This window comes from Fusobacterium ulcerans (assembly GCF_003019675.1).
In the GTDB taxonomy this organism is placed as follows: Bacteria; Fusobacteriota; Fusobacteriia; order Fusobacteriales; family Fusobacteriaceae; genus Fusobacterium_A; species Fusobacterium_A ulcerans.
Genome location: NZ_CP028105.1, coordinates 1614803 through 1672473 on the forward strand (window position 1 = coordinate 1614803; position 57671 = coordinate 1672473).

Consider the following 57671-nt stretch of genomic DNA (forward strand, 5'->3'; position numbering starts at 1 on the left):
AATCAATGGAAACTATACTTCTATTGGAGGAACTCTTTCTACAGCAGGAAATATAATAGTAGATGGAGCATATGTAGATGTAACAACTGGAACACCTCTATTTAATGCAAACAGTGTAAGCGGAGAAGTAAAACTGCTTCCAAACTTTGCAGCAACAGGAAATGGAATTTCATATGAGATAGATGGTTTTGTAAATACAGCAATGGGAGCAATTACAGGAACTAAACTTACTCCTGTAACATCACCTCTGTTTATTGCAAAAGTAACAGATAAAGGAAGCCTTGTTATAGCTAAAAGACCATATGCAGATCTAGTAATAGGAGAGCAGTTTGATGCTTTACATAAAGGACTGGATAATATTCTTAAAAATAGTGGTGGAAGTGGAAGAGATGCTGAAATTCTGAAAGGGTTGAATGAATATCTGGAAGGGCTTCCAGCAGATCAATTTGAAAGAGAGACATCATTGAAATTAGCTGAAACAAGAGGAGATATCTATGCAACTATTCAGGGAAGAATGCAGGATATCAACAGAGCATTTGACAACTCTTTCTATGAACTTGAATCTTCATACAATCTGACAAAGGACAGCAGTAAATACAGTGTTATCTATACTGATGGAAACTACAAAGATTCTACATTGGGAATAGATGACTATGATTACAAAGTAATGGGACTTCTGTATATGAAGGAAAAAGAAGGAACAGAGTATGGAAGTAAATATGGATATACAATAGGATTTGCAGGATCTAAGTTTGACTTTGATGATGGTGGATCAAAAGAGGATGTATACTCATTGAGAGTAGGAGCACATAGAGTTAAAAATCTAAGTGAGGAACATAAAGTATCATGGCTGTCAAGAATAGAACTTGGATACAACAGACATATTGCTAAGAGAAAACTTAACCTTCAAGAAACATTTGAAAATAAGGGAGAGTACAATACTTACTCTGTAGCACTTGACAACAGACTTACAAAAGTTATCTATACAGATCTTTCTAGACAGTTGGATGTATATGCTGATTTAGATTTAGAGTATGGAAAAATAGATGACTTTAAAGAAAGCGCTGGAAGCAAAGGCGGACTTGAAGTGCAGATTAAAGACAATGATTATCTGAGCGCACAGGCAGGAGCTGGAGTGAAGGCATCTCAAAGAATCTATGCAGGAAATGATATCTCGGTAAAAGTAACAGCAGATGTAAAATATGCATATGAATTTGGAGACAACTATGATGGAAACAAAGCAAAACTTAAAAATGGAGAGGAAGGATATTACAGCCTAATTACTCCAGAAGAAAGAGAAGGAAAACTAACAGGAAAAATTGGACTTACAGTAGAAAAAGCGAACCACATGGGAGTAACATTCGAAGTGGAAGCAGCAGATGAAGGACACAAAAAAGATTCATCAATTAAATATGGTGTAAGATTCAATTACAAATTCTAATTAAAGCAATAATTAAAACATTAGACTGCTCTTATTTAAGAGCAGTCTTAACCATACTAAAGGAGGGTTATGTTAGAAAGAAGAAAAAGAGGCCGCCCTTTAGGCAGTGGAGTGAAAAATTACTGTGCTCTTGGGTGCCGTTTTACTGAAAGAGAATATTCATTGATTCAGGAAAATTTAAAAAAACTGAAAGAAGAATATGGATCAAATAATAAGATAATTTTAAATCTTTTCAAAAGATATGGAAAAACTTTAGAAGAGAAGAACGATAAAAATAAGATAAAACTATAACAACTTGGAGGAAAATACTAATGATAAAATTGACAAAAAAAGAATTGGAAGTTCTAGGAGAAAATAAAGATGCAATAGCTCAGCTTTTAGTAAGAAAAGCTATTCTTGCAGAAATGGAAAAGAAAGAATATACAGAAGAGGAAAAAAGATATCTTGAAGAAATGAAGCTTAATATGGAAATTGAATTTTATCTTAATTCAATAGCACAGAAAACAGTTCAAATTTATGATTATGAACTTTTAGAAGTGTATAAAAACAATACTGAAGCATTAAAGGATAAAAATACCATAGAAGTATATCCACAACTACAACAGGCTTTGTTTAATCAAAAACTTGGAGAAGAAAAAGTAAAAGTTATAAATGAATTAGTAGAAAAATACAAAATAAATGATGTACTAAAAGAATATGTAAAGATAGAAGAACCTATTGAAAAAACAGAAGAAGAAAATAAATAAGGGGGATAAGATGAAAAAAATATTGATAGGATGTATTTTAGCAGTATCAGCAGTATCGTATTCAGCAACAGATGTAATGTCAACATTGGAGCAACTTGAACTTAATCTTCAACAGTTAGAGGCTGAAGAAAGAGCCATGTATAATCAAAGAAAAGCAGAGGCTGAAGAAGCAGAAAGAACTTTGGCAGCTCAAAGAAAGATGTATGAAGAAATATCAGAAAAAGAAAAAAGAATATCAAGTGTAAAAGATAATAAATTTTATAAAGCCCAATATCAAGAATTAGGAAAAAAATATGCTGAGGCTAAAAAAGAACTGGAAACAGATATGAGAAAGCAGGAAGAAATAATAAGTATATTTGAAGCAATAAAATAAAAAATAGAAATAAATAGTAAATTAAAAAGCTGTAAATTCATTACAGCTTTTTATATTTGATAATAGAGTAATCAAGAATATTTTAATTTAGAAATATTTTCTAAAAGAACAGACAGCCTTTTATGATTTAATTCTATTCCTACAAAATTTTTATTGTTGAGATAGGAATTAAAGCCAACAAGACCCCGCCCCATACACATATCGCCTATACATTCATATTGAATATTTTTACAGATAAATTCTATTATTTTTTCTTCATCCATACCATCTAATTTTAAATTGAGTCTTTTTTCACTTCCTTGGACAATATAACAGAAATTTTTATCATTATTATAATATGTACTATTATAAAAAGTCACATGTTTATATAATTTTTTCATTTCTTTTATAAAGTCAGCAAGATATTCTTTGCCAATTTCTAAAAAACAAAGTTTTGCTTCTATTTCACCAATTCTTTTAAAAAGTATTTCATAAAATTCTTCGTAACTCTGTACTTTGGGCATCAGCCTAGCTTTCATATAGAAGGTGTTAAGATTTCTTAAATTCCAAGGAGGATCAATAAATAATATATCTGCCTTTTTCATAAAATCAGGAAGCTCCTCAGTAAGATCATGCACCATAATAATATTTTCATCTATAGTATATGGAACCGCAGGTTTTATTGGATAACTTACATAAGATCCACCATATTCCCATTTTTCATTCATCATTAACCTCCTGCATTTCCCAGCTTTTTGAATAAGCTTTATTTTTGAAAATTTCTGCAATACCCGTTATTTGTTTCAATCTAAAAACTTCTTCCTCTTCCATACCTAAAGACAGAGCTATTTTTTCATCTTCAAGACCTTTTTCATATAATTCTCTTACTAATTCACCCATAAGTTCAACTTGATGAACTCCTCTAGCCCTATTGAATTGTACTGTTGCAGCCATTCTTTTTTCTATATCATGTTCTAATACAATTATTGGAATTTCTTTGGCTTTAAAGTATTTTTTAAAAATTTCATATCGATGAAATCCATCAACTATCGTATATTTATCACGAGTTTTATCATATATAGTAACCACAGCAAAGCAGAATCCATTGTCCAAAATAGACCTTTCTAATAATTCCATATTATTAACTGCAACCTTATTAGGATTGTATTTATTTGGTTCAACTTTACTTATAGGCACTATAATAGGAGTCATAACTGGAAGTGTTATATTTCCTTTTTTTGTTTTTATATATCTCATAGTATTGCTCTCCATTTTTTAAGTTTTTCTAACCGAGGATCTTTTCTATTATCCACAGGTAAATTATTTTCATAGTCATTTAGTATGAGCTGTTTACATTGCTGTCTTGCAACATATTCATTTTCAAGATGTTTTTGAAATCTTTTTTGAAATATTCGTTTTGTAGTTTTATTAGGATATGTTTTTAATAAAAAATCTCGGTACTCTCTCCATGAATCATAATTTTTAGGGAGCTTTGTACATCTCAACATTTTACTGTCTTTTCCATAAAGATTACCAATGCTTATTCCTGCTATCCTTTTAAGGAGTCTGTCATAAGTTTTAGGCTCAAATTCAGGAAGATCAACTAATGCCTTGAAACTTTTTTCATGGATTAATGAAGATACTCTAATTTCTCTTAATCCTGTTCCCTTTTTATATTGGTAATCATATATTTTAGAATATTTTAATTTTTCATCATAAATGTATTTCCAGACATCGTGAAAATTCCAGTCATATATTGGGTAAAAAGAAAAGTTTTCATATTTTAATTTTGTTCCCCAATAAATAAAAGTTCCGTTTATATTTACAGGGTTTTTTACTACAGCTCCCCATCTGTTAGGACTTTCAGTTGCTCTTAAACCAACTAAAAAAACAGTGTCCTTTTTTAATCTTTGAAAATTTTCTATTGCATCATAAAATCCAAACCCTTTATTCTTATCTCTTATAGTTTCAGTTTCTATATCCCATGGTTTATTTTGAATAGAATTTTTTTCTTTAGGCCTCATCCATAAATGAGATTTATTTTTTTCCCAGCATTTGAGCTGACCTTCTGTAATACTTGTTGCATTAGTAAGATTAAATTCTACTTGAAGCCAGTAATTTATAGTATTCTCTGGAAAAAGATTCATTAAATATTTTATTTGTTTAACTGTACTGCTATATACAACTTCTTCATCTAGAAAAAATAATCCTACTTTTCTATTTCTTTTGACTGCTTCTTTTAAAGTGAGATAAGCAAGGACAGTACTATCTTTTCCACCTGAAATAGCAACACAAATATTTTTAAAATTATCAAAAAGAAAGCTTATTCTATCTCTTGAAGCTTCAAGAACATTTTTATTGGTATACATCTGCTTTATCATAGATTATTTCACATTTTTCCTTCCATTCTGTATAACTTTTTGCATAAAATTTGTCAACTGGCAGACTTGTTGATAGAAATTCAAATTCCTTTATATTTTTCATAGTTTTTAAAAAATCATTAAAATTTAATCTTCTATAATGGAAATCCACCACAAGTACTTCTGATTTTTCTGATATAAGATTTATATTGTTGTAAGAAACAGTATTTTTAAGTCTAAACCTATTGTTTCTTGCAACAGCAATTTTTTCTTTTATATGTTCTTTTTTAAAATCTCCTGTTAAAAGATGTAAATTTCTTGGAAGTGTATCAGGATCCTGATTTCCAAGGAGTTTGAATAAAAGATTTTTTTCTCTTTCATATCTTTCTCTCATATATTTTGTCGTTCGTATAGTACATACTTTCATAGGAATTGTTCTTTTAATCATTTTTATATCTTCAACATTTAGATAATTAAAATCAAATCCTTTTCCTCTATATTTTCCTTTATTTTCAAAATTTAAAAGTATCATAAAGTCATCATAATTTTCTATTATAGGGAAATATTCAAAGATTATTCTATGAGAGGTTTGATTTAAATAATGGTGGGCACAGTTATATATTAATTTATTTCTATTGCTGGTTCTCATACATTCATCCATTATAATTAAAGAGTTTTCATTTATTTCCTCTAATAATCTATAGAAATATTTATACTTTTCAATATTTGAATATTCAATATATTCTATATTTTCAGTTCCAATATTATAATTTATATGGAATTTTTTAAAAAAGAAACAATAAATTTTATTAATGCAATTATTATTGATATACTTTATTATTTCTTGTTCTTTTTGTTCCTTATTTAATCCAATTCTAATCATTTGTCTTGTACCTCCTGAATAACAGTTGTGTATTTTATATTTTTGACTTTATTATATTGAATAATAAGAAAATCAAACTAATTATTTTTTCATTTTACGTTTCTTTAGAAAGTTATTGAACTATACAATTGAAATTTTAACATTTTTTTATGATTTTATATACCTAAAAAAATGCAGGGTATAATTTCTAGGATGATAAACTATCTTAAACACGTTTGATTTAGTTTGTATATATTTTTTAAAACACTCTAATTTCTTAAATATATGTAATTTGTTGATGAACAAAAAAGTGAAGGAATATATATGGAATATTAAAAGTAAAAAAAGTTATAAATTAACTTTCAAATATATAGAAATTTTAATAATAATATCTAATTAAATATTATTAGGATAGACTTTGTTTTTTTAAAATAATAATTTTTATGTGAAAAAATAATTTTAATATTTGTAACAAAATTGTCACAAATATCTAGTATCATTAAAGTATATAAATCTTTCCCCAAGATGTTTTATATATAGATATGAAAAAACGGCATGACAATCAAGTCACTTGCCGTTTTTTTCATTTTACAGTAATTTATTCGACAATGCAGCTGTATTTGTGGTATATTAAACATATAGAGAATATAATTTTATAAAAATATTTAAAAATATATCAGATATTGGAGGGATAATCATGAAATATGCAGAAGAGGGAGTTCAATATCATATAGGAATAAAAAAAGGTGATGTAGGAAGATATGTAATACTTCCTGGAGATCCAAAACGTTGTGAAAAAATAGCAAAATATTTTGAAGATGCAAAACTTGTGGCAGATAATAGAGAATACATCACATACACCGGATATCTTGATGGTGTGAAAGTCAGTGTTACTTCTACAGGAATAGGAGGGCCATCAGCAGCTATAGCCTTGGAGGAGCTTGTAAAATCAGGAGCAGATACATTTTTACGTGTGGGAACATGTGGAGGGATGCAGACTGAAATTATGGGAGGAGATATAGTGATTGCTACTGGAGCTATCAGAATGGAAGGAACCAGCAGAGAATATGCTCCAATTGAATTTCCAGCAGTGGCAGATATAGATATAGTAAATGCTCTTATACAGGGAGCAAAGGATTTAGGAGAAAAATATCATACTGGAATAGTTCAATGCAAAGATTCGTTTTATGGACAGCACGAACCTGAAACAAAGCCAGTAAGTTATGAATTGATGAATAAATGGGAAGCATGGATACGTCTAGGATGTAAAGCTTCAGAAATGGAATCAGCAGCACTTTTTGTAGTGGGAGATTATTTAAGAGTTCGGGTAGGATCAGCATTTTTAGTAGTAGCTAATCAAGAAAGAGAAAAAGCAGGACTTGAAAATCCAGTTGTCCATGATACAGATGCAGCCATAAGAGTAGCCATTGAAGCTATACGTAACCTTATAAAAACAGATATGCCAGAATAAAGGAGGCAGGCTATGGAAAAATACAGAGATATACTGGAAAGAGCTTTTTCAGCTATGGACAATGCCTATGCACCATATTCTAATTATCATGTAGGGGCCTGTGTAAAAACAAAAGATGGAAAATATTTTATAGGTGCCAATGTGGAGAATGCTTCCTATGGGCTGACTAACTGTGCAGAGAGAAATGCTATCTTTCAAGTATATTCACAGGGATATAGAAAAGAGGATGTAGAAGCTATTGCCATTGTGAGCAGCGGGAAAACCCTTGCAACGCCATGCGGAGCCTGTAGACAGGTACTGGTAGAGCTTTTAAATAGAGATACTCCTATTGTATTATCTAATAGAGAAAGAGAAATGGTAACAAATATAGAGGAACTTTTACCAATGTCATTCACAAGTGATGACTTATAAGGAGGAGAATTATGTCTACACCACACAATCAAGCAAAACCTGGAGATATTGCAAAAAATGTATTGATGCCTGGAGATCCATTGAGAGCTAAATTTATAGCAGAGACATTTTTAACAAATGTAAGGCAGGTAAACTCTGTGAGAAATATGCTTGCTTTCACTGGGGAGTACAAAGGAAAAGAAATAACAGTTATGGCTTCTGGAATGGGAATGCCATCTATTGGAATATATTCATATGAATTATATACAGTTTATGGAGTGGAGAATATAATTCGTGTAGGATCAGCAGGATCTTATGTAGAAAAATTGAATATATATGATGTAGTGCTTGCAGACAGTGCATGGAGTGAATCGACTTTTGCACATACACAAAATGGATTTGAAGGAGATACAATTCTTCCAAGTGCTCAATTAAATAAAAAAATATTGGAAACAGCAGAAAGATTAGGTGTAAAAGTACATCTGGACAAAATACATTCAAGTGATGTCTTTTATAGAGAAAGTAATGTAGACGGATACAAGGAGCTCTATGCTAAACACGGGTGTACTTGTGTAGAGATGGAAAGTTTTGCACTTTTCCATAATGCAGCAGTTTTAGGAAAAAATGCTGCATGTCTTCTGACTATATCAGATTCTTTTGTAACTAAACAGGAGACTACATCAGAAGAGAGACAATCATCTTTTGTAAATATGATGAAAGTGGCTCTTGAAACTTTCTGTTGATTCAACGGAGGTAATACTTATGAGAAAATATAAGAGAATATTTACCATAGTTATAGATTCTTTAGGAATAGGAGCTATGGAAGATGCTGGAAAATATGGAGATACAGGAGCAGATACATTAGGACACATAGCTGATTCGGTGGAAAAGTTTAACATACCAAATCTTCAAAAATTAGGACTTGCTAATCTTCATCCAATGAAAAATGTGAAAGCAACAGAAAAACCTCTTGCCTATTATGGAGAACTTAAAGAGACAAGTGTAGGAAAAGATACTATGACAGGGCATTGGGAAATGATGGGGCTGGAGATAAAAACTCCTTTTAAAACATTTACAGAAACAGGATTTCCAAAAGAATTGATAGATGAGCTGGAGAAAAGATTTGGGCGTAAAATAGTAGGAAACAAATCAGCCAGCGGAACAGAAATACTGGAAGAATATGGAGAACATGAGATAGCTACAGGAGATGTTATTGTATATACAAGTGCTGACTCTGTGCTTCAGATATGCGGCAATGAAGAAACTATGGGACTTGAGACTCTATACAAATTTTGTGAAATAGCAAGAGAACTTACTATGAGAGATGAATGGAAAGTAGGAAGAGTAATAGCCAGACCATATATAGGAATGAAAAAAGGTGAATTTAAACGTACAAGCAATCGTCATGACTATGCTCTGAAACCATATGGGAAAACTGCTTTAGATGTGTTGAAAGCAGGAGGATTTGATGTGATATCTGTTGGAAAAATCAGAGATATCTTTGATGGAGAAGGAATAACAGAATCATATAAATCAAAGAGTTCTGTACATGGGATGGAGCAGACTCTGGAACTTTTAGATAAAGATTTTACTGGATTATGCTTTGTAAATCTAGTTGATTTTGATGCTCTGTGGGGGCACAGGAGAAATCCAAAGGGATATGCAGAGGAATTGGAAAAATTTGATGTAAATTTAGGAAAAGTTTTGGAAAAACTTCAAGAAGATGATCTTTTAATAATAACTGCTGATCATGGAAATGATCCTACATTCAAAGGAACGGATCATACTAGAGAAAAAGTTCCATTTATAGCATACTCACCATCTATGAAAAAAGCAGGAGCTTTGCCGCCAGCAGATACTTTTGCTGTGATAGGAGCTACTATTGCTGATAACTTTGATATAGTGATGCCTGAAAATACAATAGGAAGATCTGTACTTGAAGAATTAAAATAATCATAGGAGAAAAAATGGACAGAAAAGATATATTGAAAATAGTTGATCATACACTTTTGGCTCAAACATCTACATGGGAGCAGATAAAAGAGATACTTGATGATGGAATAAAATATGAAACAGCTTCAGCATGTATACCTTCATCATTTGTAAAAAGAGCTAAAGACTATGTAAAGGGAGCTCTTCCTATATGTACTGTGATAGGGTTTCCAAATGGATACAGTACAACAGCTGTAAAAGTATTTGAAACAGAGGAAGCGGTAAAAAATGGTGCTGATGAAATAGATATGGTAATCAATATTGGAGACTTGAAAGATAAAAAATATGACATTATTTTAAATGAGATAAAAGATATCCACAAAGCTTGTAAAGGTAAAATATTAAAGGTAATTATTGAAACATGTCTTCTTACTGAAGAGGAAAAAATAAAAATGTGTGAGATAGTTAGTGAATCAGGAGCTGAATATATCAAGACTTCTACAGGTTTTTCTACTTCTGGAGCTACAGTGGAAGATGTTTCTCTTATGAAAAAATATGTAGGAAAGAATATAAAAATAAAGGCAGCTGGGGGGATAAGTTCTTTTGAAGATGCTGAAAAATTTATAGAAGCTGGAGCAAATAGACTTGGAACAAGCAGACTGGTAAAAATAATGAAAGCTTAATAATAAAAACAGAGGTAACTAAAAATTAATAGTCACCTCTGTTTTTTTAAAATCTGAATTTATATCCTATTGATATCATATTATCAGAAATTTTTGATCTTTCTACTGAGATATCATAAGAAGCATTTATTGATGTTTGTTCGCTTATTTTTACTTCTGCTCCTAGATTTATCCATGTAGTATTTTTACTGAGTTTTATTCCAGTTATATTATATTCATTGCCGCTTGTATCTCCTACATATCTGGCTTTGAAATCAAGTTTGTCTTCTGAAAGAGAAACTACCTGAGTAACGCCTCCATAGACTTTTACTTTATCGAGTTTAACTTCTCCTCTTATTCCAGCTACCCCAGAAAATTGTTCATAATTTTTTCTGTCAGCTTCAATACCATATATACTGCTGGAATCTTCTTTGAAGCTTCCTCTTCTTACATGATCATACATTAGGCCAGCAAAAGGATTTATTTTTATTTTTTCACTTACAGAAAATTTATATCCTAATTCTCCATAAAGAGAGTAAGTAACACTATTGTGATCTGTTTTTAAATGAAGTCTGTCATTATTTATCCAAATATCTCTTTCAATATCACTTTCTGTATAGCCTATTCCAGCTCTTCCTAAAGTATAAAGGCCTTTTTTATTAAATTCATATAACCCATATCCAGATAACATAACATTTGTATTTTCAGCTTTACCAGCATATTTATCAAAATCAGCTTCAGCTTTTGAAGCAGAAACAACAGCTCCCAATAGAAGTTTTTCAGTGAAATATTTATCTATTCCTACCTGTCCTCCATATAATTTAGTATCTGCTTCAGCATAGCCACTCTGATAAAGTTTTCCCTTTGCTCCTATTCCATTAAACCATATTCCAGCCATATTTTTATTTTCATCATTAGAAATCAGAACCATTCTATTAGAAAGATCTCTGTTCATTTCTTTCATCTGTTTGAATATAAGGTTCTGTGAAGAAGCGTATATTTCAGCTGATAACGAATCTATAGTTCTTGGAAGCAGAGCATTAGGAGTAGCTAATATTCCAGAAGCTGCTCTTAAAAGAGGATTATCATTTCCAAGGGTATTAAAAGAATTTTCTAAATTCATAGCTGTATTCATAGCAGAAGCAGACTTTATACCAAGAGCTTTTACTACATATTCAGTGGAATTTCTTTTATAGTCTAAATGTATTTTCTGACCTGTAACAGTTATATTCTTAAGGTCGAAATAACTGTTTAAAGTACTGGTATCAATATCATTAACTGTTGTATTTTGAATTGCTCCAGCTATAATTATATCTTTTGCAGTATATGTTGCAGAGGATGGAATATTTTTACTTCCATAAGTAACATTTATTTTACCATTTCTATTATCAAATGTTCCTGTAATTTCTAAAGCAGATGTTATATCAATACTTACAGAACTGGAGTTATCTCCAGTATAATTCCCATTTATTTTTAATCCTCCCATAGATACACTTAACCCTTCTGAAGAGGAAGAGGTATTTCTTATATTTCCATTTATAGTAACAACTCTTTCAGCAGTTCCAACAGGAGAAATTAAACCAGTTGCTCTTAGAGTACCAGCATTTTCAATCAGTACATCTGAATTCAGATGATTTGTAACAGTAAGAACTCCATTTTGTATAGTAGTTTGCCCAGAATATGTGTTATATCCTGTAAACCATAATGTTCCAGTTCCTTTTTTTATTACACCAGCATTTCCAGATATGTCATTTGAAAAAGTATAATTTTCAATATCACTGACAGAGGTAGGATACCCTTCCATATCAATTATTACATTATTTGTACGATATCCCTGTTCATCAAAAGTAAGTCTTGTATCAAAAACCGCAGGACCTTTCATTGCTTTTTCCAGATTCAGCAGACCCCATCCATAGACAGCATCTACTCCAGGATCACCAAGATCAACTGCTGTTGTCAGAAGAGACTGCTTAATAAGATCTCTGGACATCCATGGATATTTTAACTGAATGGCACCAGCAGCACCAGCAATCACAGGAGCAGCAAAAGAAGTTCCATATGCAGTAGTAGTATAAACAGCAGCACCAGTTATTTTGTCAACTGTTACAACATAGTTAGCAGCTATAGTCCAGTTTTTAGCATCACCTGCTCTATTGGATTCAGCGTCTATCAATCTTGTTTTTGGATCTATTCCTACAACAGATATCCAGCCTTTTTCAGCTCTAGGGTAAAGCTTAGGAAAGAGAGCTTCAGCAGCAGGATTACTTTTACCGTTATTTCCAGCAGCAAAAATGAATAAACTGTCAGTAGCAGACCTAGTTACATAAAAATTAACTAGAGAGCTTGAAGCAGGATATTTTTCGAAAGTTAAATCATTAGTGGGGCTTCCAAAAGATTGACTAAATATTCTTACTCCTGCCTGATACATTTTTTGGTACATGCTTCCCTGTACTTTTATTTGATCACTATATGCCAGAAAAGATGGAATGGCATAAATTTTTACTCCATTAGTTACACCAATTGTATTTCCTCCTATAAGGAGAGAAACTAATTCACCATGTGTGTATGAGTTGGCTTCTGCTTTTTCTGGATCAGTTGGAAAGCTGTTATCAATAAATATTCTATATTTTCCTGAAGGGTCTTTAAATTCATCAAGATATGCAAAAGAAGAGTCGATAACTCCTATAATAGTATCTGATTGTTTAAAATCCATAGTTATATTTTGAGATGGTGGAGTAATATTGTTAGTGTTGTTTCCAGATGAACTTCCACCACCACCGCCCCCTCCTCCACAGCTGCTTAAAAATACACATAGAGAAAGAAGAGAAAGTGTTTTCCAGTATTTGTTATGTATGTCCATTATTTCCCCCTTTGTTAGGTAATTATTAGTTATGTTTAGGTGGATAAAGATGTTGTTTATATATATTTATTTTCTTTCCATTATTCCAGCTTTTTTTATAGAGTCAGAAAACCAGATTGTTGTAACAAGAGAAGCAGAAAAATCTATTAATATTAAAATTAAAAGAAAAGAAGCAAATATTTTCTGTCCCTTTATAGATACTTTATCAATTATTTTTTTTCCAAGAGGCTGAATTGTATAATATACAGCAGTTCCTCCAGCAGCAAAAATGAAACTTGTTTTAGGAGATATTCTTCCTTGGAAATTCATCCATTCATCTGTATAGTCCCATAATATTATTCCAAGACTATACTCCATAATATAGCTTCCTATGAGCTCAGCAACAGTAGAAAGAACTAAAATGAGTATAAATATTTTTAAAGGTCTCATGCTGAATTTGTTATTTTCATCAGATTCAACTATAAATTTTGAAATAACAATCATAATAATAACAGCACCAAAACCATATATTGGAATATAGGGACCAAAATTAAATCCTCTGTTGATAAAATATCCTTCTTCAACTGAGAATAGTATAGTTTCGTATATCCATCCTATAAGTGAATAAAGCATAAATAAAAAGAAATACATTCTCAGTTCATATTTTATTTTTTCTTTACTTGCCATTTTTTTGTATAATGAAAAAAATCCAAAGTAATTTAGTTATGGATTGATCTCAAAACACTTCCCCCCTTTGTTTTAATAAAACCCAAATATTATAAAGATAGCTTTATTAAAAGTATACCATTAAGGAGTGAAAAATCCTTCATAAATTTTATAAAGAAAAAATCCTTTCTTTAGTAAAAATAAGATTTATTTCTTTATTTCTAAATAATTTTGTATATAAAAATAAAAATACACTTTAAAAAATAACAAGAATATTAGAATATAATTATGACTATATGAATTGGCTAGCTGGTTAAACTAAAATAAAATTTATTTGACTTTATAATAGGGATAATCTATACTTTCAATATAATATTTGTAAAAAGGACTAAAGCTTTCACCATTTTAAGGAGGATCAAAGTGAAAACTGTCAAAGTAGTAGGGTTGATATCCAGTATAAGAGAAAAAAGTGCACAGTATATTAATAGTCAATTAAGAGAAAAAGAGATAGAAGGACTTATAAATAGTCATGGGACTATTCTTTCTATACTGTATGATTATGATGGAAAAATAACTATGAATGAAATAGGAAAAATAATTGGAAAGAAAAAATCTACACTTACAGATTTGATAAGAAAACTAGTAGAATTAGGTTATATTACAAGAGAAAAAAGTGAAAAAGATTCAAGAGCTGTTGAAATAAATCTTACAGAAAAAGGTTGGAAATTCAAACCTTTATTCGAAGAAATAAGTAATAATCTTTTAGAAAAAACATATAAAAATTTTAGTGAAGAGGAAAAAGAGACACTTATGCGTCTGCTTAATAAGATTAGAAAAAACTATCAAGAGTGAAAAAAAGATTGATAAAAGAAAGTTCAAGCTATAGGCTATTATTAGTTTATAGCTTTTTTATATGTTTGTATTTTCCTTGATTTTATTTTAAAAACATGTGTATAATAATATTAGACACTTTAGAAATAAATTAAGATTATTATAGTATATAAAAATAAAAAAAGGAGAAATTGTATGAAAAATTATTTTGATCGATTTGTTCTGGAGTTAGGATTTGGTTTAAATTTTTTAGCAGTAATTCTCATTAGCAAAAGTATTTTTGATAATAATAAAAACCTTATGAGGATAGTAGAATATCTATCAATGAGTAAAAGTATAATTATTTTTGCATACTGGGTATTAGATGATTACTATGGGATAAAATATTATTTAGGATATTTTCTATCTAATTTATTAGCTATGAGTATTACAAATTTTTTAATCAGCCCAAATATAATTCATGTCAATTTTAAATTTGTTCCTTTGATAGTATTTATAGTTGGATTATTTCTTGCAGTTATAAATTCGTTATTTTATCAAATATACAAATTAAATTCATATGCCAGTAAGAAAAATTGAAAAAGGTCTTAGTAAAAGCTAAGACCTTTCTTAAATATTAAAAATTATTTTTTTATATGACCCATTACTTCATAAATTAGACAGCCAGCAAGTTTTGCAGTCATGTTATCTATGTCATATACAGGGTTTACTTCTGCGAAATCTACACATACAACTTTTTCAGTTTCCATAAGAAATCTCAATAATCTTTTTCCTTTTTTAGGGTCTAACCCCATTACAACAGGAGCAGATACTCCAGGAGCTGTGCTTGCATCAAATACATCCATACAGAAAGTGACATAAACTATATCTACTTTTTTTATAAACTCTTCTAGTGATTTAATTATTGATTCCTCTGAACATTCTTCTTCTAAAATCAATACATTAAAAGCTTCGGCTGTTTTTATAAGTCTTTCTGTGTTTCCCATCTTTTGGAATCCTACTATTGCATATTGGGTATTTTTGTCATTATCCATTATTTCTTTGAATGAAGTACCAGAAGTTCTTCCTTTATCATAAGGTCTCATATCTAAATGAGCATCAAAATTTATTATTCCTATTTTTTTATCAGGATGAGCTTTTCTTATCCCAAGGTATGAGCCATAAGCTATATCATGTCCTCCTCCTAGCCCAATTGGAAAAATTCCTTTTTTAAGGACATCTGATATTTTTTCAGAATATTCTTTTTGAGCTTCTTCTACACTTTTCTTTTCAAGGTTTCTGTAATCATATACTTTTAATCCTTTTAGTTGTGGAAAAGACTGAATAGCTTTTCTAATTGCATTTGATCCACTTTCCGCACCTTTTCTTCCTAAGTTTCTTACTACTCCATCATCTGTATCATATCCTACAAAACATACTCCGCCAGCTTCCTGAGCTTCTTTTATTTCTTGTACTACCTGCCAGAGTCTAAGATCTATTTCCTCATAACTGTCCAATCTTCCATTCCATAAATCTTTCATTTAAATCCTCCTGTAAATATAATTATTTAGTTATATAACCATAAAAGATCTTACTGTTTTTACCAGAGACTTCAATGTTTTTTCCTTCTCCAACAGCTAATTCATTTTCAAGCAGAGACTTTCCAGAGATTTCAATTTTTCCAGAAATGCAGTAAACAAAAAATATTACTTCTTCTTCAAAGTTAATATTTTCACTGCCAGTGATTTCTTTGTAAAGAAAGTCTCCATCACAATCTTTAAGCATAAGGTTGAAGTCTTTAACTTTTCCTTTAGAACTAGTGTCCCAATCTCCAATAAATCTATCTATTTCATAGGGCATCAATGTAATATTATACCTATTTTTATGAGAGAGTTCCATTTTTCCTTCAAGTATAGAGATAATTCTTTTTATTCCTTCCAGTTTTGTAAATGTAGATTCCATAAGTTCTGTAGTTGCTATACTTATTCTAAATTTAAAATCTCTTTTTTGGTAATCTCCATCTTTAGGATAGATATACAATTGTGTAGTAGTTCCTCCACTCCACCTGCTTTCTTTAAAGGCATTACTTTTTATAATCTCAATCATTTATACTCTCCCTTTATAAATTTTCTTGATAGAGATTTACCATATAATCACTAAATAGTCAATACTTAAAATAAAAGTTTCAGATTCATTAAATAAAAAAGCGAGTGATTTAGAGACTGGAAATATAATTTTAAAACTTTTTTAATTTTTAAAGTTCTAAAATTTAATCTAATCTTAGATTACTCACTTTTCATAATTATTTATGTTTAAGAATAACTCTTCCTATGAGCTGTTGAGCCAGCATCTTATCTACTGAATCAGATATTTCATCAAGACTTACTTCTTTAATACCTTTTTCCAGATTTTCACCCTTCCATTTTTCAGCTAAAGTATCCCATACCTCTTTTCTTTTTTTCATAGGACATTGAACAGAATCTATTCCTATAAGTTTTACACCTCTTAAAATAAATGGATACACATTAGCAACAGGAATATCTCCTCCAGCTATATTTCCACAAGTAGTAACTACTCCAGCATACTTTAAAGATCTTATAGCAGTAGAAAGAGGATTTCCACCTACTGTATCAATTACCCCAGCCCATTTTTGTTTCAACATAGGCTTACCAGATTTATCATCTATTTCATCTCTCAATATACAAGCAGAAGCTCCAAGTTCTTTTGCATATTCAATACCTTTTTCATCATTTACTACAGCAGTTACACTATATCCAAGTTTAGTAAGAAATTTTACTGAATGGCTTCCTACACCGCCACCAGCACCAATTACCAGAATATCACCATCTTCAGGAGCTACCTCTTTTATTAATTCAAAAACAGATAGAGCAGAAGTAAAACCAGCTGTACCATATATCATAGCTTCTTTTAAAGAAAGGTTAGCAGGTTTTTTTACTACCCAATTTGCAGGAACTCTGACATATTCTCCAAATCCACCATCAGTATTCATACCTAAATCATATCCAGTGATGAAAACTTTTTCTCCTTTGATAAATTCAGAAACTTTAGAATCCTCTACAATACCAGCAGCATCTATTCCGGGAGTATGAGGATATTCTCTGGTTACTCCTCTATTTCCTATACAAGACAGAGCATCTTTATAGTTAAGTGATGAATATTTAACTTTAATTAAAACTTCTCCTTCAGGAAGTTCATCAATATCTCTTTCAACAATTTTTCTGATAAAAGTACCATTTTCTTCATAAATTCTTAAAGCTTTAAAATTCATTTTCCACCTCCATTTAGTACGGTATCGTACTTTTTATACATTGATTGTAATATTATTTTCTGGCAATGTCAAACCTTTCTTTTTTTTATAAATATTTTTTTAAAAAAATTCAGATGAAAAATTTGTTCTGAAGAACATTTTAAATATAAAAAAAGAACCATTCCTATTAGAAATTTCTAATAGGTAAGGTCCTTCTTATAAATTATTATTTTTTATATATTGTTGCAGTAAAATCATTGTAGTCAATTTCTGATACAAGCTTATACCCATATTTTTCTACATCAGGAAAATAAAGGGGGTTAGAAGCATGAGCTACCTCCACATGAGGTTTTAATTTAGAAATATATATTTCATCTATTTCATAATTATCAAGATAATATTTATAAATAGTATATCCACCACATATAAAGATATCTTTTCCACTATTTTTGTACTGCTCCATAATATCTTCAAGTTTAGAATCAAGAGTAAGCACAATTACTTCTCTGTTCTTTTTCATTAGATTGATAGGAACATATTTAGCTGTATTTTCTCCAAACAGAACTACATTTCCAATAGTTTTAGACTTATAATAATTCAGTTCCTCCATAGAATGCCATAGAAGCCCATTTCCTTCTGGAACTCTGTCTCCTATCAGATTATTTTCTCCTACACATACAATCATATTTAATTTAGGTTTATTCATTATATTGCCACCTCATAAGAAATCTTGTCTCCATATTGATAGGTTTCTACAACTATATCATCAGGTTTAAAATCATAGATAGACTTGAAATTTTCTATTTTTACAGTTGCCCCGTTTATAGAAGGTCTTTTTATCTGTTCTAAAAGTTCAGGCATATGTCTGTCATAGATATGTACATTATGAATATTCCATATGATTTCAGCAGGTTCTAATCCACACTCCATAGCTACTAGTTTATGAAGGATAGAATATTGGAATACATTAGCTACAAGTCCAAGAGCTACATCACAGCTTCTTTGTCTTACTTCAAGATAAAGTTTGCTTCCAATAACACTCCATTGAGTAAGATGAACACAAGGAGTCAGAGCCATTTTATCAAGATCTTCTGGTACCCATATTTCAGTCATTATTCTACGACTGTTAGGATTTTTTTTCAGTTCTTCTACCACATAATCAAGCTGGCTTCTATATCCAAATGTTTGTTTTGCTATCTGGTATCCATAAGCTTTTCCAATAGTACCATCTTCCATTTTCCATTCATCCCAGAATTTACATTTTAATTTATTTAATTCATCTACATCATTAGACTGCATTATCCATATCCAGTAAAGTTCTCTGATAGGAGCCTTGCTTGGAGCAAATCTTGTAGTGATAAGATGTGCTTCATCAGTAGAATTATCAAGTCTGAACTGATATCCTATATAGCTTTTATAATGGGCAGGAGTTCCATCAGCATATTTTGTTCTGACATTTCCTTCACTCCATATTCCTTTTTTATCTATAGTTTCAACAATTTCTTTGTATATTTTATCAAATTTAGCCATACTCAACTCCTTTGAATAATAAAATTTTATCGTTATATTTTATCATAAATTTATGATTATTACAAAGATAGAAATTTGATGTAGTTTATTAAGAAAATAAAAAATGGCAGAATCTCTAAAGAATGAAGGTTGATTTTTTATACAAAAACAAATATAATTATTGGATAGGGGTAACAAAAAAGTATTTTGGGGGTAAAATATGTTAATTGTTTTTTTATTAGTCAGTTTTTTTTCTTCGCTTGTAGGTTCGATATGCGGAATAGGTGGGGGAGTAATAATTAAACCTGTTCTTGATGCAACAGGAACTATGAGTGTAACAGCTATAAGTTTTTTATCAGGGTGTACAGTTCTTTCCATGTCAATTATTTCTGTAGCTAAAGCAATGAAAAATAGTACTGTAAAGATAAATACAAAGATTACTACCTGGCTTGCTATAGGAAGTGTGTTAGGAGGAATGACAGGAAAAGTCATGTTCCAGGTTGTAAAAGAAGTTCTTCAAAATGAAAATAGAACTGGAGCAGTTCAATCAATTGTTATGATATTTATAACATTGGGAACTCTAATATATACAGCTAAGAAAAATGATATAAAAACACATAATTTTGAAAATAAGATTCTATGCTTTATAATTGGAGTTATTTTAGGAATACTTTCATCATTTTTAGGAATTGGAGGAGGCCCTATCAATCTAGTGATATTGATTTTCTTCTTCTCTATGACTACTAAAGAAGCAGCTATTAATTCTATCTATATAATACTATTTTCACAAATAGCAAGTCTATTACATACTATACTTGCAAGAAAAATTCCAGAAGTAAGTGTTTTATATCTAGGACTTATGGTGTTGGGAGGAGTATGTGGAGGAATGGCAGGAAGTATAGTTAATAAAAAGATATCTGAAGAAAAAGTGGATAAACTTTTTATGGGGCTTATGCTGGTTATAGTATTCATAAATATTTACAATGCATATGTTTTTATGAAATAGAAATTAATATTCTCTAAATGGAACTACATTTAAAAATTACTCAAAAACATGAGGAGAAGAGAATGAAAATAGATTATGAAAAAAATATAATGGGAACAATATCTTTAGTAATAGGAATACTTCTGCTTATTGCCAGTGGATTGTCAGTTGGACTCTTAAAAATATGTTTGGTAAATTCTAGAAATGGGTGGTTTGTCATATTGGGTCATATCATGGTGCTTGTTATGATTGCCATAGCATTAATTGGACCAGCAGTTTCAGTAATGGGATTGATTTTTAGCGGAATTGGAATATTTGGTTCCTTTAAGAAAAAAAGATTGGCTTTTATTGGATTAATTATTAATTTACTCTCATTGATTGTCTGTATTTTAATATTTAAAGAAATGGGAATAAAATTTTAATAAAAAGAAATCTATTTCATATGCTAGGAGGAAAAAGATATGATTAAAGAAATAGCAGGGTTTGCCTATGATTGTAAAAATGCTGATGCATTAGCAGATTTTTATGTAAATTTGCTTGGTTGGGAAAAAATTCTTTCAGGAAATGGCTGGGCTGGGTTACGTTCACCTCAAGGATGGATTTTTGCTTTTCAGGAAGTTGAAGAATATATTCCTCCAATATGGCCATGGGAAGAAGGAAAGCAGCAGCAAATGGCACATATAGATTTTCTTGTTGAAAATTTAGAAGAGGGAGTTTCTCATGCTGTAAAGTGTGGTGCAAGGATATCAGAAATACAATATTTTGAAACATCAACAGTTTTATTTGATCCAGAGGGACATCCATTTTGTTTAAGTACAGTAAAGCAATAGTTTGATGAGTATAAATTTAATTTTAAAATATAATAAAGTAAGATATGATATCATATTTGAAATTTAAATAATAAGAAGAAAAATAAAAAGAGGTATGGATTTTTTCCATGCCTCTGATTTATTTTATATATTGATTTATAAACTGAGTAATAGCTGCTTCAGCTTTTTTTCTTTCATAGTCGTTATAGTATTTAGAATATGGATCAAGAAATCCATGAGAAGCATCGAATATTGTAATAGACACATTTTTTTTATATTGCAGTTCAGTAATTGTTGTTGATACATCAAAAGAATTTTCTTTTGCAAACAACAAAAGAGTAGGACAGACAGGATTTAAATCAGTATAATCTCTTATACGTGAACCATAGCATGCAATGATTCCACTGTATAAAGAATTTTCTCCACACCTCCATGCAATAGTAGCTCCTGCACTGAAACCTAAAAGAAATATTTTATTATATTGTTTTTTCAAACTATTAGCTAAATTATTTATTTCTGTATATTTATCAAAACCAACATTTTGAATAAAATAATTATACGCTTCATCAGATTCTTCGTATAAAAATGGAGTATGTTCAAGAAGATTAGGGCAAAAAATATCGAATCCCATTTTTTGATATTTTTGACATTGTTTTTTTATAAAATCATTAACTCCATATATTTCGTGAAGTAAGATAATTGCCTGTTTTTTATTTTTTTTATTTCTTTTCAAGTAGCCACCTCATAAAATATGAATTTTTATCTTGATGTTCTTTTATATTTCTTCTTAAAATTATACTATATTAATTTTTATTTGTCTATTTTCCTTCAATCTCATTTTTAGTTATATATTTTTTAATAAAATAGAAAATTTTCAGGATAAGAATGGATTTAATAATGAGCTAACATAATTTTTTTAAATTGGATACCAACATTTTTGTAAGGAATAAAGACAAAACAAAAATAAATAAAACATTTAATTTGTAAAAATATTGACATTTAAATATATTATTGGTATAATTCAAATGTCTAGACATTTGAACAATTAAATATCTGTATATGGTTTTAATATTCTTGACAAGTATTGCTACACTTTATACAATGTAGAAGAGTTTTAAAATTTGGATAGGGTGTGGTTTGTATGAAAAAATTAAAAAGTGATAGTCCAATCCCTCTTTATTATCAGCTCAGAGAAATCATAAGAGATAAAATAATGAATGAAGATTGGGGATATGGAACAGAGATACCTTCAGAATTGAAGCTTTGTGATGAGTTTAATTTATGCAGAGCCACAGTAAAACAGGCAATGGATGGTCTTGTAAATGAGGGACTTATTGTAAGGAAAAAAGGAAAAGGATCTTTTGTAGTCTATCAAAAGATTACAGAAAATTTTCTGCTAGAACCAGCTTTTAGCAAAAAAAGTGGAGAAGCAGGATTGAATGATTACTCAACAGTGATTTTTTCAGATTTTACAGAAACAGACAGAAGAATGCAAAAAGTATTGGAGCTAGAAGAGAATGGAGAAGTGTATCAAATAGAGAGGCTTCATTATATAGATGGAAAACCAGTTCTTTTAGATACACACTATATCAATCCTAAATGGGCAGGAAATATTTCAAAGGAAGATATTAGAGAAATAGCTGTATATAAATATATTGAAAATACCTATGAAAAAAGTTTTACTAATTATAAAATAGGAGTACAGGCAATAATGCTTGATCAATATGAAAAAGAGCAGCTTGATTTTCCAGAAATTCCCACAGGGATGGTAGTAGAATGTCTGTCATTTATAGGAAAAGAGCCTGTGGTATTCAACAGGAGAACTTACAGAGGAGATAGATGTGATCTTTGTTTAGAATTCATAGCTGTTAATCAAAAAATGGAAGTTGTCAATTCAGAGATTTCTATTGAAGAGAGAAATGGAAAACGTCATTAAAACCTTCATCAAGTATTGAGCTGCAAAATAGTCAAGAATAGCGATCTTTCATATACTACTTAATTTTAAGTGGGGGGATTATTATGTTAAAGAAGAAGATAGGATTAGCCAATAAGATATTGATTGGTATGATTCTGGGGGCAATAGCTGGACTTGTTATAGGACCAAAAATAACGGCAATAGCTGTCGTTGGGGATGTATTTTTAAGACTTCTTAGAATGTCAGTTGTACCTCTTATTTTTGCCAATGTTGTTTTGGCAGTAGCAGGTATGGGAGATTTGAGACGTCTTGGGAAGATTGGAGTTAAACTTGTTGTTATCTTTTTAGCTACAACATTTGTTGCAGCAGGTATTGGATTGTTTTCTGCTCTTGTGATAAAACCAGGGGTAGGATTTGTAATGACAGATGTCAGTGGAATAGTTGAAAAAGGGGCTCCTACTGTAAGCAGTGTTATTTTAGGATTTTTCCCTGTTAATATAATGCAGTCATTCTCAGAAGGAAATATGCTTCAGATAATTACTTTTGCTATATTTTCTGGTATAGCTATCCTTCTATTAAAAGAAGAGGACAAAAAACGTGTGTTGGATATGTTTGGAACTCTTTCTCGTTTCATAATGATGATATTGAAATTTGTTATGGGATTTACTCCATATGGGGTTTTTGCTCTTATGGCAACAACAACAGGAAAATATGGAACAGACATATTAGGACCTTTAGGAAAGTTTATAATTACTATTTACATTGGATTAATGATACATGCTTTTGTAGTTTATGGTGGAATGTATCTGGCAGCTTCTGGAAAGAGCCCGATTGCGTTCTATAAGAAAATAGCTCCAGTATGGACTACAAGTTTTGCTACATGTAGTACTGCTGCAACTATACCAGTATCTATAAAAGTTTGTGAAGATGAATTGAAATTGAAAAAAGATATAGCTGGATTTACTATTCCAGTAGGGGCAACAATGAATATGGATGGAAATGGACTTTGGTATGGAGTAGTAGCAGTATTTGTATCACAGGTACTGGGAATTGAAATGTCTTTATATCAAATGTTTATAGCTGTATTTACAGGAGTATTGATGACTTTAGGAAGTCCTGGTATCCCTGGTGGAATATTTGTTGCAACAACTATTTTCCTTACAACTTTAGGGCTACCGATAGAATTTGTAGGTCTTTTAGGTGGAATCTTCCGTATAATGGATATGGGAATCACTACTGTAAATGTAGTGGGATCTGTAGTCGTAGCTGCTGTATTAGATGCTGGTGAAAGAAAGAATGAGCAGAGAGAAGCAGTTGAGGAGGGATAATAATGAAAGAAAAAGTTGTGGGAATATTAGGTGGAATGGGACCAGAAGCTACTATAGATCTTTTTGCCAAAATAGTAGAAGAAACACATGCAAAATGTGATGAAGATCACTTGAGAATAATAGTGGACAATAATCCAAAAATGCCAAGCAGACAGGATGCAATCATGAAAGGGACAGAAAGTCCAGTTGCAGCTATGGTTGCTACAGCAGAAAATTTAAAAAAAGCGGGGGCTGACTTTATAATAATTGGGGCAAATACAGCACATTATTTTTATGACGAAGTTGCCAGTCAAGTAGATATACCATTTTTACATATAATAGATGAAGCAGTAAAAGAGATGATGCGTCAGGTGCCAGGAATAAAAAAAGTGGGGGTAATGGCAACTAATGCAGCTGTGAAGATTAAATTATATGATAAATGCTGTGCAAAGTTTGGAATAGAAGTAATAGCTGCAAAAGAGGAAGTACAGAATAAAGTACATGATACTATATTCGACTTTAAATACAATGGGGTTACAGAAAAAAATGTAAAAGATGCCACAGATTGTGCTGAATATTTTATAGAAAATGGAGCAGAGGCATTAATAATGGGATGCACAGAAATCCCAATTATATTAAAAGGAAAAAGTTTTACAGTGCCTCTTATAGATCCTAATGATATTATAGGAAAAGTGGCAGTAGCTTACGCAAAAAATAAATATGAATTATAAAAACAAGGTGGTTCAAAGCAATTTTGAGCCACCTTGTTTTAATTATTCAAGGCCAAGTTCTTTGAGTTTTCGATAAAAAGTTCTTCTGCTTAGTTTAAGAAGTTCAATAGCTTTTGATCTGTTATTGTTACATTTATTTAAAGCATCTATAAAAATGTCATGTTCATATTGTGTTACAGCATCTTTTAGAGAGGTATAATTTTTTATGAAATGATTATTAGTAGTTAAATTTTGAATATTTTCTTTTTCTTGTATAGATGCAGGAATATCTGTTAAAAGTATTGTGGAAGAATTGCAAAGGATAACTGCATATTCTATTGCATTTTTTAATTCCCTTATATTACCAGGCCATTTATAATTATAAAAATAATTATAAACATCAGAAGAGAAAATAAGAGATTTCCCATATTTTTTATTAAATTTTGAAAGGAAAAAATTAGATAATAAAATTATGTCATGTTTTCTATTTCTTAAAGGTGGAATATCAAGAGTTATGACATTTAAACGATAATAAAGATCTCTTCTAAATAATTTTTTTTCAATAAGCTCTTCAAGATTTTGGTTAGTTGCTGCAATTATTCTCACATTAATAGCAATATTTTTAGAACTTCCTATTTTTTCAATTTCTCCTTCTTGAAGTACTCTTAAAAGTTTTGCCTGCATAGATAGAGGGGTGTCGCCTATTTCATCTAAGAAAATAGTCCCTCCTTCTGCTAATTGGAATTTTCCAAGTTTTCCACCTTTTTTAGCTCCAGTAAAGCTGCCGTCTTCATATCCAAATAATTCGCTTTCAATAAGGTTTTCAGGTATAGCAGCACAATTTACAGTGATAAAAGGTTTATTATTTCTAAGACTATTTTTATAAATGAAATTTGTTAAAATTTCCTTACCAGAACCATTTTCTCCTCTTATGAGAACTACTGCATCAGTTTTTGCAACAGATAATGCTTTTGATATCAAATTTGAAAATTCAGGAGTATCACCTATAAAGTCAGAATTTTTAAGTTCTTGCTGTTCTTTTATCTGATTGCTAAATCCTTCTGCAACATCAGATATTCTTTTAACTTCATCATTTAATTGTGTGATTTCAGTAATATCTTTAAATATAGAAAAAGCTCCTTCAAAACTACCATTATTAAACAGAGGGAAAAGACGGATAGATACATATTTTTTTAAAGACTTAATATAAGTTTTTTCCTTTGAAACTGCTTTTTTTGTTTTTAAAACTTTTATTAATTCTGTATCTTGTTCAATGTTTTGGATATATTTTCCAATGATTTTTCTTTGAGGAATATTAAGGATTTGACTATATCTTGAGTTGGTATAAAAAATTCTTCCAGTGGTGTCTATAATAATAACTGCTTCTTCAATATTGTCTAAAATATTAAAAAATTTTATATTTTTAAATTTTTCTATTAAGAAAATAAGAAATTCATTTTTAATTTTTCCAACAATATCATTGTTTTGATTTATAATATAAGTATATTCATCCTTTAGATTAATATCTTCAATTGATAATAAAGAAACCAGAGTTTCTTCATTGAGATATTTTCCTAAGGATTTTTCAAAATGGGGAGACATGATATCAGATAATTTCATAAGATGAACCTCCTTAATAAGAATAAAATGTAGCGAAAATGATATAGTATATACTAAATGATACCATATTTTTTTATAAAGTGCCATTAAGTATACAATAAAATAAAGAAATATATTAAAAGCTGAAAAAAAGCCTATTTATAGCAATGGCATTAGTTTTGCTTATATAAAAGGCAGAGGCAATAAAAAATAATTAAGGGAGTGAGGATATGAAACAAAGTAGTTATTCAGGATTTTTTAAACTATCACCAGAGGAAAGATTAAGAGAAGTGACAGAATTTTGTAATTTAACATCAGAAGAGCAAGAAATATTAAAAGATCCAAATTGCTTGGATATGGATAAGGCTGATCATATGATAGAAAATGTAATTGGACGTTTTGCTCTTCCATTGGGAGTGGGACTTAATTTCAAGATAAATGAAAAAGATTATCTTATACCTATGGTAAGTGAAGAACCATCAGTAGTTGCAGCAGCAAGTAATGCAGCAAAGATAATAAGAGAAAGCGGAGGTTTTACAACAAGCAACACAGGTTCTGTTATGATAGCTCAAATTCAGATTACAGATGTAGCAGATCCTCATTTTGCAAAAATTGTCATAGAAGAAAATAAAGAAAAAATAAAAACTTTATGTAATGAGAAGGATCCTATTCTTGTAAAGTTTGGTGGAGGAATGGAAGATTTAGAAGTTCGTATTATAGAGAGCATAATAGGAAAAATGGTAATTGTTCATCTTAAAGTTAATACTTTAGATGCTATGGGAGCTAATGCAGTAAATACCATGGCAGAGGCTGTGTCTCCTTTATTGGAAGAGTTGACAGGAGGAAGAGCTTTTCTAAGAATATTATCTAATCTGGCCATTCACCGTTTGGCAAGAGCGAGAGTAAAGATAAAAAAAGAGACTATTGGAGAAGATATTGTAGATAAAATAATAACAGCATATGCTTTTGCAGAAGCAGATCCATTTAGAGCAGTAACTCATAATAAAGGAATAATGAATGGAATAATTCCAGTAGTTTTAGCAACTGGAAATGATACAAGAGCTATTGAGTCAGGAGCACATGCATATGCTTCTATAACAGGAAGATATACATCTCTGACAACTTGGGAAAAGGATAAAAATGGTGATTTAGTAGGAACAATAGAACTTCCTATGGCTGTTGGATTAGTAGGGGGAGCAACAAAAATACATCCTACTGCAAGAGTAGCAGTAAAAATGCTAGGAGTAAAGTCAGCAGCTGAACTTGGAGAAATAATAGCCAGTGTAGGGCTAGCAAATAACTTTGCTGCAATAAAGGCATTAGCTACTGAAGGAATTCAAAGAGGACATATGTCACTTCATGCAAGAAACTTGGCAACAGTGGCAGGAGCTAAGGGAGAGGCTTTAGAATCAATAGTAGTCCAAATGATAAAAGAAAAAAATGTTCGCTTAGAATATGCACAGGAATTGTTGAAAAAATTTAATTCAAAATAAATTTCAATGAGGGGAGGAATTAAATGGTAGCAATTATAGTTTCATTAATTCTTTTGATTTTTCTGTCTTTTAAGAAAATAAATATAGTAGTAGTTGGAATATTGGCAGCAGCAGTGATGGCATTATTGTCAGGGCAACCAGTACTTACTGCCATCAAAGATTCATATATGATGGGGGCAGCTGGGTTTGTTCAAAACAACTTTTTAATATTTTTCTTCAGTGTGCTTTTTGGGAAAGTGATGGAAGAAACAGGATCAGCAGCTTCTATAGCAAAATTTCTAGCAGAAAAATTAGGAGAGAAATATGCAATTTTAGGAGTGATATTTGCTGGAGCAGTTTTAGTATATGGAGGAGTGACTACTCTTGTGGTAGTATTTAGTCTGTATCCAATAGCACTATCATTGTTTAAAAAAGCGAATCTTCCAAGATATTTGCTTCCAGGTGCAATAGCAGGAGGATGCTTCACATTTGCATGTGCAAATTTTCCAGGGACACCTAATTTAGTAAATGTTATTCCTATACAATATCTTGGAACTACAACAATGGCGGCTCCAGTAGTTGGAATAGCAGCAGGACTTGTAGTTATGTTGCTGGTATGTGTATTTTTTCTAAGAGAAGCAAAAAAGGCTAAACTTAGAGGAGATATTTTTATAGATGATGAAGACACAATAAAGAGTCTTGCAAAAGTTAATTCTATTGAGAAACTTCCTAGTCCTTTTGTATCAGTATTGCCAATAATTCTGATACTGGTAGTTTTAAATATTTTAAAACAGGATGTAATACTTGCAATGTTATGTGGAATAATATTATGTGTAATACTGTTCTTTAAAAATCTTGGAAATATATTGGATATATTTAATTATTCTTCAAAAAATGCAGCTATAGCTATTATAAATACAGCAGTAGTAGTAGGATTTGGTGCTGTTGTAAAAAATTCATCAGGATTTCAGCAATTATTTGATTTTAGTACAAATTTAAAGGGATCACCTCTTGTTTCTTTTGGAATAATGACAACTGTACTGGCAGGTGCATGTGGCTCAGGCTCAGGAGGATTGGGAATAGCTTTAGAAGCTATGGCTTCTAGGTATCTGGCATTAGGATTGAGTCCTGAAATACTTCATAGAGTAGGATCAGCAGCATCTGTAGGATTGGATAGCCTTCCTCATAATGGAGCTGTGATAACACTTTTGACAATAAGCGGAACAACTCACAAGGAAGCATATAAATATATATTTTTTCCTACTGTAGTATGTACTTTGGCTGGACTAGCAGTAAGTATTTTATTAGGAACAATTTTATATCCTGTTTTATAAAAGAAAAAATGAAATATTTAAAAAGGAGAAAGGGATGAAAATTGAATTACCAAAAAAAATAAATATAATAGATATTACCATGCGTGATGGACTGCAAAATGAAGAAAAGTTTTTACCATTAGAAGGAAAACTTCATATAGCAGAAAAATTAATAGATGCTGGAGTGAAAAAAATAGAAGTAGGTTCAATGAGTCATGTAAAGTATGTACCTCAATTTAGAGATATAGATGATTTAATGAGAGCACTTCCTAAAAGAGATGATGTGGAATATACTGTTTTGGCTTTAAATAAAAAAGCTGTGGAAAGAGTGGTTAAACTTTTAGAAGAGGGAATAAAAATAGATAGAGTATTAACTGGGCAGCTAGCTACGAGCGAAGCTTATGCTAAAAAAAATATGAATAGGACACATGAAGAACTTTTTTTAGAAGCAGAAAAAAATGTAAAACTTTTACATGATGCTGGGATAAAAAAAGTAGTTGGAAATATAGGAACAATATTTGGATGCCCTATTCAAGGAGAAGTACCAATAGAAAAAGCTTATGAATTTGCAGATAGGATGTTCCAAATAGGATTTGATGAAATAGAGCATTCAGATCCTGATGGAAAAGCTACTCCAAAAGATATTCTTGAATATTTTAGTGTAGTTCTTGAAAAATATCCAGATCCTTCAAAACATTCTTTTCATATACATGATATAAGAGGAACAGGAATAGCAGGATATTATGCAGCAATGATGGCTGGAATAATAAATTTTGACTGTACAATAGGTGGAATAGGAGGACAGGTAGCTAATTTCATGGATGGATTACCTATCAAAGGAACAGGGGAATACTATTTTGAATCTAGAAGAACAGGATTAGTGAGCACAGAAGATTTTACAACAATGGTGAATGAGATGGGAATAGAAACAGGGATAGATCATAAAAAATTATACAAACTAGGATTAGAACTTGAAAAAATGTTAGGGAGAGAGCTACATTCCTTTACAAGTTCAGTAAAAAATAATTCTGCATTATAAAAAAACAAGGTGGTTCAAAGCAATTTTGAGCCACCTTGTTTTCTATTTCTTCGGTGAGAATTTTTTTAAAAACTCACTTTTTTCTCTTACAAAAAGTTTTCCTTCAGCTTCTTTGCATATATAAACTACCACTATCAATCCATCTCTTTCATTAGTGCAGTCAATAGCTTCATTTACAGCTTGGTACTCTCTTCCATTTTTATTATTTATCCAAAGGGAATTTTTTTCTATTATCATTTTTCCTCGCTTTTATTTAAAAAGTTTTTTCTTGTAATATCCTTCAGCCATGTATATAGCAGCGAGAGGATTATGTCCTAGTACTCTGTCTTTTACTGCAAATACTGTAACAGGAGCTTCTGAATATTTTAGGAATAAAGAGTCATGTCCTACACAAAGTCCTAAAAGTATATTTAACTGAGTTCCAGATTGATTTAAAAGTTTTGCCTGACCAATAGGGTTGCACATAGGTTCATAAGTACAAGGTCTAACTTGCTCTTCATTAGAAATCCCAATAAATTCTTTAAGAACAGAACCGTTTTTACACGCTAAAGACTCTACTTCGAATCCATGATTTCTAAGTATAGAAGCAAAAATTTTAGCTTCTTTTGAAAGTCCTACACAAAATGCAAGTCCCAGTTTTTTGTATCCGCATTTATTAGCAAAATTTATTATTTCTTCTACTCTAGTCTGTTTACAATACCCTTCACTCTCAACAAGGGCTGAATTATGAGCAAGATTCATATTTTCTTTTTCAAGATAAAATTTTTTGACTTCCTCTATATTATCCAATTCTCTGCATGGACAGTTAAGAGGAGCTTCTTCAAGATTTCCAGTTCTGCAAACATATTTTGTACAAGCGTCACAAGTGTACATAAAAATCATCTCCTTAAATATATGTTTAAATTCTAATTTCCAACCATTTTTCAATATCAGCAAAAACTTCATCTCTGTTTATTTCATTATGAAGTTCATGCCTTGCATTTTTATATAAATGACATGTAACATCATCAAATCCAATATTGTTATAGAATTTCTCAAGTTCTATAACTCCTTTTCCAAATTTTCCTACAGGATCCATATCTCCTGCCACTATCATTATGGGAAGCTTTCTTGATATATTTTTAAAAGACTCTTCTGAATAGAGAGAATTTAAAAAATTAAAGAAAGTTGTATAAAAAGTACTACTGTAAGTGAAATCACATAGTTTATCATTACAGTATTTTTTTACTTCTTCAATATCTCTAGAAAGCCATGAATTTTCATTATAATAATATTCAGATCTTGTTTTACTGTTGGAATTTAAGAAAACAAGTTTTTTAATTATATAGGCTCTTCTGTTTCGATAGAGTTTATCTAAAAGATAACTTGCAATTTCTCCAGCTTTCCATAAAAAAGGCTGCTTGTAGCATGAACCACAGAGTATATATCCATCTATTTTAGACCAACAGCTTTTCATATGTTCCTGTGCAATAAAAGATCCCATACTGTGTCCGAATACAAAGAAAGGAGTATCAGGATAATCTTTTTTTAATTTTTCAGTATATGCTGCCTGCTCTTTTATTAATGTAGGAAAATCACTTTGAAATATTCCAAGTTCATCTTTTGCTGTAATATTACTTCCGTGATGCAGATGTTCATGGAGAAAGACAAGATAGCCTCTTTCAGTAAAATATTTAAAGAAATGGGTGTATCTTCCTTCATGTTCACTCATTCCATGAATGACTTGTATGATTCCTTTTATACTTTTTGTCATAAATTTCACCTCTGTAATATCATTATATCTTATAAATTAAGAAAAATGAAATAAAATTACAGGAATAATTTATACTAGGGACTTGTTAAAAATTAGAAAAAATATTATAATTAATATGAATGAAAAAAAATTTGTTAAAAAATAAAAGAATGAATATAAAATTTTGGTATAATTATGTAAATTTAAAATAATTTTAAAGGAGTGATATATAACATGCATGCATTATTAGAAAGTTTTCTAACGGATATTTTTGCAGCCCTTCCAGGACTGGTAATCAGAGGATTGATTCTGATAATTTTATTTATAATTTGGCCTAAGTTTTTGGGAATGCTTTTGACAACTTATAAGAAAACACTTGAAAAGAAAAATGTTGATCCATTACTTGAAAGTTTTACAGTTTCATTATTAAAAACTATTGGATATATTGCTTTATTTTTTGTAGTAGTTAGTGTTATAGGAATAAAAGCTACATCTTTAGTAACTGTTTTAGGTACCGCAGGTATCGCAGTTGGTTTGGCTTTACAAGGAAGTTTATCTAACCTTGCAGGAGGAGTGCTTATTCTTTTCTTCAAGCAGTTTTCAAAGGGAGACTACATTTCTAATAACGGTGGAATAGAAGGTACAGTAGATCAGATACATATTCTTTATACTACTCTTATTACTACAGATAATAAAGTAATTGTAGTTCCAAATGGACAGCTTGCAAACAATGCAATAATAAATTATTCTAGAAAGCCTGAAAGAAGACTGGATATGGTATTTACAGTTTCATATGATACCCCAATAGATAAAACTAAAGAACTGTTAAGACAAATAGCTGAAAATCATCCAGCAGTATTAAAAGATAAGGCAATAACAATAAGAATGGCTAAGCAAAGTGCTAGCTCTTTAGACTATAATTTCAGAGTCTGGGTAAAAAGTTCAGACTACTGGGAAACATTATATGACTTTAACGAAGAGGTAAAAAGAGTATTTGATGAAAATGGTGTTGAAATCCCATATCAGAAAATTGATATATACAATAGAACTGAAAAGTAATATTTATAAAAAATATCTTTTTTTATGTGACAAAATTCTTAAATTTGTGCTATAATAGTCGAAATATATATAAAGTTTTTTGTTGTTAAATTTTGATTTTATAAAGTATAAATATTAAGTTTTTATGAAAAAGGAGAGGGATATGAACGGAAAAATAGTAAAAGAAGCTATTACATTTGATGACGTGCTATTAGTACCAGCAAAATCAGACGTTTTACCACATGAGGTAAGTCTAAAAACTAATCTAACAAAGGATATAGTACTTAATGTACCAGTTCTTAGTGCTGCGATGGATACTGTAACTGAATCAGATTTAGCTATTGCTTTAGCAAGACAAGGAGGGATTGGATTTATTCATAAAAATATGAGTATAGCTGATCAGGCTGCTGAAGTAGACAGAGTAAAGAGAATCGAAAGCGGAATGATAAGAAATCCTGTTACTTTAAAAGAAGATTGTACAGTAGGTTTTGCTGAAGATTTAATGAGAAGATATAAAATATCTGGGCTTCCAGTTATTGAAGATGATGGAAGACTTATAGGGATAGTTACAAATAGAGACATAAAATATCATAAAGATATGGAGCAGCTTGTTGGTGAGATAATGACTAAAGAAAATCTTATCACAGCTTCAGTAGGAACTACTTTAGAACAGGCAAAAGAGGTTCTTCTTTCTAACAGAATAGAAAAACTTCCAATAACAGATGAGGCTGGATACTTAAAAGGACTTATCACAATAAAAGATATAGATAATTTAGTAGAATATCCAAATGCTTGTAAGGATGCTCATGGAACTCTTAGAGTAGGAGCAGCAGTAGGAATTGGAGCAGATACTTTAGAAAGAGTAGAAGCTTTAGTAAGAGCAGGGGTAGATATTATCACTGTTGACTCTGCACATGGACATTCAGCAGGAGTTATTAAAAAAATAAGAGAAATAAGAGAAGCTTTCCCTGAGTTAAACTTAATTGGGGGAAATATAGTAACTGCTGAGGCTGCTTTAGACCTTATAGCTGCTGGAGTAAATGCAGTAAAAGTAGGAATTGGACCAGGATCAATTTGTACAACAAGAGTAGTAGCAGGAGTAGGAGTTCCTCAGCTTACAGCTGTAAATGACGTATACCAAGTATGTAAAGACAGAGGTATAGGAGTAATAGCTGATGGAGGAATAAAACTTTCTGGAGATATTGTAAAAGCATTAGCTGCTGGAGCAGACTGTGTAATGCTTGGAGGACTTCTAGCTGGAACTAAAGAAGCACCAGGAGAAGAGATAATTCTTGAAGGAAGAAGATATAAAATATATGTAGGAATGGGTTCTATCGCAGCAATGAAAAGAGGATCAAAAGACAGATATTTCCAAAATGATGCTCAAAAACTAGTTCCAGAAGGAATTGAAGGACGTATTGCATACAAAGGAAATCTTAAAGATGTTATATTCCAACTTTGCGGAGGAATCAGAGCTGGTATGGGATACTGTGGAACACCTACTATAGAAGATCTTAAAATAAATGGAAGATTTATAAAAATAACAGGAGCAGGTCTAAAAGAAAGCCACCCACATGATATTACTATAACAAAAGAGGCTCCAAACTATTCTAAATAAGGATATGTTTCCTCTTGGGACTGATTTATTTTATTTTTAAGTTTAAGGAGAGGAAAAAGTGAAAAAAGGAAAAAGAATAATTATTTTCTTATCAGCTGTATTGTTATTTAGTTCGCAGGCTTTTGCTGAAGGACTTAGAGAGATAAAAACTCTGGATGAAATCAATAGTGGAACATCATCACTAACAAAAACAGAAGTACCAAGACCTGTATCAAATATAGATAATGAGCTGAAGCCTTTAGAAAAACTAAACACATCTGAAAAAAAAGAAGGAATAACTTCTGAAACAATAACAACAGAGGATACAGTTAAAAGTGAGATAAAATTAACTGATGCACAAAAAGCATTGCAGAAAAGCAATGGAAAAATGCTTGATATTAGTCAAAAAGTCCATGGAAGTGATAAACTTGTATACGCTCAAGGAGAAGATAAACCTTTCACTGGTGAATTTGGACTGTTTATTGGAGATATTATTGAATATAGTGAAGCTTATGTAAATGGAAAATTGAATGGAGATAAGATATGGTATTCTGATGAAGGAAATATCGTTATGACTGAAAGATATGTAGATGAAAAACTTAATGGTGAGCAGAGGTCATACTATTCAGATGGAAGTGTAAAAGCTATTACAAAATATAGAAATAATAGAGTAACTGGAATTGAATTTTATGCTCAAAATGGTAAGCTTCTTCATAAAAGTGATATGAGTGCTGGAACTGGAGAATGGAAATTTTTCTGGGATAATGGAAAAATATTAGAAGAAGGAAAATACAAGAACTGGGTCAAAGATGGTACTTGGAAAAGATATCAAGAAGATGGGACAGTTGATAGTATAGCTATTTATGAAAATGGAAGATTAAAAAGCCAGACTTGGAATTAATAAAAAATATTTAAAGCTGCAAGCAGTGAAAACTGCTTACAGCTTTTTTTTTCTTTGATGATATGATATAATTAAAAGAATTGGAAAGTAAGGAGAAAAGGTATGGATATAAGAGCAGTAGAAAAAAGTAAGAAGTGGGGATATATGTTCTATATCTCATATAATGGAGCAAAATTTCAATCTTTTGACGAGATGAATGAAAAAAAGAGTATAAAAGGAAAATTTAGAGAAGTAATGGAGAAAATAGGTTTCACTTGGGCAAAAGGGGTACAACAGGCAGGAAGAACAGATGCTAAGGTAAGTGCAAATGAAAATATTCTCTATGTCAGCAGTAATTTTAATGGAAATATAAAAAAAATACAGGAAGATTTCAATAAAAATTCTGATACTGATTTAAAAGTTACAATGATAAAGAAAACTTTTCCTAATATTGTGTTTCCAGACATGATAGAAAAGAGAGAATATATATATTCATATCCTGAAAAACTTATTAAAAATACAGAAGAAGAAATAGAAAAACTTTGTAAAGAACTCAGTGGAACATATGATGTAAGCGAGTTTACAGATAAAAAAGGGCTTGAACTCAAAGAACATATAAGAGAAGTAAAGATTACATATGAAAATGGGAAATTAAGATTTCTAGGAAATTCTTTTATGCCTAAGCAGGTAAGAATAATGTCTGGGTATATACTTACAGGAAAAAAAGAGCCTCTTATGGGAAAATACTTAACTCTTGAAAAAGTTTATTTAAAAAATGAAATGAAGAATATTGTTCTTCAGGAAATACCAGATATAGAAGAAGAAAATGTAATAAAAATTGAAAAAACAGCAGATGGAAGTTTGTATATTTTCTATGTTCCTCAAGGAAAAAGAGGGGAATTTATAGGAAAAAATGGTAAAAATATTAAAGAGATGAAGAAAAAATATGGAGATATAGTAGTGAGGGAGATCTAAATGTTGAATAGGCTCAGACAAGGGATCATCTATGTATTTGGAAAATATGATGGGGAAAAAGATGAGACTGTGAAAAAAATTCTTTCAGAAGACGAATTTAAGATTTTTGATACTATGATGGAGTATGACAAAGTTCATTCTTTTAGATTGCTAAATTTTGTTAAAGAGAATGAAATATTAAAAGATGATAAGCTATATTGGAAACTTGCTCTTCTTCATGATAGTGGAAAAGGAAAAACTACATTTTTAAAAAGAATGAAAAAGGTAGTAGTAGGAGATAGAAAACTTGAAGGACATACTGAGAATGCCTATGAAAAATTAAAAAGTATAAATAAAGAATTAGCTCAATTATGTAGAATACACCATGATAAAAGCAATAATATCAAGATGAAAGAGTTTCAAAAATTAGATGATAAGTAAAAAAAGCAGGTAATTTTGCTAAGAAAATGATAAAATAAAATGTAATAATAAAAAAAGTGAGGAAAATATGAGAGTAAATTTAGATAAATATTTATTAAAAGTTGAGAAGCCAGCACAATATTTGGGAAATGAAATAAACAGCATACATAAAGATGATTTTAAAGCAAGAATGTGCCTGTTTTTTCCTGATATATATGAAGTAGGAATGTCTAATCTGGGAATAAGAATATTATATAGCCTTATGAACAGAGTGGAAGGATTTTCTTTAGAAAGAGGATTTTCTCCAATGGAGGATATGGAAAATTTGATGAGGGAAAATGGAATACCAATGTTTTCTCTGGAAAGTAAGACTCCATTGAAAGAATTTGATGTGGTAGGATTTTCATTATCTTATGAGATGTGCTATCCAAATGTATTAAATGCTTTAGATTTAGCAGGGATACCCGTTGAAAGTAAAGATAGAGGAGAGGAATATCCACTGATAATGGCAGGGGGAACTTGTATGATGAATCCTGTTCCTATGGAAAAGTTTCTTGATTTTGTAGTAATAGGAGATGGAGAAGATGTCATGGTGAAAATAGCTGAGGTGCTTACAGCTAACTGTGATAAGAGTAAATTAGAAAAATTAAAATTAATAGAAGGTTTTGATGGAGTATATGTTCCTGTTCTTCATAAAGGAAAGAAAAGAGTAAGAAGAGCTATTGTTGAAGATTTGGATAAAACAGAATTTTATGATGATCAGCTTGTACCATATATAAATATAGTACATGACAGAGCTTCTGTAGAGATACAGAGAGGATGCACAAGAGGATGCAGATTCTGTCAAGCTGGAATTGTGTACAGACCAGTAAGAGAAAGAAGTTTTAAAAATAACTGTGAGCTTATTGAGAAAATGATAAAAAATACTGGATATTCGGAAATATCTCTTTCATCTTTGAGCAGCAGTGATTACAGTAAAATAGATGATCTTATCAAAGGATTAAAAAACAGATATGAAAATAGAAACCTTGGAATTTCACTTCCATCTTTGAGAATGAATCCATACTCTGTCCAAGTGGCAGATGATATCAGCGGAGGAAAAAGAACTGGATTTACTTTTGCTCCAGAAGCTGGGTCACAAAGATTGAGAGATATAATCAACAAAGGTGTAGAAGAAGAAGATGTATTGGCTACTGCTGAAGCTGCTATAAGAGGGGGATGGGAAAATCTAAAATTCTACTTTATGATTGGACTTCCTTTTGAAACAGATGAAGATGTGGCAGAAATATTTGAACTTGCTTCTAAGGTTATAAAGAGATGCAGACCTATAAGTAAAAGAATAAATGTAACAGTAAGCGTTTCAAACTTTGTTCCAAAACCTCATACACCATTCCAATGGTCAGAACAGATGGATATAGAAGAGATGAAAAGAAAACACAGAATATTAAAAGACTTATTTAAAACATCAAAGCATTGTACTTTAAGAATACATGATATGAGAAAATCTTATCTTGAGGGATTCCTTTCAAGAGGAGATGAAAGAACAGGGGATCTAATAGAACTTGCATGGAAAAAAGGAGCAAAACTTGATGACTATAAAGATAATTATGATATCTGGAAATCATCAGCTGATGAATTAGGAATAGATGAGAAAGATTATCTAGGAGGAAGAAATCTAGAAGCTGATCTTCCTTGGGATATGATAGATATAGGAGTAGATAAAAGTTTTCTTTTAAGGGAATATAAAAAAGCAGAAGAAGGAGCTCTGACACCAGATTGCAGAGAAGTATGTTCTGGATGTGGAATGAAAAAAAGATTTCCTAACTGTTTAAAAATAGCCACAGAATAAAAATTACAAATTGGAGGAGAGAAGAAAATGGTAAACTTGAATAATGATTGGGATGAAATACTAAAAGATGAGTTTGAAAAAGAATACTACCAAAAATTGAGAAAATTTCTAATAACAGAATATAAATCTGAAACTATTTATCCAAAGATGGAAAATATATTTTCAGCGTTGAAACTTACAAGCTATAAAGATTGTAAAGTACTAATTTTGGGACAAGATCCTTATCATGGTCCTAATCAGGCACATGGTTTAGCGTTTTCTGTGAACATAGGAATAAAAACTCCTCCATCACTGCAAAATATGTATAAAGAACTAAGAGATGAATTGGGACTGTATGTGCCAAACAATGGATATTTAGTGCCATGGGCAGAACAAGGAATACTTCTTTTAAATACTGCTCTTACAGTGAGAGCAGGAGCAGCAAATTCTCATTCAAAAGTTGGTTGGGAAATATTTACAGATAGTATAATCAAATACTTAAATGATAGAGAAGATCCAGTTATATTTGTTCTATGGGGTGGAAATGCAAGAAAGAAAAAAGCTTTCATAAATACTGATAGACATTATATACTTGAAGCAGCACATCCAAGTCCTCTATCAGCTCATAATGGATTTTTTGGGTGTGGACATTTTAAAAAGATAAATGAAATATTGAGTAGTTTAGGTAAGAAAGAAATCAACTGGCAGATTGAAAACGTATAAATAGAGTGATATTACAGTTTTATCTTTTATTTAAGTTGTATTAAATAAATGTTGTTGTCACAAATATGACACAGATGTCTAATATAATTGTGTAAAAGAGGTTATAAACTGGAGGCTAATTATGAAGTATATTAGTATGTTGATTTTAATATTTTCGATATCTACTCTACGCATATATGCTGATGAAATCATAATTGATGGATGCACTGTTTACTTCAATGAATTAAGCAGTGAGCAGAAAGAAGAAGTGATAGAGCTTAGAGAGGATCTTTTAGTTAAATCGAATGAAATAAAAGATCAATTGAAAAGTATGAGATACAAGATACAGCAGGAAATGAGAAAAGAAACTCCAGACTGGGGCTATATGGATGATCTTAATAAGAGGTTTTTTGCTTTGCAGGGACAGCTTACAAATGAACTTTTAAAATATAAAAGTAAATTAGAAGAGATCACATACAAAAATAATCCAAAACAGAATTCTTTGGTTGTTGAGGATTAGTCTTTTCCTATGAAAATAATAAAATTTATGCTAGAATTATTACAGTATCAAAATTTCTTTTTAAGGAGAATATTAAATGGAAAAATTTCTTAATGGACTGGAATATGAAATTTTAAAAGATGTAGCTAAAGAGGAAGAATATACTGGCATAGAGTATGATTCTAGAAAAATAAAAACTGGAGATATTTTTGTTGCTTTAGAAGGAGCTGTCTCTGATGGACACAATTATATAGAACAGGCAGTAAAAAATGGAGCTAAATGCGTTTTAGTGTCTAAAAAAGTTGAAGCTGCCTTTCCAGTAAAATATATTTGGATCAAGGATCTAAGAAAAAAATTAGGAGTGTTAGCTTCTAATTTTTATAATTGGCCTCAAAAAAAATTAAAGATTATAGGAATAACAGGAACTAACGGAAAAACAACAACAACTTATCTTATAGAGTCTATATTGGGAAGTAATAAGACTGCAAGAATAGGAACTGTAGAATATAAAATAGGAGATGAAGTAATTGAAGCTCCTAATACTACTCCAGAATCTTTGGACATAGTGAAGATGTGCAAGAGATCAGTAGAAAAAGGAATGGAATATCTTGTGATGGAAGTTAGCTCTCATGCTCTTGATCTTGGAAGGGTTGATATGCTTGAATTTGATGTAAGTATGTTTACTAATCTGACTTTAGATCATCTTGATTTTCATAAGACAATGGAAGATTACTTTCAGGCAAAAAGAAAACTTTTTACAATGATGAAAAAAGGCTGTGAAAAAAACTGTGTCATCAATATAGATGATCTATATGGAAAAAGGCTTTCTTCAGAATTTGGAGGAATCTCTTATGGTATGCACAATGAAGGAAGAGTAAGAGGAAGAATAGTAGAGTTTCACGGAGATGGGCAGGAAGTGGAACTTCATATAGATGCTTTTTCAACAAGAACAAAACTTGCTATACTTGGAAGATATAATGTATATAATGTTCTTGGAGCAATATCTATAGCTTTGCTTCTGGGAATTGAAAAAGAAATTGTTCTTGAGAGAATAAAAGAATTAAAAGGAGCACCTGGAAGATATGAACTGGTAAACTGTGGACAGAATTTTACAGTAATAGTAGACTATTCACATACTAGCGATGCTCTTGAAAATATATTAAAAAGTATAAATGAATTGAAAAAAGGAAAAGTAATAACAGTCTTTGGATGTGGTGGAGATAGAGATGCAAGTAAAAGACCTGTTATGGGAGAAATAGCTGAAAGATTGAGCGATATTGCAATAGTGACATCAGACAATCCAAGAACAGAAGACCCTCACAAAATAGTGGAACAAGTACTGGAAGGAATGAAGGGAAAAAATCATATTGTAGAGGAAGATAGAGATCATGCTATATCTAAGGCTGTAGAACTAGCAGAAGAAAAAGATATTATCCTTATAGCTGGAAAAGGGCATGAAACTTATCAAATATTAGGAAGAAAAAAAATACATTTTGATGATAGAGAGATTGCTAGAAGAGAGATAGTAAAAAAGAAAAGAATGAAATAAGGGGGAATCATGCTGGTAAGTGAAGTAAAAAAAGTTAAAATAGGAAAAAATATAGAAATCGGTGGAAATAATAGATTCACTTTGATAGCAGGTCCGTGTGTAATAGAATCTGAAGAATTAGTGATGGAAGTAGCAGGAAAAGTAAAAGAAATATGTGACAGATTAGGAATAAACTATATATTCAAAGCTTCTTTTGATAAAGCTAACAGATCATCTATCCATTCGTATAGAGGACCTGGAATAGAAGAAGGACTTAGAATACTGAAAAAAGTAAAAGATACATATGGGCTTCCAGTGGTAACAGATGTACATGAAGTATGGCAGTGTAAAAAGGCAGCAGAAGTGGTAGACCTTATACAGATACCAGCATTTTTATGCAGACAGACAGATTTGCTCATAGCAGCAGCTGAAACAGGACTTCCTGTAAATGTAAAAAAAGGACAGTTCCTTGCTCCATGGGATATGAAAAATGTAGTAACTAAAATGGAAGAAAGTGGAAATCCTAATGTTATGCTTTGTGAAAGAGGAAGCACTTTTGGATATAATAACATGGTAGTAGATATGAGAGCTTTCATGGAAATGAGAAAATTTGGATACCCAGTGGTATTTGATGTAACTCATGCAGTACAAAAGCCAGGAGGATTGGGAACAGCTACTTCTGGAGACAGAGAGTATGTTTATCCATTAATGAGAGCGGGACTTGCAATAGGTGTAGATGCAATATTTGCAGAGGTACATCCAAATCCAGAAAAAGCTATGTCAGATGGCCCTAATATGCTTTATTTATCTGACCTTGAAGAGATATTGAAAATGGCAGTTAAAATAGATGATCTTGTAAAAGGAAGATAATAGGAGATGACAGGAGAAATGGATATAATCAATTATGCCAAGGAAGTTTTTGATTCAGAGATAGAAGAATTAAAAATAGTAAGAGATAAAATAAACAGAGAAATGATAGATGTAGTTGAAGAAATATTGAAATCAGAAGGAAAAGTAGTAGTAACAGGTATTGGAAAATCAGGGTTGATTGGAAAAAAAATAGCTGCTACACTTGCTTCTACTGGAACACATTCAGTATTTATGAACTCAGCAGAGGGACTTCATGGAGACCTTGGGATGATATCTAAAGAAGATGTAGTTATAGCTATATCAAATAGTGGAAATAGTGATGAAATAGTTGCCATACTTCCGTCTATCAAAAAGATAGGTGCCAAGATAGTTGCAATGACAGGAAACAGAAATTCAAAACTTGGAAGAGAAGCAGACTATATATTAAATATAGGAGTAAAGAGAGAGGGATGCCCTCTTAATCTTGCACCAATGTCTTCTACTACAAGTACTTTGGTGATGGGAGATGCTCTTGCAGCAATTCTTATCAAGAAAAGAGATTTCAAGCCAGAAAATTTTGCATTGTACCATCCAGGTGGAAGTCTGGGAAAAAGACTTTTGATGAAAGTAAGAGATGTAATGCATAAAGACGAGATGATTCCTTTATGTGATAAAGAAAGTGTAATAGATGATGTAATACTTACAATGACTGACAAAAGACTTGGAGCTGTCTGTGTGATGAATGGTGACCTGATGGTAGGAATAATTACAGAGGGAGATATAAGAAGAGCTTTGAAAAGAAGAGAAGAATTTTTTGGATTTAAAGCAAAAGATATTATGACTAGAAACTTTACTAAGGTAGATAGTGATAGTATGGCAATAGATGCTTTGGAACTTATGGAAAACAGAGAGAGTCAAATATCAGTTCTTCCTGTATTTGACAAGGATAAATTGGTAGGAATGGTAAGAGTACATGACCTTCTAAATGTTGTTGGAAGATAATTGGAAAATAGTTGACATGGGAAGTAAATTTTTATATAATCATAGATATACACAAAAATTAAATTTTTAAGGAGTGATAATAATGATAACTAAAGATATGAATATCCTTGAAGCAGTTCAACAATATCCTGTATTAGCTGATGTATTCAGAAAACATGGACTAGGATGTGTAGGATGTATGATAGCTGCTGGAGAAACTCTAGGAGAAGGAATTACTGCTCATGGATTAGATGCAGATGCTATAATAGCTGAAGCTAATGAATTAGTAGCAGCACAAAAATAATTACATAAGAAATTATTAAAAAGACAAGGCAGATTTTTATATAATCTGCCTTGTTTAGTATCTATGAGCCACTATTTGAAAAATATATTATTGACAAATAAGAAATCATATGATATTATAATTAATGCGTGGAAGGTTATCCTAATTGGTAAGGAACCGGTCTTGAAAACCGGCGTCGCAAGACTTCAGAGTTCGAATCTCTGATCTTCCGCCAGATATGATGGTGAAGTGGCAGAGTGGCCTAATGCACTCCCCTGCTAAGGGAGAGTACCTATAAACGGTACCGAGAGTTCAAATCTCTCCTTCACCGCCATTTGTAAATTCAGGTAGGCAACTACCTTTTTTTTATATAAATCCTGTGCATCCATAGCTCAATTGGATAGAGCGTCTGACTACGGATCAGAAGGTTAGGGGTTCGACTCCTCTTGGGTGCGCCATTTAAAAATAATAATAAGACTGTAGCCTAAAGGATTACAGCCTTTTTTATTTAAAAAAACTGTATTAAGAAAGAGATATATAGATACTGATTATGAAATAGAAGTATAAAAAATAAAAAAAATTAAAAAATAAAAAAGGAAAGTACATGGTATTAGCAGTATATGTATAATAGATACATAAAAAAAATACGATAATATAGGTAATTTACCTATTTAAACTAAAATAATAACTAGGAGGAAATGGTATGAAAAAATATGAATGTAAAGTATGTGGATATATTTATGATCCAGTTGAGGGAGATCCAGATGGAGGAATAGCTGCTGGAACAGCTTTTGAAGATATTCCTGATGATTGGGTATGTCCTTTATGTGGAGTAGGAAAAGACGATTTCGAAGCAATCTAATAAAAAATTAAAAGATAGAAGACAGGATAATTACATCCTGTCTTTTTGTTTTTAAGGAATAAAAGACAATAGTCAGCAACCTAAGCTAAACAACTTTTAAAATAAAAGCAACTGTTGATATATAGAAGAGAGTAAAATTTTATGCTAGAATAATAAAAAACAGCATAAGGGGGAAGAATGAAGTACAAAAGCAGTTTTTTTATAATGGTATATAATTTTATCTGGACTATACTAGGGTGTGTGGGGATAATATTTTTTATAACATATGTACTGTCAAATTTTGTATATATAAGATTTTCTTATTTATATCCAATAGGGATAGTAGTTTTAATAATTTGCAGTATTTATTCTATAGTAACAGGATATATTACTGTAGACATAGGAGAAAAGGAAGTCAGCATAAAAAGTCTGATATCTACAAAAGAAAAACTAGAATTTGACAGATACCTTTTTTCGTCAAGAGTATGTACTCATTCTGTGAATTTTATACCAACACAGAAAGAGAGATTTTTAATTATATTTGATGGAAGCGTTGAAAGAGAGATAAAGCTTTCAAACTTTTCTAAAAAATCATTTGATAAGGTATTGTCTGTTTTAAATAAAAGAACATTGGATAAAGAAGAGATAAAAGAAACACTGAAAAAAGAGATATTCACTATTCCAAAGGAAGATATTTTAGAAGAGCATATGAGATTACTGAAAAAATATATAATAATAGCAACAGGAGCAGCTATAGTTTTAAGCAGTGGACTTTATTTCTTGATTAAAAAAAATTCTGATGGAAGAGAATTAACTTCGTTTTTTGGAATGATGGTTTTATTCAATATTTTAATGTTTGGAATACCTGGGATAGCTATATTTTGTGAATATATAAGGAAGGGAAATGAAACTCCTGAAAGGATACACGTAGATATAGACAGTATTAATATTGATGGAAAAGTTTATAATATGAGAGAGATAAAAAAGATAGTTGCTACTCCAGCCTCATATGAAGAGGGGCTGATTGGAAAAAATTTTAGGAAAATAATCATTCATACAAACAGAAATAAAAAAATACTGCATTTAGGTGCAAGGGCAGTTGCTGGAATAAATAAAATAGTTTATGAAGAATATAATGAATTATGTAATATTATAGAAAAATCAGCTGCAATGAATGATGTAGATTTTATATACGATCTCTAAAAAATATTTATATAGAAAAAGGATATGTTTCTGGACAACAGAATAATTCTATAAAGTAAAATTTTTTATAAAATGTTTTTTAGGAGGAGTATTTATGGCAGAGGATAAAGATAAAAAGGGAATGATAGTTTTTACAAAATTCAGTCCTTATACAGTTGTGGATACTAAAATAGAAAATTACAAAGGGGAAGAATACGAAACACCAAGAACAGTTTCATTGTGCAGATGTGGACATTCTAAAAATAAACCTTTCTGTGATGGTACTCATGCAAGAGGAGTAGAGTTTAATAATGAGAGAGAAGAAGAAAAAACTAGAGGAATAAAAGGGTATAATGGAGAAAAAATAGTAGTATATTTTGACAAATATATATGTAAGCATGCTGCTAAATGTGTAAAGGGCTATCCAGAAGTATTCAACCCAGATAAAATTCCTTGGATAGAAATGAAAAATGCAACAGATATTGAGAAATTGATAAAAGTAATAAAAAGCTGTCCATCAGGGGCTCTTTCATATCAATTAGAAGGTGGAGAAAGAGAAACAATATATCATGATGTAGAAAAAATAACTATTGAAAAAAATGGTTCTATAAATATCACTGGTGGAGTAAAAGTAATAGATGATAATAGCTCAGAAGAGATATTAGACAGTAAGGAGCACTATTCACTATGTAGATGTGGCCATTCAAAGCATAAGCCTTTCTGTGATGGAACTCATAAACATATAAACTTTAATGACGAAGAATAAAATTTATATATATAAATATATGCAATGGGACATTGATTTATTTTTTTCAAAAGAGCATCACATTTCTATAGAAAAAATAAAAAAATTTTTTTAATAAAAAAGAATAAAAGTAAAAAAATCCTCAGTATAAATTTACTGGGGATTTTTGTATTTAAGGGGTATCTGAAGTGGACACTTTTACATACAAATGCGAACTTTATAAATGTGCTTTAAAGTTTGCATAACTACCTCAAAATCTATATTAATCATGATTGTATGATTGTTTGTATTTGTTAAAATCATGAATAAATATTTTAGAGAGGGGAAAGATGATTGAAAAGATTATGAAGGCTGTAAAAAGCGGGAACAAAAAAAGAGGGAGAAATATAACCATTGGAATTACAATTGGATTAATTCTAATGGGAGAAATGGGGTATTCAGGTCTTTAGAGAAAAGAGCAATGTATGACAAAGAAATAAAAGTGAATCACTAGAAAGAACTATTTGTTACAATCAGATAGTTCTTTTTTTATTTGTTTTATTTTTCTATATAAAAAATGATTTCTATTACTCTCATAACTTAAATAGAAACTAGAATATGTAAGAATTTATTAATACAATTACAGACAAGATAAAGAAATTTTATATTAATGGAAATGTATATTTAGATTTTTCTAATCAAAGTTAAAATGTAATAATTGACATTTTTTTTGCAATTTTCAAATTTATTAAATTAATTTGTTGTCTAAATAGGTAAAAAATGAATATTAAAATGAAAATATATAGTTATAAAAGATTTTTTTAAAAATAAAAATATATAAATAAAGTTTATTTATAACTTTTGGAAAGTTTTATGTAGTTAGAAAATATAAGATAAAGAATATGTAGATTTCCTTAATATATACTTTATAGTTAGATAGATTATAATATAAAAATAATGTTTTAAAATAAATATAATATTATAAAAAGTATTAAAATTTAAATGAAAAATAAAAAATAATATATAAAATTTATTTTTTGATATATAAAAATACGTGCCTATAAATTGAAAAAATAATAACTGTAATTTTTCATAAAAGAAAATAAGTGTGTAATTTTTATTTATATCTTTATTTTTTTATTGTATGTACATAATATTTTATGATATAATCTCGATGTTAATTTGAAATATTGCAACTAATAATGTAAGTATAATGTTTATTTTTGAATATTATAAAAAAATTAAAATTAAATAATGATATTATAATTAAAATATTATAGAAGATTATTAGTACTTTTATTGTTGAAGGAGATGAAGGAAAATGAAAAGGTTTATTATTGGATTTATTTTTTTAACTTTTTTAACTACAGTCCTTTATTCACAGGAAATAAGTGAAAAAGAAGGAATAAAAGTTCTTAAACAGATAAGAAAAGAAATTCAAAAAGAAGAAAGACAAAAAGAAAAAGCAACTAAAGAAGCAGAAAAAACAGAAAGAAAAAAAGGAAAGAAAATAATTAAAGAGATTGAAAGAGATATGAATGAATCTCTTGAAGAAAAAGTCTTCAGAAGTAAAAATATTCCAGAAGCAAGAATAGCAGCAGCAGAGGAAGCTTTCAAAACAGGAAGAGAAAGAATGGCATTTTTAAGAGAAGAAGAGAAAGAAATATTAAACTTGGAAAAATCTTTAGGAATTGTAACTAATGAAAATAGAGATTTTTTGGGAGATAAATTTGATAAAGTATATGAAAAGTTTAAAGAAAATAATAATGAAATTGAAATTCTTTTAATGGAAAATAGAAAACTTAATGAATATTTGGATAGATTGAATAAGATGGAAGAAAAAGTAAAGGAAAGAAATTAGGAGGAAAAAATTTATGAAAAAGGATGATATTGAAAAATCTCTAAAGAGATTTTTAAAAAGAAAAGTAAGTTATTCAACATCAATATTAATTGCTTTTATAATAACAGGAGGAATATCTTTAGGTGCAGGAATAACAACAGAGGAAATAAATGAAAATAAAAAGGATCTTTTAACTAAGATACAAATAGAAAAAGAAGAGATAAAGAAAAAAATTATAGAGAATGAAAAGCTTATAAATAGTTATAATTCAGAGTTTATAGAACTTTTAAGAAAAGGGAATTTTTATTCAAAGGGATTGTTCCCGAGTACACAAATATTTTTTCCCATTACTTATGAACATAATGGCAAAGGAAAAAATAGAACAGAGAAAGAGTTTAAAGAAACTATAGAAGCAGCAGAAAAATTTTATTCTAAAAATACAACTTTAAATAAATTAGAATTTGGAAATGGATTTATTGTCAATACAGAAGTGTTTAAAGAAACAATTGATGTAGGAGCAAATATTAAACCTATTGAGCCTAAACTCCCATCAATTAATCCAAATATATCAATAAATATTTTAAGCCCGACAGTAAATTTGGGAATATTGCCAGAAACAATTTCCCCTACAATTACAAAAATACCAGAAGTAAAAGTCCCGAAAGTAGAGATTCCTTCAGCACCAACAGCATTATCTATTTCTATATCTCTAACTCAAAATAATCAAATAGCGATAACAGCCCCAACTATAGAAATTCCAACTTTAATAACACCAACTGTTAATATAAAGCCTGTAATAGTTGATGTAGCGTTAAATGTAAAGACCCCTAATTCTATAATTACAACAAACCCTAAAGAACCAGAAAGGGTTTTAAATATAGTGGAACCAGATGCGAAACCATTTTCAGATTTTTCATGGGGATGGTTAGGGCCAAGTGCTCCCACTGCTAATACAGATGAAAATAGTGATAGCCAGTATGCATTAGGGGACAATATTGATGTTACAAGTGGAACATTTTGGTCAGGGGTTAAACCTGATAATAGTGGAACAATATTTAATGGTGCAGGATATACAGGAGCTAAACAGGCCACAGCCGCAGCAGGGTTTGATGGATCAAGAAATTATAGCAGTAGACATTTAAGTATAATTAATTCGTATCATGGAAGATGGACTGGTAAGGCTGGAAATACAATAACTGGAGGAGTTTTTTATGTAGCAGGGGATGTTAATGGAATATCATACAGTCCTTATGCTAAAGGAACAGAAGCTTTTCATTTAGTAGGAGATGTTCATCTGGAAAATGTGACTGCTAATTTATATGGAATGGCTGCTTTTATAAATGCTGAAGCTTTTAGAGGTGGGCAAACTACAATGAAAAATGTAACAATAAATGTATTGAGAGATGAAAATACAGTTTTTCATTTGAAAGGAAGCAGGCCAGGTCAAGAAGATGCAAGTTTTGTTGGGAGTGAATATGCTACAAAATTTGCAGGGAATGCTAATATTACTGTTGATACTAAAAAAAATAGTATTTATGCAGTAAGAAATTTTGCTGGTGGATTAAAAATAGAAAATACAGGAAATGTTGTATTTAATGGAGCTTCTAATATAGGATTTTCATTTCTTACATGGGTTCCTGATAAATCTAAATATATTGGAAAAACAGGTGCAGGAACATTAGGGGAAGGATCGATAGAAGCCTATGTTCCTTATGTTAAACTAACTTCTTCAGCACCTATGGGAATGTATGGAGATGAAAATGTTGGAATATTTTTTAATAAAAAAATATCAGCATATGATGTAGGAATTCATCAAGGATATTTTGAGTTGTACTTCGATATTGGAACAAAGCTAAATTCAAATGGAGGTACTGTCCAAAAAGAATCAGGGCAACTTGGAAAAGATGGATATACACCTACAACTGTTGATGGAAATGTTGGAGTATATGCTATTTCTGGGCAAAGAGTAGGAGTTAATGTTACTAAATTAGCGCCTCAAAAAACCTATTTTCAGAATGATCCTATTCATAATTTGATAATGGATCAATTTGATATAAAATTTGGAAAATACTCTAAAAATGGGTTTATGTTTCTTGCTAAAAACGGAACTGTTATAGAAATAGAAGGAGTAAAGACCACTGATTTTTCTGATGGAGTAAACGGGACAAATACATTAGAAGCTGATGCTGGATTAGGAACTATTATTGCTTATGCAGAAGGAAAATGGACAGCTGCTGAAACTGGATTAGCATCATTAACTGGGAGTAATCTTGAAAATAAATCAACAGAAATAATAGTAAATAAAAAGCTTAATATGATGAGCAAAGAAGGAATAGCATTTTTTGCAAAAAATGATGGAAAAGTTACTGTAAAAAAAGATGCAGAAGGATATGGGTATGGGTCCATAATAGGTTATGCAGATAATGGTAGTATAGATGTTAATGCAAATATAGTAGCTGTAGATAATGGAGTGGCTAGCGAAGATAAAAAATATAATAACATTGGAGGATATGCTATTGCCAATGGAACTATTACAGTAACAGGAAATGCAGAAATAAATGGATTAGGAGCTTTTACAAATGGAATAAATGCCAAAGTTCTATTAAAGGGAACAAATAATATCATAAGAACTGGTGTTGATGGAGGACTTGCTAGTCTTAAAGGTGGGTATATAGAATTTGGTGGTGGAATCATTGAACATAAAGATATTAAAGTAGGGGATCACAATCAGAAACTTCCTTTCTTTGCAGATGATACTTCAAAGATAAATTTTACAGGAACAACAGAAATAAAAATGTATGATGGAGCTGTATTTACTGGAAATAGTAATGATTATGCAAATGCAGTAGGAACTTCAGCAAAATATAATGGTATGGGTAATGTAACAATAAGTTTGCAAAAAAATGGGATTAATTTAGGTGTATTTAAAAATCAAAATATAATCTGGAACGGAGAAGCAGGCTATCTGGCATCTTTAGCATCAGTTCCTAAAGTTGCATCTATTTTAGATAATGGTTATTGGTATAATAGCTACCTTGAAGGTGGAACAATGACAATAGCTACAAATGTGAATATGGATAATGGTTCATCAGAAAATATTAAGGGAACAGATGTATTTAGTGATATTGTGATGGAAAGAGAAAAAGTAACCATTAATCCTGGAGTTCAAATAATTTCTGATAAAGGAAGAGGACTGGTATTAGGATCAAATGTGGTTGCTAATACTAATGGGAAAAATGATGCTTCTGGTTATACAAATAATGGTGAAATAAAAATAAAAGGTGGAAATGAAGCAGGAGTACATGTAAGTTATGGACATATAAAAAATAATAATTTTATAGAAACAGATGGGGGAATTGGAGCATTAGGAGTAAATGGAAGTAGAATAGAAAATACAAATACTGGAAAAATTAATATTGGAACTTCTGATACTGTAAATGGAGTGGGGATAGTAGGACTAGCAACAAAAATAAAAGGTGATGGAACACCAGATACTCCTGAATCTTATGGAACAGATGCTGGAGATGCAGTTACTAAAGTTTTAGAAATCTATAATAGAGGAAGTATTGTCGTAAAAGGAAAATCAGGAGTAGGTATTTATGCTGAAAATAATGGGGCTTCTGTAGAAAAAGAAAGAACTTTTGTTGAAAATACAGGATCTATAATAGTGGGAGATTCAACTATCTCAAATGCGGCTGTAGGAATCTATGGAGATAAAACTACAATTTCAAATCAAGGAAATATAACAGTAGGAGATGAAGGAGTAGGAATCTATGCTAAAAATGGAACTGAGGTTACTAATCTTGGAACTTTAAATCTTGGAACAGATGGAATAGGAATAGTAATAGATGGAACATCAACTATTACAGCTAACAGTGTTACTTTATCTAGTACAGAAGCAGATATTAATGGAAAAACAGGTATTTTCTATAAGGGATCAGCAGCTGGAACTGATAGTAAAAATATAAATTTAAATATAAATGCTTCAGACTTTGTAAAAGGAACAACAATCTATGCAGAAAATATGAATATTACTTCTTCTGGAGATTTAAATATAGGAAAAGAAGGAATAGGTATTTTTGTAAAAGGAAGTTCATCTAATATAGGAACAAACTCAGGAACTATCAATCTTACATCTGGAAAAACAGGTGCAGTAGGTATGTACACAAAAACTGCTAATATTCTTAATAATACAGGTGGAATCATAAATGTAAATGATTCCTCTCAAATAGGAATGTATGCAGAAGGAAATAATAACTCTGCTGTAAATACAGGAGTAATTAATTTGAAGGTAGATGGTTCTACTGGTATTTATGTAAAATCTGGTGCAGTAGCTGAACTTGGTACTGGAAATGATATAGAATTTGATGGAGAATCAAGTGTAGGAGTTTTTGCAGAAAATGCAAGAGTGAACTTCGGAAGTAATCTAACTTTTAGAAATGATAATACAAATAAAAATATATATGTATATGGAAAAGATTCTACTGTAGAAATAGGAGCAGGGATAACAGTAACAGTAGATGGAGCAACTACTCCAACTATATCAGGAACAGAAGGGAATAAAACAGTTGGAATATATATTGAAAATACTGGTACTGGAAGTACATTTAATGGTACAGGAAATCTTGAGGTTTTAAATGGTGCAGCAGGAATTTACTCTAAAAGAAATAATACTTTAAATGTAAATGTAACAGCAACTGGAGATAAAACTACAGGAGTGTCTATTGATGGAGCGTCAACTGTATCAGGAACTGTAGCAGCTAAAACTGATGCAATAGGAGTATATGGAAGCGGAGGAACTGTAACGATAGGTACAATGGGACTTATTCTTAATACAAACTCTGGAAAAGGAACAGGAATGTATCTTGTTGATGGTGCTTATGCAGCTGGAGGATTAATTACTGTAAACAATACATCAGGGACTGAAAATATAGGAGTATACTACAGTAAGGGGACTGGTTCAGGAACTATAACAAACAGTGCTGATATTAAACTTACAGGAACTAAAAGTATAGGGATATACACAGCTGATGGAATAAATCTTGTTAATACTAAAAATATAGAATCTAGTACTTCAAATAATATAGCTTCATATGTAGATGAAAATTCAATTCTAGCTTCAACTGGAAATATAACTATGTCTGGATTAGATAATATAGGAATATATGTTGGTGAAGGAAAAGGAGTAAATGGAGGAGTTATTGATGTAAGTGGAGCAACAGGAACATCATCAGCAGGAATGGTAGCTAAGACTGATGCAACAGGAGATGCAGCTTCAATAGAAAATACAGGAGAAATAAAAGCAGGGGCTAATCTTGGAATGTATATAGCAGGAAGCGGAACAAGTTCTGGAAAGAATACAGGAAGTATAACAGTTTCTGGAACAGGTACAGGAGTATATGTAGATGGTTCAGGAAACAGCTTTAATGGAGCTGGAGGAAGTATCACATCAGATGCAGTTGGAATCTATCTGAAAGATACAACAGCTGGAACTATAACTAATACAGGTACTTTAAATATAGCTTCAGGAGGAGTCGGAGTATTTGGAGAAAATGCAAATATTGATTTTACAGTAAATGTTTCTGAAGCAGGAGCAGTAGGAGTTGCAGCAGCAGGAACTTCAGTAATATCAGGAAATATTAAAACAGGACAGGGCTCTGTTGGAGCATTCCTTCTCAATGATACAGTAACATTTAATGGAGCAGTTATAGAAACAGGAGTAAGCATTCCAGAATCACATTTAGGAGCAGGAAATGAAGAAACTTCAATAGGAATTCTTTTAAATGCTGCTGGAACTTATTCATTGAGTGATGTAAGTGTAAATGCTAAAAATGGAGTAGGAATATATTTAGAAGATAGTACAAAGTCTGGTTCAGGAGTAAAAGTTCTTAAACATAATGGAGTTGTAACTACTGAAGATGGAGTAGGTATTTATGTAAATAAAGGAAATAGTCTTACAACAGAAAATTCAACTATAAATATTAATAAAGGAACAGGAATATATGTAAATGGTGGAACTGCTAATCTTGGAATAACAGGAAATCTTTCTTTTAATTTCTTAGCTAATGGTGGAATAGGAGTATTCAATAACGGAGGAATTCTTAACTTTGGAAATAATATAACTGTAACAGGGTCAGGAACACTTACAGCAAGTGCAAATGGAAGTCTTAACTCTACAGGAAACTTAAACATAGGAGAAGGTGCTACTGGAATGCTTGGAACATATGATTCAGCAATGACAGGAGCCCAAAGCATAATAAATACAGGTGGAACAATAACAATTGTATCAGGGGGAATAGGTCTTGCAGCAGTAAAAGGAACAACTAATCCTGCATTTCCAGTAACAATAAACAATACTGGAACTATCAATGCATCTGGGGTGTCAATTGCAAGTACTCCATCAATAGGAATCTATACAGATATTGCAGATGTAGTAAATACAGGAAGTATTAATGTAGGAAGCAATGGAATAGGGATATACTCAGCTAATAATGGAATACTTACTTCTGTACAAAATAATAATATGACTATGACAGGAACAGATGGAATAGGAGTATATATTAAAGGCTCTACTGCTGGACTTGCTGTAAACAATATAACTTCGACAGGTTCAAGAAATACAGGAGTGGTTCTTGAAGGAACAGCAGGAAATATTAATATAGGAACAGTTATTTTAGGAAATGAAAGTGTAGGAACATTTGTAACAGGAACAGCAACTTCAACAATAGATGGAACAATAACAGTAGGAAATGGAAGTACATCTAAGAGTGCAATAGGAGTAGTAACACAAAATGGAGCTAATATGACTCTTGCAGGAACAGCTGTAATTACTACAGGTGCTAAAGGTATAGGAGTATATGCCCAAGGAGCAGGAACAACTATAACAGTTTCAAATACTGCTAATATTACAGTTGGTACAGAAGGAATATATATGTATTCTAAGGATGCTACATTGAATTTTAGTGGAAATATTACAGCTAATGATCAAATAGGAATAGTAGCTGAGGGTGGAACTATTAATGCTATGGGAGCCTCAACAATAACAGTTCAAAATGGCGGTATAGGAGCATATGTAAAAGGAGCTGCTCCAGTATTTGGAACAACAACAATAACAGTACAGACAGGAACATCATCTAAATATTCTATGGGAGTTTATTATGATGGAGTAGCAGCACTTGGAACTGCTCCAGTAATAACTCAGACAGGAAACTATACTATTGGTATGGTATTAAACAACTCAACAGGAACAACAGCTGGAGGAATTTCTATTGGAGGTTTAGGGACAGCGGATCAAGTAGGTATAATGGCTAAAGGGAACTCTAATCTTACTGTAGCAGGTACTGTGTCTATAAATAGAGGAGATAATAATATTGGGGTATATGGAGAAGACAGTATAATTGCAGTAAATGGAAATGTAACAGTTGAAGACTCTTCATCAGGTATAAATAAATCAACATCATCAATAGGAGTTTCTTTAAATAGAGGTTCATATATAGGAAGTGGAAATATTACGGCAGGAGATTACAGTATAGGTGTTTTTGGAAAAGAAATGATAGCCGGAAGTGTGATTACTCAAGGAACTGGAGCCCAAACAATGACTGTTGGAAAAGAGGGGCTGGGAATCTATGGTGAAGGAACTGGAGGAACTATATCTGCTAATATGTCAAATATTACAGTCGGAACAGATAATGCAATAGGAGTATACGCTATTGGAATGAACTCAATGGTAAAAGGAAATATGAGTATTGGCACAAATACAAGTATTGGTATTGCTAGTGAAGGTAATGGAAATGTGACATATACAGGAGCTATGACAATAGCAAATAAAGTTTCAACAGCATCAGTAGGAATTTATAAAACCAATGGAATAGGAACAATTTCAACATCAGCAGGAAATTGGTCTGTAGGAGACAGTGGATATGGAATCTTCCTAAATCAAAGTGCAGGTCAATCAGCTGCAATAAATAACAATGCTGATATGAATCTTGGAATGTCATCAGTAGGAATTTATTCAAATGGAAATAATACAGTAACAAATACTGGAAATATAATTGTAGGAGCTACTGATTTAGGACCTTCATCAAACCACAATAAAGCTGATGAGCATTTAAATTCTATAGGAATATATTTATTGGGAGGAACAACAGCAACAAGTTCTGGAACGATAACTGTAAACCATGATCACTCAGTAGGAGTATATGGAGAAGGAACAGAAACAAGATTCACAAATACAGGAACTATCAATGTAGATAATGGAGCAGTAGGAATACTTGTAAGAGATGGGGCAGTAGCTGTAAATGCTGTAGGAGGTAACATTAATCTTGGAGGAAGCCTTGCTGCATGTGGAGCAACAACGGTAGGTATGGCAGCTTATTTAGGAGCAAGAATAGAAAATGCTGGAACAATAACTGTCAATGAAGGTGTTGGAATGCTTGTAGGAAACGGAGCAACATTTGCTAATACAGGAACTATTATAGTAAATAATGGAATAGGAATAGAAGGAATTGGAAATACAGTAAATGCTGGACATATTATAGTAAATGGTGGTGTAGCAACAGAAGCAGGAAGTTTGGCTACAGCCCAAATAGGAGCTGTGGAAATTAAACCAGATGGGACTATCAAAATCAATGGAAATTACACTTCAATTGGAGGAACTCTTTCTACAGGAGGAAATATAATAGTAGATGGAGCATATGTAGATGTAACAACTGGAACACCTTTATTTAATGCAAATAGTGTAAGCGGGGAAGTAAATATACTTCCAAATTTTGCACTAACAGGCAATGGAATTTCTTATGAAATAGAAGGTTTTGTAAATACAGCAATGGAAACAATAACAGGAACTAAACTTACTCCTGTAACATCACCTTTATTTATTGCTAAAGTTACAGATAAAGGGAACCTTATTATTGTAAAAAGACCATATGCGGATATTACAATAGGAAAGCAGTTTGATACGTTAGATAAAGGGCTGGATAATATTCTAACTAACAGCAATGGAATAGGTAGAGATGCAGATATATTAAAAAATTTAAATGTATATCTTAATAAGTTTAGTGGAGACCAATTTGGAGAGGAGGCTTCTAGAAAATTAGCAGAGTTTAGGGGAGATATCTATGCAACTATTCAAGAAAGAATGCAGGATATTAATAGAGCGTTTGACAACTCTTTCTATGAACTGGAATCATCATATAATTTAACTAAAGACAGCAGTAAATACAGTGTTATCTATACTGATGGAAACTACAAAGATTCTACTTTAGGAATAGATGACTACGATTACAAAGTAATGGGACTTCTGTATATGAAGGAAAAAGAAGGAACAGAATATGGAAG

53 protein-coding genes and 3 tRNA genes (2 of these 56 running past the window's edge) are annotated in these 57671 nt (G+C 30.9%); 40 read left to right on the forward strand and 16 right to left on the reverse strand.

What is annotated here, in order from left to right; translation table 11 throughout:
• From C4N20_RS07515 to C4N20_RS07530, 4 genes are all read left to right on the forward strand, one after another.
• Window positions 1-1441 carry the final stretch of an autotransporter-associated N-terminal domain-containing protein gene (locus tag C4N20_RS07515; protein WP_106878562.1) on the forward strand. 8216 nt of this gene lie to the left of the window's left edge, so 1441 of the gene's 9657 nt are visible here — the last part of the coding sequence; its start codon lies beyond the left edge, outside the window; the stop codon is at window positions 1439-1441.
• A 69-nt stretch (window positions 1442-1510) separates the two neighbouring features.
• Entirely contained in the window at window positions 1511-1732 is a 222-nt protein-coding gene (locus C4N20_RS07520) for a hypothetical protein (RefSeq protein ID WP_005978661.1), read from the forward strand.
• Between the two features lie 20 nt (window positions 1733-1752).
• Window positions 1753-2187: a hypothetical protein gene (locus C4N20_RS07525; RefSeq protein WP_106878563.1), complete on the forward strand. Its 435-nt coding sequence runs from the start codon at window positions 1753-1755 to the stop codon at window positions 2185-2187.
• A gap of 10 nt (window positions 2188-2197) precedes the next feature.
• Window positions 2198-2560, forward strand: coding sequence for an adhesion protein FadA (locus tag C4N20_RS07530; protein WP_005978665.1), 363 nt, complete (start codon window positions 2198-2200; stop codon window positions 2558-2560).
• A gap of 71 nt (window positions 2561-2631) precedes the next feature.
• Here C4N20_RS07530 and C4N20_RS07535 read toward each other — a convergent pair whose 3' ends face one another.
• Genes C4N20_RS07535 through C4N20_RS07550 form a run of 4 tightly spaced genes read right to left on the reverse strand, consistent with a single transcriptional unit; the run spans window position 2632 to window position 5782 of the window.
• A complete protein-coding gene (locus tag C4N20_RS07535; protein ID WP_005978666.1) occupies window positions 2632-3267 on the reverse strand; it encodes a hypothetical protein in 636 nt (211 codons plus the stop codon).
• Window positions 3260-3796 (reverse strand): IbrB-like domain-containing protein, encoded by a 537-nt coding sequence (locus C4N20_RS07540; protein WP_005978668.1) that lies wholly within the window; start codon window positions 3794-3796, stop codon window positions 3260-3262. Before C4N20_RS07540 ends, C4N20_RS07535 begins: the two co-directional genes overlap by 8 nt.
• On the reverse strand, window positions 3793-4920 hold the full coding sequence (locus C4N20_RS07545) for a phosphoadenosine phosphosulfate reductase domain-containing protein (RefSeq protein ID WP_227372427.1): 1128 nt from the start codon (window positions 4918-4920) through the stop codon (window positions 3793-3795). Before C4N20_RS07545 ends, C4N20_RS07540 begins: the two co-directional genes overlap by 4 nt.
• Entirely contained in the window at window positions 4895-5782 is an 888-nt protein-coding gene (locus C4N20_RS07550; RefSeq protein ID WP_005978672.1) for a P-loop NTPase family protein, read from the reverse strand. The genes C4N20_RS07545 and C4N20_RS07550 overlap by 26 nt, the downstream gene beginning before the upstream one ends.
• A gap of 676 nt (window positions 5783-6458) precedes the next feature.
• Here C4N20_RS07550 and udp point away from each other — a divergent pair.
• The 5 genes from udp to deoC are packed head-to-tail and all read left to right on the forward strand — an operon-like array spanning window position 6459 to window position 10237.
• Window positions 6459-7232 (forward strand): uridine phosphorylase, encoded by a 774-nt coding sequence (gene udp, locus C4N20_RS07555; RefSeq protein ID WP_005978674.1) that lies wholly within the window; start codon window positions 6459-6461, stop codon window positions 7230-7232.
• Window positions 7233-7244: 12 nt separating this feature from the next.
• Window positions 7245-7643: a cytidine deaminase gene (cdd, locus tag C4N20_RS07560; protein ID WP_005978676.1), complete on the forward strand. Its 399-nt coding sequence runs from the start codon at window positions 7245-7247 to the stop codon at window positions 7641-7643.
• A gap of 11 nt (window positions 7644-7654) precedes the next feature.
• Window positions 7655-8365 (forward strand): purine-nucleoside phosphorylase, encoded by a 711-nt coding sequence (gene deoD / locus C4N20_RS07565; RefSeq protein ID WP_005978678.1) that lies wholly within the window; start codon window positions 7655-7657, stop codon window positions 8363-8365.
• Window positions 8366-8384: 19 nt separating this feature from the next.
• Window positions 8385-9575 carry a phosphopentomutase gene (locus C4N20_RS07570; protein ID WP_005978680.1) on the forward strand — a complete coding sequence of 397 codons (1191 nt, stop codon included), beginning with the start codon at window positions 8385-8387 and terminating at the stop codon, window positions 9573-9575.
• 14 nt (window positions 9576-9589) lie between these two features.
• Window positions 9590-10237, forward strand: coding sequence for a deoxyribose-phosphate aldolase (gene deoC / locus C4N20_RS07575; protein ID WP_005978682.1), 648 nt, complete (start codon window positions 9590-9592; stop codon window positions 10235-10237).
• Window positions 10238-10283: 46 nt separating this feature from the next.
• Here deoC and C4N20_RS07580 read toward each other — a convergent pair whose 3' ends face one another.
• Window positions 10284-13076, reverse strand: a complete 2793-nt coding sequence (locus C4N20_RS07580; protein ID WP_005978684.1) for an autotransporter domain-containing protein — start codon at window positions 13074-13076, stop codon at window positions 10284-10286.
• Window positions 13077-13142: 66 nt separating this feature from the next.
• A complete protein-coding gene (locus tag C4N20_RS07585) occupies window positions 13143-13706 on the reverse strand; it encodes a putative ABC transporter permease (RefSeq protein WP_231940490.1) in 564 nt (187 codons plus the stop codon).
• Between the two features lie 435 nt (window positions 13707-14141).
• Between C4N20_RS07585 and C4N20_RS07590 the strand changes: the two genes are divergently transcribed.
• Entirely contained in the window at window positions 14142-14573 is a 432-nt protein-coding gene (locus C4N20_RS07590; RefSeq protein WP_005978686.1) for a MarR family winged helix-turn-helix transcriptional regulator, read from the forward strand.
• Between the two features lie 174 nt (window positions 14574-14747).
• Window positions 14748-15131, forward strand: coding sequence for a hypothetical protein (locus C4N20_RS07595; RefSeq protein ID WP_005978688.1), 384 nt, complete (start codon window positions 14748-14750; stop codon window positions 15129-15131).
• 44 nt (window positions 15132-15175) lie between these two features.
• Here C4N20_RS07595 and hutG read toward each other — a convergent pair whose 3' ends face one another.
• The 5 genes from hutG to thyA all read right to left on the reverse strand — a co-directional run bounded on the left by hutG (window position 15176) and on the right by thyA (window position 19329).
• Window positions 15176-16072 carry a formimidoylglutamase gene (gene hutG, locus C4N20_RS07600; protein WP_005978689.1) on the reverse strand — a complete coding sequence of 299 codons (897 nt, stop codon included), beginning with the start codon at window positions 16070-16072 and terminating at the stop codon, window positions 15176-15178.
• A gap of 22 nt (window positions 16073-16094) precedes the next feature.
• Window positions 16095-16637 (reverse strand): HutD family protein, encoded by a 543-nt coding sequence (locus C4N20_RS07605; protein WP_005978691.1) that lies wholly within the window; start codon window positions 16635-16637, stop codon window positions 16095-16097.
• A 196-nt stretch (window positions 16638-16833) separates the two neighbouring features.
• Window positions 16834-17820 carry a YhdH/YhfP family quinone oxidoreductase gene (locus C4N20_RS07610; RefSeq protein ID WP_005978693.1) on the reverse strand — a complete coding sequence of 329 codons (987 nt, stop codon included), beginning with the start codon at window positions 17818-17820 and terminating at the stop codon, window positions 16834-16836.
• Window positions 17821-18025: 205 nt separating this feature from the next.
• Window positions 18026-18505: a dihydrofolate reductase gene (locus C4N20_RS07615; RefSeq protein ID WP_005978695.1), complete on the reverse strand. Its 480-nt coding sequence runs from the start codon at window positions 18503-18505 to the stop codon at window positions 18026-18028.
• Window positions 18505-19329, reverse strand: a complete 825-nt coding sequence (gene thyA / locus C4N20_RS07620) for a thymidylate synthase (protein WP_005978696.1) — start codon at window positions 19327-19329, stop codon at window positions 18505-18507. Before thyA ends, C4N20_RS07615 begins: the two co-directional genes overlap by 1 nt.
• Before the next feature lie 199 nt (window positions 19330-19528).
• Here thyA and C4N20_RS07625 point away from each other — a divergent pair, with 199 nt between their 5' ends.
• From C4N20_RS07625 to C4N20_RS07635, 3 genes are all read left to right on the forward strand, one after another.
• A complete protein-coding gene (locus tag C4N20_RS07625) occupies window positions 19529-20314 on the forward strand; it encodes a sulfite exporter TauE/SafE family protein (protein ID WP_005978699.1) in 786 nt (261 codons plus the stop codon).
• Window positions 20315-20376: 62 nt separating this feature from the next.
• On the forward strand, window positions 20377-20715 hold the full coding sequence (locus C4N20_RS07630; RefSeq protein ID WP_005978701.1) for a hypothetical protein: 339 nt from the start codon (window positions 20377-20379) through the stop codon (window positions 20713-20715).
• A 39-nt stretch (window positions 20716-20754) separates the two neighbouring features.
• The gene (locus C4N20_RS07635) at window positions 20755-21123 is read left to right on the forward strand and encodes a VOC family protein (protein WP_005978703.1); all 369 of its coding nucleotides are present in this window, start codon (window positions 20755-20757) and stop codon (window positions 21121-21123) included.
• A 118-nt stretch (window positions 21124-21241) separates the two neighbouring features.
• Here the strand turns inward: C4N20_RS07635 and C4N20_RS07640 are convergent, their stop codons facing one another.
• A complete protein-coding gene (locus tag C4N20_RS07640; RefSeq protein ID WP_005978705.1) occupies window positions 21242-21835 on the reverse strand; it encodes a dienelactone hydrolase family protein in 594 nt (197 codons plus the stop codon).
• A gap of 408 nt (window positions 21836-22243) precedes the next feature.
• On the opposite strand from C4N20_RS07640, the gene C4N20_RS07645 reads away from it, so the two are divergent.
• The 3 genes from C4N20_RS07645 (at window position 22244) to cuyB (ending at window position 25055) form a co-directional block, all read left to right on the forward strand.
• Window positions 22244-23038, forward strand: a complete 795-nt coding sequence (locus tag C4N20_RS07645) for a GntR family transcriptional regulator (RefSeq protein ID WP_005978707.1) — start codon at window positions 22244-22246, stop codon at window positions 23036-23038.
• Window positions 23039-23121: 83 nt separating this feature from the next.
• Window positions 23122-24345 carry a dicarboxylate/amino acid:cation symporter gene (locus C4N20_RS07650; protein ID WP_005978709.1) on the forward strand — a complete coding sequence of 408 codons (1224 nt, stop codon included), beginning with the start codon at window positions 23122-23124 and terminating at the stop codon, window positions 24343-24345.
• A gap of 2 nt (window positions 24346-24347) precedes the next feature.
• Window positions 24348-25055 (forward strand): cysteate racemase, encoded by a 708-nt coding sequence (cuyB, locus tag C4N20_RS07655; RefSeq protein ID WP_005978711.1) that lies wholly within the window; start codon window positions 24348-24350, stop codon window positions 25053-25055.
• Window positions 25056-25097: 42 nt separating this feature from the next.
• On the opposite strand, the gene C4N20_RS07660 is transcribed toward cuyB, so the two are convergent.
• The gene (locus C4N20_RS07660) at window positions 25098-26654 is read right to left on the reverse strand and encodes a sigma-54 interaction domain-containing protein (protein ID WP_005978713.1); all 1557 of its coding nucleotides are present in this window, start codon (window positions 26652-26654) and stop codon (window positions 25098-25100) included.
• Window positions 26655-26863: 209 nt separating this feature from the next.
• Between C4N20_RS07660 and C4N20_RS07665 the strand changes: the two genes are divergently transcribed.
• The 3 genes from C4N20_RS07665 to C4N20_RS07675 are packed head-to-tail and all read left to right on the forward strand — an operon-like array spanning window position 26864 to window position 30457.
• Window positions 26864-28126 (forward strand): hydroxymethylglutaryl-CoA reductase, degradative, encoded by a 1263-nt coding sequence (locus C4N20_RS07665; RefSeq protein WP_005978716.1) that lies wholly within the window; start codon window positions 26864-26866, stop codon window positions 28124-28126.
• A 23-nt stretch (window positions 28127-28149) separates the two neighbouring features.
• Window positions 28150-29439 (forward strand): GntP family permease, encoded by a 1290-nt coding sequence (locus C4N20_RS07670; protein WP_005978718.1) that lies wholly within the window; start codon window positions 28150-28152, stop codon window positions 29437-29439.
• Between the two features lie 34 nt (window positions 29440-29473).
• Window positions 29474-30457 (forward strand): hydroxymethylglutaryl-CoA lyase, encoded by a 984-nt coding sequence (locus C4N20_RS07675; protein ID WP_005978720.1) that lies wholly within the window; start codon window positions 29474-29476, stop codon window positions 30455-30457.
• Window positions 30458-30499: 42 nt separating this feature from the next.
• Here C4N20_RS07675 and C4N20_RS07680 read toward each other — a convergent pair whose 3' ends face one another.
• From C4N20_RS07680 to C4N20_RS07690, 3 genes are read right to left on the reverse strand one after another with little or no spacing between them, the layout of a single operon-like run.
• Window positions 30500-30694, reverse strand: a complete 195-nt coding sequence (locus C4N20_RS07680; protein WP_005978723.1) for a hypothetical protein — start codon at window positions 30692-30694, stop codon at window positions 30500-30502.
• 12 nt (window positions 30695-30706) lie between these two features.
• On the reverse strand, window positions 30707-31330 hold the full coding sequence (locus C4N20_RS07685) for a DUF1847 domain-containing protein (protein WP_005978724.1): 624 nt from the start codon (window positions 31328-31330) through the stop codon (window positions 30707-30709).
• A gap of 25 nt (window positions 31331-31355) precedes the next feature.
• Window positions 31356-32210, reverse strand: a complete 855-nt coding sequence (locus C4N20_RS07690; protein WP_005978725.1) for an alpha/beta fold hydrolase — start codon at window positions 32208-32210, stop codon at window positions 31356-31358.
• A gap of 213 nt (window positions 32211-32423) precedes the next feature.
• On the opposite strand from C4N20_RS07690, the gene C4N20_RS07695 reads away from it, so the two are divergent.
• The 20 genes from C4N20_RS07695 to C4N20_RS07790 form a co-directional block, all read left to right on the forward strand.
• On the forward strand, window positions 32424-33248 hold the full coding sequence (locus tag C4N20_RS07695) for a mechanosensitive ion channel family protein (RefSeq protein ID WP_005978727.1): 825 nt from the start codon (window positions 32424-32426) through the stop codon (window positions 33246-33248).
• 142 nt (window positions 33249-33390) lie between these two features.
• On the forward strand, window positions 33391-34845 hold the full coding sequence (gene guaB / locus C4N20_RS07700; RefSeq protein WP_005978728.1) for an IMP dehydrogenase: 1455 nt from the start codon (window positions 33391-33393) through the stop codon (window positions 34843-34845).
• A 58-nt stretch (window positions 34846-34903) separates the two neighbouring features.
• A complete protein-coding gene (locus tag C4N20_RS07705; protein ID WP_005978730.1) occupies window positions 34904-35725 on the forward strand; it encodes a toxin-antitoxin system YwqK family antitoxin in 822 nt (273 codons plus the stop codon).
• A gap of 102 nt (window positions 35726-35827) precedes the next feature.
• Window positions 35828-36679 (forward strand): pseudouridylate synthase, encoded by an 852-nt coding sequence (locus C4N20_RS07710; protein ID WP_005978732.1) that lies wholly within the window; start codon window positions 35828-35830, stop codon window positions 36677-36679.
• On the forward strand, window positions 36680-37099 hold the full coding sequence (locus C4N20_RS07715) for an HD domain-containing protein (RefSeq protein WP_005978734.1): 420 nt from the start codon (window positions 36680-36682) through the stop codon (window positions 37097-37099). It begins immediately after the preceding gene.
• Window positions 37100-37166: 67 nt separating this feature from the next.
• Window positions 37167-38927, forward strand: coding sequence for a TIGR03960 family B12-binding radical SAM protein (locus C4N20_RS07720; RefSeq protein ID WP_005978736.1), 1761 nt, complete (start codon window positions 37167-37169; stop codon window positions 38925-38927).
• 27 nt (window positions 38928-38954) lie between these two features.
• Window positions 38955-39629 (forward strand): uracil-DNA glycosylase, encoded by a 675-nt coding sequence (locus C4N20_RS07725; RefSeq protein ID WP_005978738.1) that lies wholly within the window; start codon window positions 38955-38957, stop codon window positions 39627-39629.
• A 121-nt stretch (window positions 39630-39750) separates the two neighbouring features.
• Window positions 39751-40128, forward strand: a complete 378-nt coding sequence (locus C4N20_RS07730; RefSeq protein WP_005978741.1) for a hypothetical protein — start codon at window positions 39751-39753, stop codon at window positions 40126-40128.
• A gap of 76 nt (window positions 40129-40204) precedes the next feature.
• A complete protein-coding gene (locus C4N20_RS07735) occupies window positions 40205-41656 on the forward strand; it encodes a UDP-N-acetylmuramoyl-L-alanyl-D-glutamate--2,6-diaminopimelate ligase (RefSeq protein ID WP_005978743.1) in 1452 nt (483 codons plus the stop codon).
• Window positions 41657-41665: 9 nt separating this feature from the next.
• Window positions 41666-42505, forward strand: coding sequence for a 3-deoxy-8-phosphooctulonate synthase (kdsA, locus tag C4N20_RS07740; protein WP_005978745.1), 840 nt, complete (start codon window positions 41666-41668; stop codon window positions 42503-42505).
• Between the two features lie 18 nt (window positions 42506-42523).
• Window positions 42524-43486 (forward strand): KpsF/GutQ family sugar-phosphate isomerase, encoded by a 963-nt coding sequence (locus tag C4N20_RS07745; protein WP_005978746.1) that lies wholly within the window; start codon window positions 42524-42526, stop codon window positions 43484-43486.
• 82 nt (window positions 43487-43568) lie between these two features.
• Window positions 43569-43769 (forward strand): DUF1858 domain-containing protein, encoded by a 201-nt coding sequence (locus C4N20_RS07750; protein ID WP_005978748.1) that lies wholly within the window; start codon window positions 43569-43571, stop codon window positions 43767-43769.
• A 130-nt stretch (window positions 43770-43899) separates the two neighbouring features.
• A tRNA-Ser gene (locus C4N20_RS07755) sits at window positions 43900-43983 on the forward strand.
• An 8-nt stretch (window positions 43984-43991) separates the two neighbouring features.
• Window positions 43992-44082, forward strand: a tRNA-Ser gene (locus tag C4N20_RS07760).
• Between the two features lie 47 nt (window positions 44083-44129).
• Window positions 44130-44206, forward strand: a tRNA-Arg gene (locus tag C4N20_RS07765).
• Between the two features lie 245 nt (window positions 44207-44451).
• Window positions 44452-44610 (forward strand): rubredoxin, encoded by a 159-nt coding sequence (gene rd, locus C4N20_RS07770; RefSeq protein ID WP_005978749.1) that lies wholly within the window; start codon window positions 44452-44454, stop codon window positions 44608-44610.
• A gap of 177 nt (window positions 44611-44787) precedes the next feature.
• Window positions 44788-45792 (forward strand): hypothetical protein, encoded by a 1005-nt coding sequence (locus tag C4N20_RS07775; protein WP_005978751.1) that lies wholly within the window; start codon window positions 44788-44790, stop codon window positions 45790-45792.
• A 94-nt stretch (window positions 45793-45886) separates the two neighbouring features.
• Window positions 45887-46537 carry a CDGSH iron-sulfur domain-containing protein gene (locus C4N20_RS07780; protein ID WP_005978753.1) on the forward strand — a complete coding sequence of 217 codons (651 nt, stop codon included), beginning with the start codon at window positions 45887-45889 and terminating at the stop codon, window positions 46535-46537.
• Between the two features lie 1279 nt (window positions 46538-47816).
• Entirely contained in the window at window positions 47817-48356 is a 540-nt protein-coding gene (locus C4N20_RS07785) for a hypothetical protein (RefSeq protein WP_005978756.1), read from the forward strand.
• 13 nt (window positions 48357-48369) lie between these two features.
• Window positions 48370-57671, forward strand: partial view of an autotransporter-associated N-terminal domain-containing protein gene (locus C4N20_RS07790; RefSeq protein ID WP_005978758.1) — the 5' portion only. 727 nt of this gene lie beyond the right edge of the window; 9302 of the gene's 10029 nt are visible here — the first part of the coding sequence; it begins with the start codon at window positions 48370-48372; its stop codon lies beyond the right edge, outside the window.

What these genes read in the sequence shown, in the direction of transcription:
- C4N20_RS07520 (WP_005978661.1), top strand. Translation starts at nt 1,511, where the DNA reads ATGTTAGAAAGAAGAAAAAGAGGCCGCCCTTTAGGCAGTGGAGTGAAA.
- C4N20_RS07525 (WP_106878563.1), top strand. Translation starts at nt 1,753, where the DNA reads ATGATAAAATTGACAAAAAAAGAATTGGAAGTTCTAGGAGAAAATAAA.
- C4N20_RS07530 (WP_005978665.1), top strand. Translation starts at nt 2,198, where the DNA reads ATGAAAAAAATATTGATAGGATGTATTTTAGCAGTATCAGCAGTATCG.
- C4N20_RS07535 (WP_005978666.1), bottom strand. Translation starts at nt 3,267, where the DNA reads ATGAATGAAAAATGGGAATATGGTGGATCTTATGTAAGTTATCCAATA.
- C4N20_RS07540 (WP_005978668.1), bottom strand. Translation starts at nt 3,796, where the DNA reads ATGAGATATATAAAAACAAAAAAAGGAAATATAACACTTCCAGTTATG.
- C4N20_RS07545 (WP_227372427.1), bottom strand. Translation starts at nt 4,920, where the DNA reads ATGATAAAGCAGATGTATACCAATAAAAATGTTCTTGAAGCTTCAAGA.
- C4N20_RS07550 (WP_005978672.1), bottom strand. Translation starts at nt 5,782, where the DNA reads ATGATTAGAATTGGATTAAATAAGGAACAAAAAGAACAAGAAATAATA.
- udp (WP_005978674.1), top strand. Translation starts at nt 6,459, where the DNA reads ATGAAATATGCAGAAGAGGGAGTTCAATATCATATAGGAATAAAAAAA.
- cdd (WP_005978676.1), top strand. Translation starts at nt 7,245, where the DNA reads ATGGAAAAATACAGAGATATACTGGAAAGAGCTTTTTCAGCTATGGAC.
- deoD (WP_005978678.1), top strand. Translation starts at nt 7,655, where the DNA reads ATGTCTACACCACACAATCAAGCAAAACCTGGAGATATTGCAAAAAAT.
- C4N20_RS07570 (WP_005978680.1), top strand. Translation starts at nt 8,385, where the DNA reads ATGAGAAAATATAAGAGAATATTTACCATAGTTATAGATTCTTTAGGA.
- deoC (WP_005978682.1), top strand. Translation starts at nt 9,590, where the DNA reads ATGGACAGAAAAGATATATTGAAAATAGTTGATCATACACTTTTGGCT.
- C4N20_RS07580 (WP_005978684.1), bottom strand. Translation starts at nt 13,076, where the DNA reads ATGGACATACATAACAAATACTGGAAAACACTTTCTCTTCTTTCTCTA.
- C4N20_RS07585 (WP_231940490.1), bottom strand. Translation starts at nt 13,706, where the DNA reads ATGTATTTCTTTTTATTTATGCTTTATTCACTTATAGGATGGATATAC.
- C4N20_RS07595 (WP_005978688.1), top strand. Translation starts at nt 14,748, where the DNA reads ATGAAAAATTATTTTGATCGATTTGTTCTGGAGTTAGGATTTGGTTTA.
- hutG (WP_005978689.1), bottom strand. Translation starts at nt 16,072, where the DNA reads ATGAAAGATTTATGGAATGGAAGATTGGACAGTTATGAGGAAATAGAT.
- C4N20_RS07605 (WP_005978691.1), bottom strand. Translation starts at nt 16,637, where the DNA reads ATGATTGAGATTATAAAAAGTAATGCCTTTAAAGAAAGCAGGTGGAGT.
- C4N20_RS07610 (WP_005978693.1), bottom strand. Translation starts at nt 17,820, where the DNA reads ATGAATTTTAAAGCTTTAAGAATTTATGAAGAAAATGGTACTTTTATC.
- C4N20_RS07615 (WP_005978695.1), bottom strand. Translation starts at nt 18,505, where the DNA reads ATGAATAAACCTAAATTAAATATGATTGTATGTGTAGGAGAAAATAAT.
- thyA (WP_005978696.1), bottom strand. Translation starts at nt 19,329, where the DNA reads ATGGCTAAATTTGATAAAATATACAAAGAAATTGTTGAAACTATAGAT.
- C4N20_RS07625 (WP_005978699.1), top strand. Translation starts at nt 19,529, where the DNA reads ATGTTAATTGTTTTTTTATTAGTCAGTTTTTTTTCTTCGCTTGTAGGT.
- C4N20_RS07630 (WP_005978701.1), top strand. Translation starts at nt 20,377, where the DNA reads ATGAAAATAGATTATGAAAAAAATATAATGGGAACAATATCTTTAGTA.
- C4N20_RS07635 (WP_005978703.1), top strand. Translation starts at nt 20,755, where the DNA reads ATGATTAAAGAAATAGCAGGGTTTGCCTATGATTGTAAAAATGCTGAT.
- C4N20_RS07645 (WP_005978707.1), top strand. Translation starts at nt 22,244, where the DNA reads ATGAAAAAATTAAAAAGTGATAGTCCAATCCCTCTTTATTATCAGCTC.
- C4N20_RS07650 (WP_005978709.1), top strand. Translation starts at nt 23,122, where the DNA reads ATGTTAAAGAAGAAGATAGGATTAGCCAATAAGATATTGATTGGTATG.
- cuyB (WP_005978711.1), top strand. Translation starts at nt 24,348, where the DNA reads ATGAAAGAAAAAGTTGTGGGAATATTAGGTGGAATGGGACCAGAAGCT.
- C4N20_RS07660 (WP_005978713.1), bottom strand. Translation starts at nt 26,654, where the DNA reads ATGAAATTATCTGATATCATGTCTCCCCATTTTGAAAAATCCTTAGGA.
- C4N20_RS07665 (WP_005978716.1), top strand. Translation starts at nt 26,864, where the DNA reads ATGAAACAAAGTAGTTATTCAGGATTTTTTAAACTATCACCAGAGGAA.
- C4N20_RS07670 (WP_005978718.1), top strand. Translation starts at nt 28,150, where the DNA reads ATGGTAGCAATTATAGTTTCATTAATTCTTTTGATTTTTCTGTCTTTT.
- C4N20_RS07675 (WP_005978720.1), top strand. Translation starts at nt 29,474, where the DNA reads ATGAAAATTGAATTACCAAAAAAAATAAATATAATAGATATTACCATG.
- C4N20_RS07680 (WP_005978723.1), bottom strand. Translation starts at nt 30,694, where the DNA reads ATGATAATAGAAAAAAATTCCCTTTGGATAAATAATAAAAATGGAAGA.
- C4N20_RS07685 (WP_005978724.1), bottom strand. Translation starts at nt 31,330, where the DNA reads ATGTACACTTGTGACGCTTGTACAAAATATGTTTGCAGAACTGGAAAT.
- C4N20_RS07690 (WP_005978725.1), bottom strand. Translation starts at nt 32,210, where the DNA reads ATGACAAAAAGTATAAAAGGAATCATACAAGTCATTCATGGAATGAGT.
- C4N20_RS07695 (WP_005978727.1), top strand. Translation starts at nt 32,424, where the DNA reads ATGCATGCATTATTAGAAAGTTTTCTAACGGATATTTTTGCAGCCCTT.
- guaB (WP_005978728.1), top strand. Translation starts at nt 33,391, where the DNA reads ATGAACGGAAAAATAGTAAAAGAAGCTATTACATTTGATGACGTGCTA.
- C4N20_RS07710 (WP_005978732.1), top strand. Translation starts at nt 35,828, where the DNA reads ATGGATATAAGAGCAGTAGAAAAAAGTAAGAAGTGGGGATATATGTTC.
- C4N20_RS07715 (WP_005978734.1), top strand. Translation starts at nt 36,680, where the DNA reads ATGTTGAATAGGCTCAGACAAGGGATCATCTATGTATTTGGAAAATAT.
- C4N20_RS07720 (WP_005978736.1), top strand. Translation starts at nt 37,167, where the DNA reads ATGAGAGTAAATTTAGATAAATATTTATTAAAAGTTGAGAAGCCAGCA.
- C4N20_RS07725 (WP_005978738.1), top strand. Translation starts at nt 38,955, where the DNA reads ATGGTAAACTTGAATAATGATTGGGATGAAATACTAAAAGATGAGTTT.
- C4N20_RS07730 (WP_005978741.1), top strand. Translation starts at nt 39,751, where the DNA reads ATGAAGTATATTAGTATGTTGATTTTAATATTTTCGATATCTACTCTA.
- C4N20_RS07735 (WP_005978743.1), top strand. Translation starts at nt 40,205, where the DNA reads ATGGAAAAATTTCTTAATGGACTGGAATATGAAATTTTAAAAGATGTA.
- kdsA (WP_005978745.1), top strand. Translation starts at nt 41,666, where the DNA reads ATGCTGGTAAGTGAAGTAAAAAAAGTTAAAATAGGAAAAAATATAGAA.
- C4N20_RS07745 (WP_005978746.1), top strand. Translation starts at nt 42,524, where the DNA reads ATGGATATAATCAATTATGCCAAGGAAGTTTTTGATTCAGAGATAGAA.
- C4N20_RS07750 (WP_005978748.1), top strand. Translation starts at nt 43,569, where the DNA reads ATGATAACTAAAGATATGAATATCCTTGAAGCAGTTCAACAATATCCT.
- rd (WP_005978749.1), top strand. Translation starts at nt 44,452, where the DNA reads ATGAAAAAATATGAATGTAAAGTATGTGGATATATTTATGATCCAGTT.
- C4N20_RS07775 (WP_005978751.1), top strand. Translation starts at nt 44,788, where the DNA reads ATGAAGTACAAAAGCAGTTTTTTTATAATGGTATATAATTTTATCTGG.
- C4N20_RS07780 (WP_005978753.1), top strand. Translation starts at nt 45,887, where the DNA reads ATGGCAGAGGATAAAGATAAAAAGGGAATGATAGTTTTTACAAAATTC.
- C4N20_RS07785 (WP_005978756.1), top strand. Translation starts at nt 47,817, where the DNA reads ATGAAAAGGTTTATTATTGGATTTATTTTTTTAACTTTTTTAACTACA.